This window comes from Pseudomonas sp. HAR-UPW-AIA-41 (assembly GCF_002304225.1).
Taxonomy (GTDB): domain Bacteria; phylum Pseudomonadota; class Gammaproteobacteria; order Pseudomonadales; family Pseudomonadaceae; genus Aquipseudomonas.
In genome coordinates, this window is record NZ_NSLB01000005.1 from 221,420 (window position 1) to 278,175 (window position 56,756).

Consider the following 56,756-nt stretch of genomic DNA (forward strand, 5'->3'; position numbering starts at 1 on the left):
TGCGCACCTGGATCACTTCCTCGCCTCCGGGCAGATGAAGGAGAAGACCGGCGCCAGTCTGCACCTGCACAAGGATGACCAGTTCCTCTGGGACAATCTGGAAATGCAGTGCCGTCTGTTCGGTGTGCCTTACACGCCGGTGCCCAGCCCTGACCAGTGGCTGGCCGATGACGAGGCGCTGTCCTGTGGCTGCGGTGTGGCGCTGCATACGCCGGGGCACACGCCGGGCTCCATGAGTTTCTGGTTTCCCCAGGCCAAGCTGCTGATAGCCGGTGACACCCTGTTCAAACGCGGTATCGGCCGTACCGATCTGTGGGGTGGCGACTATCCGACCATCGAGCGTTCGATTCGCCAGCGTCTCTATAAACTGGACGAGGAAGCCACCGTGGTGACCGGACATGGTCCGGATACCCTTCTGGGTGACGAGATGCGCGAGAACCCCTTCGTGCGTGCCTGATTCACGGAATCTCTGCGTGTTCTTGTGTTCCAATCTGCAGCCCGTCCGGGCCGTCGTTCATCGCTCAGGAGTTGCTCATGACCCCCCATCGTTTCGCCGCTGCTCTGCTGGCCGTCAGCCTGCTCAGTGGCTGTGCCTCGCAGAATCCTTATGACCAGTCCGCGCAGGGCGGCACTAACAAGACGGCCGTCTATGGTGGCCTAGGTGCGCTGGCAGGTGCGGCTGCCGGTGCTCTGATCAATCACGACAACCGTGGCAAGGGTGCGCTGATCGGTGCGGCCGTTGGTGCGGCCGCCGGTGGTGGTTACGGCTACTACGCCGACAAGCAGGAAGACGAGCTGCGCCGGCAGATGCAGGGCACCGGCGTGCAGGTGCAGCGTCAGGGCGACACCATCCAGTTGATCATGCCCGGCAACATCACCTTCGCTACTGATTCCGATGCCATTGCCGGCAGCTTCTACGCGCCGCTGAACAACCTGGCCAACTCCTTCCGCCAGTACAACCAGAACAGCATCGAGATCGTCGGTCACACCGACAACACCGGCAGCCACAGCTACAATATGAACCTGTCGCAGCGCCGCGCGCAGAGTGTGGCCAGCTACCTGATCGCTCAGGGCGTGGATGGCTCGCGCCTTTCCACCCGTGGTGCCGGTCCGGATCAGCCGATTGCCAGCAACGCCACTCCCGATGGCCGCGCGCAGAACCGCCGGGTGGAAGTCACCCTGCGTCCGCTGCCGGGTGCCCAGCAGCAGGCGCCGCAGTCCGGTCAGTACCAGCAGTACTGAGTCCGGTCTGGCAAGAAAAAGCCCCGCATTGCGGGGCTTTTTCGTTCTGAGCAGATCAGTGTGAGCCGATGGGCTCCGGGGCCGGCTCTGCCCGGTGCGGCCTGGCCAGCAGGCTGTACACACAGGGCAGCACGAACAGCGTGAACAGGGTGCCTACGGTCATGCCGGCGGCGATGACGATGCCGATATCGAAGCGGCTCTCGGCACCGGCGCCGCTGGCGAGGATCAGCGGCACCATGCCGAAGACCATCGCAGCCGTGGTCATCAGCACTGGCCGCAGGCGGATCGATGCGGCTTCTTCCACCGCCTCGCGCACCGACAGCCCCTTCTCACGCTGCAGCTGGTTGGCAAACTCGACGATCAGAATGCCGTGCTTGCTGATCAGTCCGATCAGCGTCACCAGACCGACCTGGGTGTAGATGTTCAGCGTCGATACACCGAGGAAGATCGGCAGCAGCGCACCACAGATCGACAGCGGCACGGTGACCAGAATCACCAGCGGATCGCGGAAGCTTTCGAACTGCGCCGCCAGCACCAGGAAGATGATGGCCAGTGCCAGACCGAAGGTCAGCAGCAGGGCATTGCCTTCCTGAACGTACTGCCGCGAAGCCCCCGCGTAATCGAAGGCATAGCCGCGTGGCGCCTGGGCCTTTGCGATGGCTTCTACCGTTGTCACGGCATCGCCCATGCTGACGATGGGGAAGCCTTCGATGATCGCCGAATTGAGCTGCTGGAACTGTTTCAGGCGGGTCGGTCGTGCACGGTCGCTGATGGTGATCAGGGTCGCCAGCGGCACCATTTCCCCGCGCTCGTTCTTCACGTGGTACTTGTTCAGCCAGCGCGGATTGTCGCGGTAGGCGCGCTCGACCTGGGCAATCACCTTGTAGCTGCGGCCGTCGATGGTGAAACGGTTGATTTCGCCCTCGCCGAGCAGAATGGCCAGGGTGCTGCCCAGGTCCTGCATCGAGACGCCCATCTGCGCGGCCTTCTCGCGGTCGATCTCGACCACCACTTCCGGTTTGTCGAAGGCCAGGTCGACGTTGAGGAAGGCAAACTTGCCGGATGCCATGGCTTCCTGCTTGACCCGCTCGGCCACCTGCAGCAGCGATTCATAGTCGTTGGGCGTGTTGATCACGAACTGGAACGGCAGGCCTTCACCGGTGCCCGGCAGCGCCGGCAGGTTGAAACCGAAGATCTGCAGACCGGGGATCTGGTTGAGTTTGCCTTGCACTTCCTGCAGCAGCTCCATCTGCGTCCGCTCACGCTCATCCCAGGGCTTGAGCAGGAAGCCGCCAATGCCGGCCTGCACGCCGTCGAAGCCGTTGATCTGGAACGACGAGTAGTACTCGGGGAAGCTGCGGAAGATTTCCTCGAAGGCCTTGGTGTAGGCGTTCAGGTAGTCGAGGTTGCTGGTCTGCGGCGCATTGGAAATCAGGAACACGATACCCTGGTCTTCCTCCGGCGCCAGTTCGCTCTTGCTGAACTTGAGCAGGGCCGGGATCAGCGCCATGACGATCAGGGCGAACACCACCACCACCGGACGGGTGTTGAGGGTGCCGTGCAGGGCAGCCTGGTAGCGGCGCTTGAGCCGGTCGAAAATCTGGTCGAGGCGATGGGCCAGGCCGCTGGGGTTCTCCTCATGGCGCAGCAGCTTGGCGCACATCATCGGCGACAGGGTCAGGGCGACGATGCCGGAGATGATCACCGCGCCGGCCAGGGTCAGGGCAAACTCCTTGAACAGTGCGCCGGTTAGGCCCTCAAGGAAGCCGATGGGGGCGTAGACCGCTGCCAGGGTGATGGTCATCGAAACCACCGGAATGGCAATTTCCCGTGCGCCTTCGATGGCGGCCTGGAACGGTGTCTTACCTTCCTCGATATGGCGGTGGATGTTTTCCACCACGACGATGGCATCGTCCACCACCAGGCCAATGGCAAGCACCATGGCCAGCAGCGTCAGCAGGTTGATCGAGTAACCCATCAACTGCATGAAGAACAGCACGCCGATCATCGACAGCGGGATGGTGATCACCGGGATCAGCACCGAGCGGAACGCGCCGAGGAACAGGAAGACCACCACGATGACGATCAGCACCGCCTCAGCGAGCGTCTTCACCACCTCGTCGATGGAGGCCTGGATAAAGCGGGTGGCGTCGTAGGCGATGGAGACTTTCAGGTTCGGGGGCAGCTGCGCCTCGATCTCCGGCAATGCGGCGCGTACATGCTTGATCACGTCCAGCGGGTTGGCGCTGGGGGTGCCCTTGATGGCGATGTACACCGAGGGAATGCCGCTGAAGGAGCTGATCGAATCGTAGTTTTCCGCGCCCATTTCGACGCGGGCGATGTCCCGCACCAGCACGCGGCGGTCGCCCTCGGTCTTCACCGGAATGGCGCCGAAGGCCTCCGGTGATTTCAGGTCGGTGCTGGCGTTGATGCTGGTGACCACGTACTGGCCCTTCACTTCGCCGGCGGCGGCGAGGAAGTTGTAGCGCTGCACGGCGCTGTGCAGTTCTGCAGCGGTAATGCCGTAAGCGGCCATCTTCACCGGGTCGAGCCACAGGCGCATGGCGAACACCTGATTGCCGAGGATCTGCGCCTCGGCAAGCCCCGGCAGGGTGGCCAGCTTGGGCTGGATGACCCGCGAGAGGTAGTCGGTGATCTGCGGGTTGGACAGCTCGTCGCTGTAGAAGCTGACGTACATCAGCGCCGTGGAGTCGGCCGCCTCCTTGGACAGTACCGGGTCTTCGGCGTCCTGCGGCAGCTGGTTCTTCACCTCGTTGGCCTTGGCCAGCAGCTCGGTGAACAGGCGGTTGGTGTCCGTGCCGATGCGCGCGTAGATGGAAATGACCGAGGCGTTCTGCTGGCTGACCGAAGTCATGTAGTCGATGCCTTCGGCGCTGGCCAGGCTCTGCTGCAGCGGCTGGGTGATGTAGCCCTGGATGGTCTCGGCGTTGGCCCCGGGGTAGGCGGTGGTCACCGTGATCAGGGCGTTTTCCATCTGCGGGTACTGGCGGATGGTCAGTTTGCTGAACGCCTGCATGCCGAGCAGGATGATCAGCAGGCTGACCACGCTGGCCAGCACCGGGCGGCGGATAAAGGGATCGGTAAAAGCCATGCTGGGGTCCTTGGCACCGCTTATTGGGCGACGCTGGCGTCCTGATTCAGGGTGAGGGCCGTGTCGGCGACGATCGCCACATGGGCGCCGTTATCCAGCTTGAGCTGGCCGGAGGTGACCACCTGCTCGCCGGCTTTGAGGCCGCTCTCGATGACCACCCGGCCGGCACGACGCTCGCCAGTCTTGACGAAGCGGCGCTCGACCACCAGATAGGGCTGGCCCTTGTCATCCAGCTGCGGCTTGCCGTCGTCACCCTGTTTGGGCACCACCACGTAGACGGAATTGCCATACAGGGTGAAGGTGATCGCGGTTTCCGCCACGGTCAGGGCTTCTGCCTGGCCCGGCAGCAGCACGGAAAGGTTGGCAAACATCCCCGGCAGCAGCTTGCCCTGCGGGTTGGGCAACTGGGCGCGGACCTGCAGGTTGCGTGTGCTGTCCTCGACCTTGGGGTTGAGGGCCACGATTTTGGCCATGAACTGTTCGCCCGGGTAGGCGGCCACACTGACCTCGACCTCCTGACCGACGGCCAGCTTGGGTGCGGCCTGCTCGGGCAGGTAGAAGTCGATGAACAGCTGCGACAGGTCCTGGAGGGTGGCTATCACGGTGCTGGTGCTGACGAAGTCGCCGACATCTACCTGACGGATGCCGATGGTGCCGCTGAACGGCGCATGCAGGCGCTTCTTGTCCAGACTGGCCTGCAGCTGGGAGACACTGGCCTCGGCCTTGAGCAGTTCGGCATTGAGGCGGTCGAACTCACTCTTGGAGATGGCCTGCTTGGCGGCCAGGTTCTTGCCGCGCTCGAACTCGACCCGCGCCAGGCTGCGAACCGCAATGGCGGTGTCCAGAATGGCGCGCTCGACGGCGCTGTCCAGTTGCAGCAGCGGCTGCCCGGCGCGGACCTGCTCGCCGGACTGGAACAGCAGTTCGCGCACGGTGCCATCGACCTCGGTGCTCAGGTCCACACCCTGGAAGGCTTTGAGCGTGCCGATAGCCGGCAGGCGGGCCTGCCACGGGCGCAGCTCGGCCGGAGCCGCCGACACATTGATGGCCGGTTGCGGTGCGGAGAACGTCTGCACCTGCTGGTAGATGGAGAAGCCTTTGTAGGCAGCGAGAGCGAGAACCACCAGCAGGGTGATCCCCAGCATGATGAACATGCGACGGCGCAACATGATCCGAATCCTTGGCAGGCAAAGGGAGGTGATTTGAAGCGGATCGGAAACGTTATGCCGACTTGTCGGGTAAGTCAAAAATCAGGGTTTTCAAGACATGTCCACAGGCGCCTTATGACGCCTGTGGACTCACCATCAGGCCTGCAGGCGGGCGCTGACCAACCCCAGTTGTTGCGACAGTTCCCCCAGTGCCTGACTGGCGGCATGAGTACGCTGCACATTGTCCTGGTTGCCGTGGGCAATGGCCGTGATCTCGGTGAGATTCTGCGAGATGTCTTCGGCCACGGAGGTCTGTTCTTCGGCGGCGGTAGCAATCTGCCGGTTCATATCGCGAATGGACTCAACGGCATCGGTAATCCGTTGCAGCATGGCCCCGGCTTCTGTCACTTGGGTCACGCCATCCTCGCTGCGCTGCTGCCCGCCCTCAATAGCGCGTACGGCGTTGAGGGCACCGTTCTGTACCGTGTCGATGATCTGGTGGATCTCGGCGGTCGATTCGGCGGTGCGGCGGGCCAGGGTGCGCACTTCGTCGGCCACCACGGCAAAACCACGCCCCGCGTCACCGGCCCGGGCCGCCTCGATGGCGGCGTTGAGGGCCAGAAGGTTGGTCTGCTCGGCGATACCGCGGATGACTTCCAGCACTTTTCCAATGCGACCGCTGTCTTCTTCCAGGCGGCGGATGACTTCTGTGGTGTTGCTGATCTCGCTGCGAATGGCGGTGATGGTTTCGATGGTGGCCTGCATGACCCTGCCACCCTGGCGTGCCGAGGCGTCTGCGGCATCAGCGGCGTGAGCGGCGTCGGCCGCATGCCGGGCCACTTCCTGAGCCGTGGCGGACATCTCCTGCATGGCGGTGGCCACCTGATCGGTACGGTCGAACTGTTCGCTGACGCCCTGGGTCATCAGGGTGGCGATGTTGTTCAGGTTACCGCTGGCGCTGTCCAGCTCACTCGTACCGTGATGCAGCTGCCGGCTGGCATCGGCAAGGAAGTCGCGCAGCAGGTTCGCCGAATCGGTCAGGCGGCCAATTTCATCCCGCCGTTGGTTATCCAGGCGCTGACCAATTCGGCCGTGGCTGAGCTGCTCCAGACGCTCAGTGAGTCGACTGATCGGCAGTAGCAAGCGGCTGTTGATTAATGCCAGTGCGCTGATGGCAATGATTACGGCAGTGAGGATCAGAATGCCAATACCCAGGCTAACGGTGCTGGATGCGCTGTCTGCCAGCTCCTGGCTCTCGGCGTCGGCACTCTTGTGCAGTTGCTCGACCAGCGCCAGCATCTGATCGCTGGTGGCGCGGTCGATGCCTTTGACGGCAGCATCGCCGGCCTTGCTGTCGCCGCCTGCGCTGACAACGGCTTCGCGCCCTTTGCGGTAGTCCTGCCCCATACGAGCATGTTCACGCTTGAGGCTTTCAACCTGCTGACGCAGCTGGGATTCCAGTGCCGGCAGTTTGAGGAGCTCATCCAGGGATTGCTGTACTTTGCTCTCCTGATTGATAAAGCCGCTCCAGTGCTTGTCCAGCGCGGCGGCATCCGCGCCGCGAAGCAGCACGTTTTTCCACTCCTGGACCTGCGTCTTGAACTCCACGTTGGCCTTGTCGACTAAACCGGCGGCTTTGATCTCGTGGGACATCAAGTGCTGGTAGGACTGGACATTGCTGGAGAGAAACTGAAAGCAGCTCAGGGCTATGAGCAGCAGCAGCAACAGACTGCCGCCGAGCAGAACCAGAGATTGAGTACGCAGGGACGTGTTCATCGAACAGCTCTCACTCAAATGACAGGGTCGTAGCAGTATAGGTCGGCTACGGCATCTGTAACTTGAGGCGTGAAGCGGTTCAGCCCATGCGCAAGTGGTTGTCCCAGAGTGCGGCAGGTAGCTGCAGGGGCGTGCTTTCGATGAATTCTTTATGACAGTCGATCAGTCGGCAGCGGGCCTGCCCTGAGGTGGCGACAAAACCCTGCGACACCGCGGCGACGCCCGCACAATCCGGCAGCGGCAGTTCCAGGCGCAGTTCGGCGCTGTCCAGGTCCCAGATCAGCAGGCGGTTGCCGCGTGGCGCGCTGGCGGCCAGCAGGCGCAGTTCGCTGTGGATGGCGACGCTGGCGGTGTACTGGCTCATCGCCTGCCACTGCTGCTGAGCCATGGGGAAGGGCTGCAGAGCCTGCCCGGGCCGTTTGATGGCGAGCAGGTCGCTGCGCTCACCGAGTTCACCTTCGTATTGCTGCGAGCTGACCACGGTGCCGTCGCTGGCCACGGCCAGATGGCGGATGCTGTTGAGCGGCTGGGACAGGCGGTCACGGCTGAGCAGCCGGCCCTGGCGGTCGAGCAGGACCAGGCTGGAGTCCATGGCATCGAGGTTCATTGCCTCGCGGCTGTCTGCCTCGGTGCGGATACCGCCGTTGGCTACCACCAGGGTTTCGCCATCTGGCATCCAGAGCAACTGGTGCGGGCCGATACCGTGGGTCGAGAGCTCATGGCTGCGCGCAAGGCGCCCCTGACTGACGCGGTAGACCCCGAGCACGCCGCGGCCCGGATCACGGGTGTCGTTTTCGGTGCTGTACAGCCAGTCGCCCGAGTGATGGAACACGGCGTGGCCATAGAAGTGCCGGTCAGCCGGCGAGTCCAGGGTCTGCATCAGGCTGCCGTCACGGGTGTCGATCAGGTAGCTCTGGGTGCCCGGGCGCCGGGCGACGAACAGGGCCAGTGAGAGGTAGGGGTGGGGCACTACATCATGGCAGCGCTGCGCCACTTCGGTGGCAAAGCGCCGGTTGCCATTCAGGTCATAACCCACCGCATAGTGCCGACCCTGGCTGTCATTGCGCGCCGACAGCAGTAGCGGCTGACCGTCACGACGGCCCAGCTGCCAGCCAGTCAGCAGGGCGCCGCCGAGCAGGCCGGCGCCGAGGCCGAGGAAGGTGCGGCGCTGCATATCAGTCTCCGTCGTGGGCGTTGAAGCCGAGCTGGATGTTTAGCGCCTTGGCCAACTGGCTGGCATGCAGTTGGTGCAGGCGGCTGAGGCTGTCATAGAAGGCATTCAGGCGCTCACGTCCGGCGGCATCCTTGAGCAGCGCATCCATCGGCTGGTCGAGGGCCTTGAGCTGGCTCTGGGTGTCCTGCCAGGCCTGATCGATCTGCTCGGCCAGCGGCTGTTGAGCGCTGGGCAGCAGCAGACGCAGACTGCCTTCGTCACTGCCCTGCCAGAGCGTCTGGGCGCTGCCGAGGCTGGCGCCGATCAGTGCCAGCGAGGCCTGACTACGCCAGGCCTCGGCCTGGTAAGGCTGCGGCTGGCCTTTGCTCTGCCGGCCGAGCGGGGTGCCCAGCTTCTTCTTCAGCAGTTCCAGGGCATTGACCTGGGTACGCAGCAGTTCGGCCACGGCCTCCTGGCCATCGGCAAAGCGGGCATTGGGGAACTGGCTGAGCTGGGCGAGCATGCCGTCTTTGGCCTGCCACTGCTCCAGCACACGTCCGGCCAGTTGCTGCTGATGGGCGGCGATGCCGGTCAGCAGGGGACAGTAGCGGGCTTTCTGCTCGGCCTGGGTGAGGTCGATGGCCTGATCGAAGAGTACGTATTCATAGGCGGTCAGGCCCTGAACCACCACGCTGGCCGAGTCCAGATCGCCCTGGGTCAGCTGCGGCTTGCTGGTGAGCAGCGCTTCGACCTGACGCTGAACGAGATTCTTCTTGTCCGGCCAGAACTGCACCTGCCAGGCCAGATTGCCTTCGCTCAACGGGCCCACAGCGACCGGCTGCAGGGCCGCCCAGTGCTGCTGCACGGTCAGCAGTTGCTGGCGGGCCTGTGCCAGATCGGCGGTGCCCTGGCAGAAGGCGCCGGCGCTCTGGTTCAGCTGTTGGTTGGCCTGCAGCCAGCTCTGATAGACCGGCAGCACCTGCTGCGTGGCCAGTTGCCGGCTGATGCTGGCCTGGCCTGGCGCCTGATTGCAGGCCGCTAGGGTCAGGCAGGAAAGGGCGAGCAGAGTCTTGCGCATGGGGGCTCCGTTAGAGGGAATTGAGGAAGGCCAGCAGGGCCTCGCGCTCATCGCGGCTGAAATGACTGACGGCATCGCGGGCAGCCTGGGCTTCGCCGCCATGCCAGAAAATGGCTTCGAGCAGATTACGCGCCCGGCCATCGTGAAGGAATTGGGTATGGCCGCTGACCTGCTGGGTCAGGCCAATGCCCCACAGTGGCGGGGTGCGCCACTCCTGGCCGCTGGCGAGAAACTCGGGGCGCTGGTCGGCAAGGCCGGGGCCCATGTCATGCAGCAGCAGATCGCTGTAGGGGCGAATGGTCTGGCTGGCCAGTTCGGGCTCCGCCGCGTCGGCGCGGGTGATGAACTTCGGGGTGTGGCAACTGGCGCAGCCGGCCTGATGGAACAGTGCCTTGCCCTTTAGCACCTGCGGCGCGTCGACCTGGCGGCGTTGCGGAACGGCCAGGTTGCGGCTGTAGAACAGCACGCTGGCGAGGATGTTGTCGCTGACCTCGGGGCTGCCGCCATTGGGCATCTGCTGGCAGGCGGCCTGTGCCGCCGTGCAGTCATCGGCGGGTAGCAGCGAGGTGGTCAGGCCCATGTCGCCGGCAAAGGCATGGGCGTTCTGCTGGTTCAGGGTGGGTTGCCCGGCCTTCCAGCCGAAGCGGCCGATCACGCTCTGCCCGCGGGCGTCATCCCACACCTGATTGGCGCGGCCGCTGATACCGTCGCCATTGCTGTCGTCGGGGTCGGCCAGTGCTAGCAGGTCGGCATCGGCAATGGCTTCGAGCAGGCCAAGGCCGATCATCGGCGGGGCGATGCGCAGGGAGAATTGCGTCTGTGGGTGCAGCGGACCATAGCCGAGGTCGCTGAGCTGCAGTTTTGGCTGACGCAACTCGACCTCGCTGCCGTCGGCCAGGGTGATTCGGTGCGTCTGCCACTCCAGGCGGATTTTGCCTTCCGGTGCGTGGCCGGGAATGGCCATGTCCTGCAGCTGACCGCCGTAGGTGGGTTCGGCGATCACGCCGTGGCGCTGCAGCTGGGCTTCCTGGCCTGGCCCGGCGGGAATTGACAGGCGCAGCAGCATGGAAACGGCGCTTGCAGCGTCGGCTGCCGGGGGGCGGCCGCGGCCATCCTTGATATGGCAGTTCTGGCAGGCGTTGGTGTTGAACAGCGGGCCGAGGCCGTCGCGGGCGGTGGTGGTCGAGGGCGCGATGACCCAGGGCGCGCGGAAGAAACTGTTGCCGACGCTGAAGTCCAGGCGGCGCACCGGGGGCAGGTTGGCCGAGGGCAGGGAGAAGGCATTGTGGTCGGCCTGGGCCACGCTGGCGTGGCCGCCGGACAGGGCTTCACCCGGCTCGGCTTGGCTGAAGTCGGTCTGTAGGGCATCGCAGCCGGCCAGCAGGGCGGCCACTAGCAGTGGTAGGAGACGAGGCGAAACAGGCATGACTAACACCGGGGGAAAACGAGGGCGTCAGGGTAACAGGTAGCGTCTGCTCAAATAAGAACAATTGCCATTCAGGTCGGTGGCATGACGTCGCACCCAGGTAAAAACAAACGGGATGCCGCAGGGCATCCCGTTTGTGTGGCGGCGGGTGAATCAGAACTGGTGGTCGGCGGTATCCGGCTTCAGTTCGTTGATGCCCAGCTTGGCCGAGGCCTGCTCGATCGCGGCGGTCTGCTTGACCAGTGCAGCAATGGCGTCACGCACGATCTGCTGGCCGGCGTTGTTGTCGGCGGCGATCAGCTGATCGAAGTGCTGGTCGTTGTTGGCGCTGTCCACCAGGGCCTGCAGCTTGCCTTCGGTCGCCTCCAGGTCTGCCTTAAGGGTGCTGTCGGTCTGGGCGTCGGCCTTGGCCACCAGGCTGGACAGGCTTGGGCCGGTCAGGGTGGTGCCGTCGACCTTCTGGTACTCGCCCAAGTAGACGTTACGAATGCCTTTGGCGTTGAAGAAGTGCGAGTTGTGGGTGTTGTCGCTGAAGCAGTCGTGCTCGTCTTCGGTGGAGTTGGCCTCCAGCGCAACCTTCATGCGCTCGCCGGCCAGCTCTCCCAGGGACAGGCTACCCATGCCGAACAGCATCTTGCGCAGTCCGCTGTCGGCCGGCTCGGCTTCCAGCTTGGCGCGGTAGTTGTCGGCCTTGCCGGCTTGCCACTGGCCGACCATGTACTCCAGGTCGCTGACCAGCAGGCTGGTGGCGGCTTTGAGGAACTCGGCGCGGCGCTCGCAGTTGCCGCCGGTGCAGGCTTCGCCCTGGGCAAAGTCTGTGGCCGGACGGTTGCCGGCGCCCGGGTTGGTGCCGTTGAGGTCCTGGCCCCAGAGGAGGAACTCGATGGCGTGGTAGCCGGTGGCGACGTTGGCTTCGGAGCCACCCAGTTCATTCAGGCTGGCCAGCAGTTCACCGTTGATGGTGCTCACGTCGATCTTGTCTTCGCCGACTTGCAGCTCGCGGTTGGCGATGATGTTGGCCTGCGCGCCCGGGTTGCCCAGCGCATGCTGGTAGTCCTTGGCCACGTAGTCGATCAGGCCTTCGTCCAGCGGCCAGGCGTTGAGCTGACCTTCCCAGTCGTCGACCACCGGGTTGCCGAAGCGGAACACTTCGCTCTGCATGTACGGCTTGCGCGCCGCCAGCCAGGCTTCGCGGGCCGCCTTGAGGGTGGCATCGTTCGGCTGGGCGAGCAGGGCGTCGACGGCCTTCTGCAGGTTCTGTGCGGTGCCCAGGGCGTCGCTGAACACGGCCAGGGCCAGATCGCCATAGTGCTTGACCACGGCCTGACCGGCGCTGGCATCCACCACGCTGCTGGCAGCCGGAGTAGTGGCTGCGGTGTTGGCCGGGGTCTTTTCTTCGCCGCAACCGGCGAGGGTGATGGCAACGGCGAGCAGGCTGGCTGCAGCCCAAGGCTTACGGAGCATGGTGATTCCTTCTGGTCTGGCGCAACGAGGTATATAAGAAACTTGAGTATAATGCGAAATATTTGCATTAACTGTAAAGCCTGAGTCTTGGATTTTCTCCCGCTGTGCTCCGGCTGACAGTGCGCGGGTGGCATTTGCCGGTAGAATCAGGCGGAATCTTTCGCAGCTCTTAGGGAGAAGCCTGCATGAGCCTGACCACTGTTGCCGTTCTGGTTGTCCTGTTTCTCGTCGCCGCCTATGCGGTCACTCTGTACAACGCACTGGTCCGCCTAAAGCACGGGGTGAGCAAGGCCTGGTCGAATATCGACGTACTGCTCAAGCAGCGCCATGAGGAACTGCCCAAGCTGGTGGAAACCTGCAAGCAGTACATGCAGCACGAGCGCACGACCCTGGAACAGGTGATCACTGCGCGCAATGCCGTGGCCAGTGCCAGTCAGAAGGGTGATATGCAGGCTCTGGGGCAGGCGGAAACGGGGCTTCGTGCCGGTCTCGGCCAGCTGTTCGCCCTGGCCGAGAATTACCCGCAGCTCAAGGCCAACGAAAGCTTCCAGCACCTGCAGCAGCGCATCAGTGGCCTGGAGAACGGTATTGCCGATCGCCGCGAGCTGTACAACGAGGCGGTCAACCTGAACAACGTGCGCATCGAGCAGTTTCCCGATGTGCTGATCGCCCGTTTCTTTGCCTTCAAGGCTGCCGAGCTGTTGCAGTTCAGCGATGCCGAGAAGGCCGATGTCGATCTGAAGCAACTGTTTAGCTGAGGCAGGCATGACCACGGATGTCGCGGGCCTGGCCCTGAGTCTGGCCTTCAGTGTGGGCGCCTGTGTCGGTGGTGGCTGGTGGTGTGTGCAGCGCTGGCGTCAGGCGCGCATTCTGCTGGATACGCCGACCTCGAAGATTCGCTCGGCGGCTCAGGGCTTTGTCGAGCTCTATGGCGTACTCAAGGAGCAGGCCGAACCGCCACTGCGTGCGCCCCTGACCGATACCCCCTGCGTGTGGTGGCGCTATCGCATCGAGGAGTGCAGCCGCGACAGCGACAACAAGCTGCGCTGGCGGGTGGTCGAGAGTGGCACCAGTGAGGCCTGGCTACGACTGGCAGATGCCACCGGCGAATGCCTGATCGATCCACGCGGGGCCGAAGTCCGTGCCGCCACCCGGCAGACCTGGCATGGCAGTCAGCGTCATCCGCTGCGCCTTGAGCGCGCGGGTCTGTTCAGTCAGTTGTTCAACCAGAGTGGCTATCGCTACAAGGAAGAGCGCCTGCATGCCGGCGAGCCTTTGTACGCCATCGGTGACTTTCACACCCAGGGTGGTGGCCGCGCGGGGCTTGATCTGGAGCGTGCCCGCGGCGAGGTGGTGCGTGAGTGGAAGCAGGATTTTCAGGGACTGCTGACACGCTTCGACACCAATGCTGACGGCCGCCTGGATGAGCCGGAGTGGCAGCGCGTGCAGCTGGCTGCCGGGCTGGAGGCTGAGCAACGTCATCGCCAGGTGAGCCTGCAGCCGGCACAGAACATCATGCGCCGGCCAGGCGAGGCTCAGCCGTTTCTCTTGTCCAGCTCTGGCGAGGATGATGTGGCGCGCAGCTTTCAATGGCAGGCAGCGGCAGGAGCGGTGGCCTGCCTGCTGGGGGCGCTGGCGACTGCCTGGTTACTGCAGAACGCGCTGTAAGCGCCGTTACTGGCGCTCGCTGACGGAGGCTTCGCTCAGGCGGCGGGATTGCTTGAGGTATTGCAGCAAGTCACGTGGCGGCAGGGGCTTGCTGTACAGGTAGCCCTGACCTTCGTCGCAACCCTGGGCGATGATGTAGGCCTCCTGTTCGGCGGTTTCCACGCCCTCGGCGATTACCTGCATGCTTAGGCTGCGGCCGAGCTGAATGATGGCGCGGACGATGGTGGCATCGTCCTCGTCCTCGAACAGATCCTGTACGAAGCTCTTGTCGATCTTGATCTTGTCCAGCGGCAGGCTCTTCAGATAGGTCAGAGAGGAGTAGCCGGTACCAAAGTCGTCGATCGCGATCAGCGCGCCGGAGCGGCGCAGACTGAGCAGGTGCTGAGCAGCGGTGGAGATGTCCTCCATCAGGCCTGTTTCGGTCACTTCCAGCTCCAGACTGCGCGGTGGCAAGCGATAGACCTGCAGCAGGTTGTTGACCACGCGTGGCAGCTCCGCGTGGTGCAGTTGCACCGTGGATAGATTGACCGCCATGCGCAGTTCGGCAAAGCCCTGATCGTGCCATTCACGCAGCTGGCGACAGGCCTGATCGAGCACCCACTCACCAATAGTGATGATGCTGCCATTCTGTTCGGCCAGGGGGATGAATAGATCGGGCGAGATGAAACCGTGAGTCGGATGCTGCCAGCGGATCAATGCCTCAACGCCAACGACTTGATGGCTGCGGTAGTCAACTTGGGGTTGGTAGACCAAGTGGAACTCATTACGAGCAAGCGCTTCACGCAGATCCTTGTCCAACTCGCGACGGCGGCGCATTTCACTGTCGACGCTGGCAACGAAGAACTGGTAGCGGTTGCGCGAGCGGCTCTTGGCCAGCGTCATGGTCTGTTCGGCTTTCTGCAGCAGGTTCTCGGTGCGGTCGCCGTCCTCGGGGAACAGAGTGATGCCAATGGTGGCACGCAGACGGACTTCCTGACTTTCCAGCGGGAACGGGGCTTCCAGATCATCAAGGATAGTTTGTGCCAGCTCAGCGGCTTCATAGGGTTGCTCGATATCGGTTTGCACCAGAGCGAACTGGTCTCCGCCGAGACGAGCCAGTGCGCCAAGGCGACCGCCATGGCTACGAAGACGATCGGCAAGTGATACCAGTAGCTGGTCGCCTGTCTGGTAGCTGAACTGTTCATTGATGCCCTTGAAGTCATCCAGACCAACGCAGAGCACTGCGACACGGCGCTGCAGACGTCCGGCATCTTCGAGTATCTGGTCCAGCTGTTGCTGTAGCAGCTGGCGGTTGGGCAGGCCCGTGAGGAAGTCATACTGAGACATGCGCAGCAGGCTGGTTTCGGCTTCTCGGCGCAAGTGGGTGTTACGTTCAATGGAAGCCAGTAACTGGTTGGCAGTGTTGATCCACAGCCCCAGCTCGTTCTTCTCGTTCCCCTTGAGCATCGGCAGCTTATGCTCGCTGGGACGGTCAGGGTTAATGTTGGACAGGTGGTCGATGATCTTGCTGAGCGGCCTTGTCAGTAGCCAGTGATAGACCATGTACAAGACCAGGCCCATCGCGAGGGCGCGCAGTACGCCGGAGATGAAGATAACGATGGAATTGGCGACAAAGTCTTCGCCGTAAGGAGCCGTGTCCAGGGCAATGGTCAGATCGCCGTAGTACTCACTGTACGGTCCTTTACCGACCAGTTGGGTAGAAAAACTCTGTTCTTTGCCAAGGATCGGATCAGTAATCCAGCGGGTTGGCTTATCCATCAGCGGGCGGGATTTTTCCGCCAGCATGGGTTCGTTGGGGTGGCCGATGGCGGCGTGCTGCACCGACTCGTGCTGGAACAGGCCTTCAATCACCTGCATGCCCATTTCGCGATCGAGGCTATAAACGGCCTGAGTAGAGGGGTCGCGGAACATGCCGAGAATACGCTGGGCGTCGTTGGCCACGGCCTGGCGGGCGCGATAGGCGTCGAAGACAATCTGCGAAAAGCTGAGGATGATCCCGACCACCAGTGCCGAGAGCAGTACGACGCGTAGCAGCTTGAGCGACAGACTGTTTTTCAGTTCCAGCTTCAAAAGGTGGTTCCTTGTTCCGACAGGATTTGTTGCACCCATGCAGTATTGGTAATCAACGGCAGCTCGTCAAAGCTCAGGGCCTAATTGTCCGCAAGTTTTATGTCGCGCCGGTGTTTGAGAACGTCTGATTGAAAGGCAAGAGCCCGGCAGGTGCCGGGCTCTTGGGGATGACACAAGGTCAGCTTCAGGCAGCGAAATTCTTCGCCACAAAGTCCCAGTTCACCAGGTTCCAGAACGCTTCTACATACTTCGGACGCAGATTGCGGTAGTCGATGTAGTAGGCATGTTCCCACACGTCACAGGTCAGCAGCGGGGTGTCGCCGCTGGTCAGCGGGCAGCCAGCGCCGATGGTGCTGGCCAGAGCCAGGGAGCCGTCAGCCTTCTTCACCAGCCAGCCCCAGCCGGAACCGAAGGTGCCGATGGTGACTTTGCTGAACTCTTCCTTGAACTTGTCGAAGGAACCGAAAGCAGCGTTGATGGCGTCAGCCAGTGCGCCAGTCGGCTGGCCACCGCCGTTCGGCGACAGGCAGTTCCAGTAGAAGGTGTGGTTCCAGATCTGCGCGGCGTTGTTGAACACGCCGCCGGTGGAGGTCTTGACGATCTCTTCCAGGGTCTTGCCTTCGAACTCGGTGCCCGGCACCAGGTTGTTCAGGTTCACCACGTAGGTGTTGTGGTGCTTGCCGTGGTGGAATTCCAGGGTCTCGGCGGAAATGTGCGGCTCGAGGGCGTTCTTTTCGTAGGGCAGCGGCGGCAATTCGAAGGCCATGGTGTTTCTCCGTTATTCCTCAGGGCTGGGCTGGCGCGGCAGGCAGCGACCGGTTCACGGGCCGGTCGACGCTGTGGAGCAGGGCTCGGTGCGCCGCGGAGCGAGATCATAGCACCGCCGACTGCGGCATATCCACGCAGCAACTGTGTGGAAAAGCCCGTGGCAGCTTGGTTTCTGGGGGCTATCGCCCCAGAATGAGTTGGGCGGCCACGCTGAGCATCATCAGGGCAACCAGGATATCCAGCACCCGCCAGGTACTGGAGCGGGCGAGCCAGGGGGCCAGCCAGGCTGCACCGAGGGCCAGGCTGAGAAACCACAACAGCGAGGCGCTTGCTGCGCCGGCGGCATAGGCACCAGGCACCGCCTGTTGGCTACCCAGCGAGCCGATCAGCAGTACCGTGTCCAGGTACACATGGGGGTTGAGCAGGGTCACGGCGAGGGTGCTCAGCAGCACGGCACGGCGCGAGCGTGGCCCAGCGTCGGCGTTGCCCTGCAGAGCATCGTTGCTGCAGGCGCGCCGCAGTGCCTGAAAGGCATACCAGAGCAGAAAGGCCACGCCGCCCCAGCGGGCGATCCCCAGCAGCAGAGGACTCTGCGCCAGCAGGGCCGCCAGGCCGAACACGCCGGCAGCGATCAGAGCGGCGTCGCACAGCACGCAGAGGGCGGCGGCTGGCAGGTGGTGTTCGCGGCGCAGGCTCTGTGCCAGGACGAAGGCATTCTGCGCGCCGATGGCCATGATCAGGCCGAAGGCCACCAGCAGGCCGTTGCTATAGCTTTGCCACATGGGAGTCAGGCCTTCGCTCTGGCTGAGAGTTGCTGCAGCACGTTCAGGGCCCTCTGGGCGTCTTGCAGCGCAACAAACAGATGGTCGTGGTGATAGCCGGCGATCACGTTGCAGCTGATTCCGGCTTCTGCCAGTGCCGTCGCGAACGCCGCCGTCAGGCCGACGGCGGCAAGGTCCGAGTGCACCTGCAAGGTGATCCACGCCGCGCGGTAGTGGTAGGTGAGTCCGAGGCGTAGGGCTTCGGCTTCCGGCAGGATCAGGGTCAGTCCTTCTTCTTCGCGAAAACTTCCGATCAGTTCACTGCTGGGTGGTAGCACCCCGTCAGGGGTGCAGCAGAAGACGTATTCGCCCGGATTCAGGCGCGGAGTCAGGGTTTGTAGCAGGGTGTTCAGATCGGTGATGCCGCTCATGTGAATCTCCTGAAGAGGGAGGCAGTGCGGGCAGTCTGGGGCGGATTGCAGTATAAGAAAAACAAATCATGCTGATCTGTCATTAGGAAAACTGATTTGTTCGATTACAAGTTGCTGGCCGCTCTGGCGGCGGTGGTGGAACAGGGCGGTTTCGAGCGGGCGGCGCAGGTACTGGGATTGTCCCAGTCGGCGGTTTCGCAGCGCATCAAGCTGCTGGAAGCGCGGGTCGCAGTCGGTGTTGCAGCGCAGCTCGCCGCCGGCCGCCACCGAACTGGGGCAGCGGTTGCTCAACCATGTGCAACAGGTGCGCTGGCTGGAGCGCGATCTGGGGCAGAGCGTGCCGGCGCTGGCCGGTGGCAGCCAGCCCGGGCGGCTGCGCATTGCGCTGAATGCCGACAGCCTGGCGACCTGGTGGGCACCGGCGGTGGCGGCCTTTTGTGCCGAGCAGCAGGTGCTGCTGGAACTGGTGGTGGAGGATCAGGAGGTGGGGCTCAAGCGCATGCGCGCCGGTGAAGTGGCGGCCTGCGTCTGCGCGGCCGAGCGTCCGGTGGCCGGCGCGCGTAGTGTCGCGCTGGGGGCCATGCGCTATCTGGCACTGGCCAGTCCGGCGTTCGTTGCCCGGCATTTTCCGCAGGGGGTACAGGCTGAGCGACTGGCCGAGGTGCCGGCCATTGTCTTCGGACCGGATGACCAGTTGCAGCACCGTTATCTGGCCGCACTGGGCATGCATGGTGGCTTCAGTTACCACCTGTGTCCGTCGTCCGAGGGCTTTGTGCGTCTGGCCAGTGCCGGTCTTGGCTGGGGGCTGGTGCCTGCGCTACAGGTCGAGGCGCAGCTGGCTTGCGGTGAGCTGGTGGATCTGTTGCCGGGGCGCTATCTCGATGTGCCGCTGTACTGGCACCACTGGCGCCAGGGCGGCGAGCTGCTGGGCAGCCTGACCCGTCATCTCGGTCAGGCTGCCCGGCGGGCGCTGCAGCCAATCAGCTGATGACGATAGTGGTACTGCCCGGCAGTTGCTCGATGCAGCGCGGCCCCAGCAACTTCGAGGGTGTGAAGTAACCGCCCTGACCCTGATAGTCGAGCAGGTGGCGCACACTCAGCAGTACGCCATGCACGGTGACGTCGTAGCCATTGCCGGTGGTCAGGCGGGCCGTACGGGTGACGCCCGCGGCATTGCGGGCCTCGCCCCAGACCCAGGTCGGCAGGTGCTGGCGGGCATTGGCTGAGGGGCCCTTGATGCGCTTGCCGACCTGTTCCTTGAGCCAGCGCTGTATGCCCGGTTTGCCGAGCAGCGGGCGCAGCGGGTCGAGCAGGCGCAGCAGCCAGGCCATGGGCGCCGGCAGCGGGAGGTACACGCTGATGTTGGCGATGCCGGTGGAGTAGAACGCCGTGGCAACGTCGCCCCAGGGGATGGTGGCGGCATGCTTGAGGCCGCGGCCGAAATCGATATCGCGACCCTGATGGGCCATCGGTACGCCGATGATCTGTCCGTCCTGGCGAATCTGTCCGCCCAGCTTGAGACCTTCGACGCTGGTCTTGGCGGTGCCGGGCGACAGGCCGCTGCCGGTATCGAAGCCCAGACACAGGTGCGTTGCGTCGGGCAGGGCATCCTTCAGGCAGGCAGCCACGCAGTCGGTGGGGATGACGTCGAAACCCGAACCCGGCAGCAGCACGATGCCGGCCTCCCGCGCCTGCGCGTCGCGCGACTCGGCGGCCTGGAACACGCCGATCTCGCCGGTGATGTCGACATAGTGGGTCTTGCTGGTCAGGCAGGCCTCGATCATCGGTGCGCTGGTGGCCGAGAACGGCCCGGCGCAATGGGCCACCACGGCGATATCGGCCAGCTGTTCGGCGACATGCGCCGGATTATTCAGGTCGAAAATCCGTGCGCTCAGACCGAGGCGGGTGGCCAGTGCCTGCACGCCGGCCGGATCACGCCCGGCAAGGAGTGGTGTCAGGCCCTGACGTACGGCCTCCTCGGCCAGCAGGTGGGCGGTATAGCCGTTAGCGCCGTAGATCAGCCAGTGTTGCTTGGCCATAACGAGTTCTCCTTGTTCAATGAATGCATCCGTGTAAACGAGATCCACGACGTTGTCGCCAACCTGTGGGTTGGGTCTGGCCTAAAGCCTGAAATGGCTCACCAGCGCTTGTTGATCAACTGCCACGTCCTGCAGACGCTCGCCGTACGCACGGGTATTTTCGGCAGCCTGCCGATTGTCGCAGGTCATATCATGCAGTTGGTGCATATGCTGGTCGATGGCCTGTGTGTTACTGGCTTGTTCTTCTGCGGTCTGGGCAATCCGGAAAGCGAGATCATGCACGCTCTCCAGAGATTGGTTGAGCTCGCCTAGCGCATCGAGGACCGCTTTGGTCTCCTGCTCTAGCCCGCGGGCCTGATCAGCGGCACCTTGCATGGTTATCTGTGCCTTACCTGATGATTGTTGCAGCGCCTGAATAATGCCGACAATTTCCTCTGTAGCTGTACTGGTCCGTGTTGCCAATTGACGGACCTCATCTGCTACCACGGCAAACCCCCGGCCTTGCTCACCCGCTCGGGCTGCCTCAATTGCAGCGTTGAGTGCGAGCAGATTGGTTTGTTCAGCAATGCTTTTGATGACGTTGAGTACCGTGCCGATCTGCAGGGCATCGTGGGCCAGGGTGTCGACTACTTCGCCAGTCTGCTGAATGCCTCCGAGCAGCCTCGCTTGTTGGCTGATCATCTGTTCCAGGGTGCGCTGCATGGCGCTGAATGTGGTTTTGGCTGAGGTGCTGTTCTGTGCGCTGGCATTGGCATCTGTTGCAATCCCAAGCACCGTTGCACTCATTTCTTCAATCGCATGCACGATCTGTTCAAGTGCCTGTTGTTGCCGGTCCAGATTGTCCCGGGTGGCACTGGCTGCGCTCAGGATGGCGCCGCTTGACTGATTGATGGCCTGGTTGGATGTGCCCAGACGTTGGACGATGGAGTGCCAGGCTGCGGCCATTTCACTCAGAGCCAGCATCAGTCCCGCCTGGTTCGTTCTGTCCTCGTTGGCAAGACTGAGCTCGCCTGCTGCCAGTCGTCTAGCCAGACGTACCATCTGGCTTGGTTCCCCGCCGAGTGGGCGCATCAGGCTGCGGCTCACCCATAGGGTCACGCCGGCAACGCTGGCTATCGTGAGTAGCGCCAAGATAAGAATCTGCCACATCAGTTCACGTACTGGCGCAAAGGCCTGGGACTCATCCATTTCGGCGATCAGCGCCCAATGGTGATTGGCAAACTCGATGGGAATGAAAACCTTGAGAGAGGGGGCATGATCAAGGCCAGGTTCTTCAAGACGGCCGCTGGCTCCTTTGAGTGCCTGTTGTACGGCGAGACTTTTTGCTGCGTCATGCTGCAGGGCCGTCAGCCCGGTAAAACGGATCGAGTCCGAGCGGAGTTTTCCGTCTTCACCTACCAGATAGGTCTCACCGGCATCTCCTAGACCCTGGCGGGTTTGCATAAGGCTATTGAGTTTGGTGACAGGTAACTCCAGGGTGAGGAACAGGAGAGGTACTTGAGGGTCTTCCCCGGCAACAGGGGTGCTCAGTAGCAGGCTTGGTTCATTGTTATGCAGTGGATTCTTGGTCAGATCACTGATGGCTGTTTTGCCAGAGCTTTGTGCCTGCTGGACATTGCGGGCCAGTGGGGAGGATTGGTTGGCAGTGGCCTTGAGGTCCGCTTGCTGACTGTCGAGCTTGTTCACGCTGAAGATGATTTTGCCGTCGGGTAGGCTCAAGTGCAGGTCACGATAGCCAAAGGTCGTGATGAAGTTCTTGAACATATCCCGGTCGTAGTTGGCTGCACTGATCAAGGCAACCTCATCGAGTCCCTGATAGTTGGTCGCCAGGTTGTTACTTAGGGCGCTCAACTGATGTTCTCGCTGTTGCAAGTCATCCAGTAACTGACGTTGCTTGATATTTGCTACGGCCTCCAGAGCACTGAGGCTCTGTTCCCGCAGAGCATCGCCTGCACGCAGATAGACCGTTACGGCCATTGCCAGAACCGGGATTAGACCAATCAACAGGTAGCTGACTGCCAGCTTTAGGCGCAGTGGCATCTCGGGACCCTCAAAGGTTTTTTATGATTGTAGTTGAAGCAAATATTGCACAAATGTTTGATTTAAAAAACATCTAAGTGGCTGTTAGGTCATTGGCTTGGCCTGCTCGGACAGGTCGCCCTGCTATACAGTGCAGTGCAACTTAGGGCGGAGGCAGCATGCGGATACTGGTCACGGGGGCAAGCGGGTTCATTGGCGGGCGTTTTGCCCGATTTGCGCTGGAGCAGGGCATCAGCGTGCGTATCAATGGCCGTCAGGCAGAGGCGGTAACGGGGCTGATTGCGCGGGGGGCGGAGTTCGTGCCAGGCGATTTGGCCAGTCCCGAGCTGGCCCGCCTGGCCTGCCGAGGGGTCGAGGCCGTGGTGCATTGTGCTGGCGCAGTCGGGGTGTGGGGGAGCTACGAGCGCTTTTATCAGGGCAATGTGCAACTCACCGACAACGTAGTGGCCGCCTGTCAGGCTGAGGGCGTTCGGCGTCTGGTCCATCTGTCCTCGCCGTCGATCTATTTCGATGGACATTCGCACGTGGGCATTCGCGAAGAGCAGCTGCCTCAGCGTTTTTCCGATCACTACGGTGCCACCAAATACCTGGCGGAACAGCATGTGTTTGCCGCTCAGCAACAAGGACTGGAAGTGCTGGCACTGCGTCCTCGCTTCGTAACAGGCGCTGGTGATACCAGCATCTTTCCGCGTCTCATCAGCATGCAGCGCAAGGGGCGGCTGTCGATCATCGGTGACGGGCAGAACCGGGTCGACTTCACCAGTATCCACAATCTCAACGACGCGCTGCTCAGTGCTCTGCTGGCCGGTGAGGATGCTCTTGGCAAGGCCTACAACATCAGTAACGGTTCGCCGGTACCTTTGTGGCAAGTGGTCAATCATGTGCTGGCACGATTTGATCTGCCGCCTGTCACTCGTCATGTCCCTTATCCCCTGGCCTACGGCCTGGCCACGCTCAGTGAGTGGACCTGTCGCCTGCTGCCTGGGCGTCCGGAGCCGAGTTTGTTTCGCATGGGTGTGAATGTGATGGCGCGGGACTTTTCTCTGGACATCAGTCGCGCCCGGCAACACCTCGGCTATCAGCCGAAAGCCGAGGTATGGGATGCCGTGGACGAGTTCTGCGATTGGTGGCGAACCCGCGAAGGCACTTAGTTCGATTGATGGGGTATCGCTGCTGTACGCCGGTTCTCAGGCGTACACGCGCTGGCCGCGGTAGATCCGTACCGAGCCGCTTTGCGCCTGAACGGCTGGGGGGATCGTGACACTGGCCAGTGGGGCGCTTTCAGCTACAGGCTCCGGCTGGATGACCTTGGCAGGTTGTGCCTTGCCAGGTTGCAGCCCGCCCAGCTCGGCCAGGCGCTGTCCCAGCTGACGAGTGGTTTCATCGTGTGTGCGCAGGCAGGCGGCGAGCATGGCTGCGATGGCGTCGGGTTGGCTGAGGCGGATGTCTACACCCATTTCGCTGCGCAGGCGGCGGCGCAGGGTCTGCATGCAATCCACCAGGGCTTTGTTGATTTCCATGCGTCTTATCCCCTTTGATTCGACGGCTTTGGCCGCTTCTTCCTGAATCACTGACCAGCCTTGACCAGTGCGGCGCGCAAACCGGCGTCCTGCCGATTCCCCTCTGTCTCGCGACAGTGCAAAAAGGTCATAGCAAGGGTTGTACCAGTGTGCGCCAGGGCACATTTTCTGGCTTTGAGGGGTATCGCACCCTGCAAACCTGCACTTCGTCGGTGCGGGGTGCACCAGATGGATGCCACGCTGCAGGTCAGCAACTGGCGGCGGTATACTGCGCCGCATTCTCACTTTCTGTTGTTTTGAAGGCCCCGCATGCGCAATGACACTCTCGACGAACTGGACACTGTGCCCAGTTTGAAAACCGATGACCTCGATCGTGACGATTTCGCACAACATCGTGTGGAGCGTGGTCAGCCGCTGCGCGCTGTTGCGGCTCCTGCTCGTAGTTCCACCGGGCCGTTGTGGGCGCTGATCGCGGCGCTGCTGATGGCCATGGCCGGTCTGGCCTGGTGGAGTTTCCAGCAGATCGTGCTGATGGAGCAGCAACTGGTGGCTACTCAGGAAAGCTTCGCCAAAATCAGCGAGGATGCCGCCGGGCGCCTGCAGGATATTTCCGGCAAGGTAGTGGCTGCCGAGTCCAGCTCCACCACCGAGGCCGAGGCGCTCAAGCTGCGGGTCAAGCAGCTGGAGAACAAGCTGGCCGAGCTGAGCCGTCAGCAACAGAACGTGGCCGTCCAGCAGACTGCTCAAGGCAAGCGCCTAGAACAGGTCAGCAGTGAGCTGAAAAGCCAGCAGGGAAGTGCAGATCAGTTGGCATCGCAAGTGAAAACTCTGGGGGCCGAGCAGAGCAAGCTGCAGCAGGCCCAGGCCGGAATCAGCCAGCAGGGAGAGCAGATCAAGCAGCTCAGTGCTGCCGTGGAGAGTCTGAAGAAACAGGGTAATCCCAGTCAGGCTATCAGCCGTCTGGAGCAGGATTTGCTGGTGCTGCGCAGCGAGCTGGACGCGCCGGCTGCAAGCAACAGTACGGCTGAATTCGATGCCTTCCGCGCACAGATGGCTCGTAACATCAGTACCTTGCAGGCACAGGTGGTTAATCTGCAGCAGCAGATTGATGCCCAGCGCTGATTCAGCGACGGATAACTGATTGACGGCAGATGGAGTGGTTTGCCTGCGGGCTGCCTAACCCACTCCGTACGCCGTATTCCTCAGGCTGACTGACGCAGGTCCTGTAGGTCTTCATACAGCGCCTGGGCAATCGCCTCCTGAGCCTGGCGTGCCAGCTGATTGCGCGAGCTGTTCTGGCTCGAGAGGGGGCTGAGCAGGCGAATCTCCACTTCGGCGATGTCGCTGGAGAGTATCCGCAGCAGATGATCGAGCATGCCGTCGTCGCCCACCCAGGGGGCGATGGGGCAGGGCTGACCATCGCGCAGGTAGCGGATGGCTACCGGTTGCAGGGGCACGCCGCTGTCGATTGCGCTGCTCAGCAGGCGGCCATGGAAGGTGCGCAGGGCCGTGCCGTCGGTGGTGGTGCCTTCCGGGAAAATCAGCAGGTGCCGCTCCTGCTGCAGGTGGGCCGCCAGTTGCTGGCTGACCTGGCCGCTGTCGCCCGAGCCGCGGCGGATGAACAGGGTGCCGGCCTTGTTCGCCAGCCAGCCGGCCACCGGCCAGTCGCGCACTTCAGCCTTGGACAGGAACGACAGCGGCGTCAGGGCGCCGAGCAGGGGGATGTCGCTCCAGGAAATATGGTTGGCCACCCACAGCATCGGCTGTTGCGGCAACTCGCCTTCCACCCGCACGCGAAACGGCAGGGCATTGGCCAGGCGGGCGAGGAACCAGCGGGTCAGGCGCTGGCGCTGTGGCTGCAGGTCGCGATGACGCACGCGTTCGTTCAATTCGATCCAGCTGGCCAGCAGGGTGCCGAGCAGGACCACGCCAAACAGGCGCAGCAGGCGGAAATACAGACGCAGTTTCTTCATCGGGCGATGATCATCAGGAAAAGACCGGCACTGTCTACACAGTGCCGGCGCGGCCGACAAGAGGGAAGGGGTGATTCCCGTCAGACGGCGGCCTTGAAATGGCGAGCATAGCGCGGGCACAGCTCGTCACGCTTGAGCAGGATGAACAGGTCGGCCACCTGGAAATCCTCGTCCCAGCAAGGCTCGCCGCAGACCTTGGCACCCAGGCGCAGGTAAGCCTTGAGCAGCGGCGGCATTTCCGCGCTGAGGTTATCCGGCAGCACGTCCAGCCCTGGCAGCGGCTTCTTCGGTTCGGCGCGCAGGTGCTCGGTGCACAGATGCTGCTCGCGAAGGCGCTGCATGATGATCTGCGCCTGCAGGCCTCCGTCCTGCATGGACACGCTGGCGCAGCCCATCAGATAACGGTAATGACCTTCGTTGAGAATCTCGGCCAGCTCGCTCCACAGCACGGCGATGGTGGCGCCGTTGCGGTACGCAGCATCGACGCAGGTACGGCCCAGTTCGAGGATCGGCCCCTGCAGTTGGCTGAGGCCGTCGAGGTGAAACTCCTCCTCGCTGTAGAAGCGGCCAAGGCGCGCGGCGGCCTGATGGTCGAGCAGGCGGGTGGTGGCCACCAGCTCGCCGCTGCTGAGGTCGCGCACGCCGATGTGCTGGCAGTGCAGGTCGAACTCGTCCATGTCCAGACCCAGCTCGGCGCCCTTGAGGCGGGCGGCGAACTCGTGGCTGAACACGCGGTAGCGCAACGCCTGGGCTTCGCGCAGGGCCATGGCGCCGGTCAGGCGCTCGGCTTGCAGGCGGCGGGGCTGACGCGGGGCAATCAGGGGTTTGTCACTGCTGAGCACGATCTGGGACATGGCGATTCTCCGGGTGCCGGCGGCAGCGGGCTTGCGGCCGGTCGATCTTGTTGTGCAAGCTCAGGCTAGGGAGTGCCGGTGTCACCCGCGTGACAGTTCGGCGACGCTTGAATGACATGCACGAGGAGAATTGCCATGCCCTGGACCCGCCTGCTGGAGTCCGCCGAACGTCAGCCCGCCGCGCGCCTCGAAGACTGGTACGCCAGCCTGCTGGCGGCCTGCCCGGAGGCGGCACCGTTCGAGCTGGCGGTACGTGGCGGCTGTCGGGCGGCGACGCCGGGGCTGGCCTTCCTGGCCGGTTACCAGGCAGCGCTACGGATGCTCTGGCCCTCGGCGCCGCTGAGTCTGGGGGCGCTGTGCGTGACCGAGCAGCGCAGCGTGCGCCCGGCCGATCTGCAGTGCCGGGTAGCGGATTTGCAGGTCAGCGGGCGCAAGGATTTCGTCACTGCCGCCGAAGCTGCCGACTGGCTGCTGGTGGCGGCTCGCGAGGAGGGTGGCGGGGAGAAACCGCAGATCGCCCTGCTGGTGGTGCGCAATGGCGATCCGGGCGTGCAGGTCGGGGCGCTGCCGCCGCTCAAACTGATGCCTGATATCGGCCATGCCCGGCTGCAGCTGAATGAAGCGCCCTGCGAGCGGCTGGCTGGCGATGGCTGGAGCGATTATGTGAAGCCCTTCCGTACGCTGGAGGATGTCCATGTGCTGGCCGCCTTCACGGCCTGGCTGTATGGCGTGGGGCGTGACTGCGGCTGGCCGCTGAGCCTGCGTTTGCGTCTGCTGGCCGTGCTTGCCGGGGCGGCCGAGGTGGCCCGTCAGCCAGCCAGTTCGCCAGCAGCTCATCTGCTGTTGGCAGGGCTGTTCGAGCAGTGGCAGCAACTGAGTGGCGAGCTGGATCAGGCCTTTGCGGCGGGTCCGGCCGAGTGGCGGGAGCTGTGGCAGCGCGACCGCAGCCTGCTTGGCGTGGCCGGCGCGGCGCGGGCCAAGCGTCTGAGCAATGCGCTGGTGGCACTGGCGATTGATGCAGGTCAGTGAGCAAATGGCGGCAAACGGCTTAACTGGCCCCCTCTGAAATCCTGGAGGTGGCCATGCGCCGTGAACCCATTGTGCTGTTCGATAACGGCAGCCACCAATGCCTGATGTTTGATGATTTGGTCAGCGGCGAGGGCGTGCAGTCCAATCAGTTTCTGATCACCGATAACGAGCAATATCTGTTGCTCGATCCGGGTGGTGACCTGACCTATACGCCGTTGTCGCTGGAACTTTCCAAACACATTGATGTGCAGGATCTGACCTATATCTTTGCCTCACATCAGGATCCGGACATTATTGCCTCGTTGGACAAGTGGTTGCTTCACACTCGTGCAAAGGTAATTTGCTCCAAGCTGTGGGCGCGTTTCCTGCCTCATCTGACGGCCAGCTATCTGGCGCTTAGTCACGGTATCAATACCTACGACCGCATCATCGCATTGCCAGATCGCGGCCAGTCGATTCCCTTGGGCAAGTGCCAGCTCAAGGCTGTGCCGGCGCATTTTCTGCATTCGGTCGGTAACTTCCAGATCTACGATCCGGTGAGCAAGATTCTCTTCTCCGGCGATATGGGAGCTTCGCTGGTCGATGATGCGAGTCCGGTGCGCGACTTCGCTGCCCATCTGCCAAGCATGGAGGGATTTCACCGCCGTTATATGGCAAGCAACAAGGTCTGCCGGTTGTGGGCTCAGATGGTGCGTGGCATGGACGTGGCGATGATCGTACCGCAGCACGGGCGTCCCTTTGCCGGTCCGCAGATGATTGGCGTCTTCCTCGACTGGATCGAGAACCTCGAGTGCGGCATCGACCTTCTCGGTGCCGAGGACTACCAGTTGCCCAAGTGATGTGTCGCGCCAAAACCGCCGTCAGGCTGGCGGTTTTGGCGCTATGGCAGGCCTTTCAGGCCGTGCTAGGGTGCGCAGACTTCGACAACAAGAGGCCTGCCAATGCCCATTTCCGTCTTGCGTCGCCTGCTCTGCGCCGGTGCTCTGTTGCTGCCTGCCGCGGCCAGCTGGGGCGAAACCTGGCCCGAGCGTGACTGGAGCGCCAGCCCCATAGCGCCCAGCGCCGCGCTCAGTGAATTTGAAACCTATGCCTTTCCCGCCCGCGACGATGGCACCCGCCAGGGTATTCGTACTGATGCCGTGGTGGTGATCCGCGATGGTGAGCTGATCTACGAGCGTTATGCCGGACCGACCAAAGCGAGCACACCGCATTTGACCTGGTCCATGAGCAAGAGCCTGCTCGCGGCGACGCTGGGCGTGGCTTACCGCGAGGGGCGCTTCAAACTGGATGAGCCGGTGGCCCAGTATTACTCGGCGTTTCAGGGGCACCCCTCGGTCAAACTTGGTCACCTGCTGAACTGGGCCTCCGGCCTGGCCTGGCAGGAGGATTACGAGTACGCGCCGCTGCGCTCCTCGGTGGTGGCCATGCTCTATACCCGTGGCCGTGGCGATATGGCCCGGTTCGTGGCCGAGCATCCGCTGGACGCGGTGCCGGGCACGCGCTTCCGTTACTCCAGCGGCGACAGCAATGTGCTGGCCGCAGCGCTCAGGCAGATGGTTGGTGCACCGGCCTATGCCGATTACCCCTGGCAGGCGCTGTTCCAGCCGCTGGGTATCACCTCGGCGGTGTGGGAACGCGATGCCAGCGGCACCTTTGTCGGTTCCTCCTATGCCTACATGACGGCCCGTGATCTGGCCCGTGTCGGGTTGCTGATGCAGCGCGGCGGCCGCTGGGGCCAGCAGCAACTGCTGCCCAAGGCCTGGGTCGAGTTCAATCTGACGCCGTTTGCCAACTACCAGGCCGATCCGGCCAAACCCGGCGAAGCGGTACCCGGCGGGCACTGGTGGCTCAACCGCCATCTGGCCAAGGCGGCCAAACCCTGGCCCGACGCCCCGGAGTCCACCTTCGCCGCGCTGGGCCACTGGGGGCAGGGGCTGTACGTGCTGCCGGAGCAGAAGCTGGTGGTGGTGCGTTATGCCGATGACCGCGACAAGACCTACCAGCACAACGAGTTTCTCAAACGGGCGCTGGCCGCCTTTGCCGCGCCGGAGGTGCAGCCATGATCCGTCGTCATCCGCTGCGTCTGGCTCTGGCGCTGATTGCCGTGGTGCTGGCCACCCTGGCGTGGCACAACCGGGCTCACCTGCAGGCCTTCCCCGATATCATCGGTGCCTACTCGGCCAAGGAGTACTGCTCCTGCCGCTACGTGATGGACAACCCGGCGCCGTATTGCGCGGGCTACGTGAAACAGTGGCTGCCACTCACGCGCTTTCTCGATGACACCACCAACAAGCGCGTCACCGCCGAAGGCCTGGGGCGCAGCCACAGTGCGCGCTGGCTGGATGTGCGCCAGGGCTGCCAGCTGGAGTGATCGAGGTTCCCAAGAGCAGGGCGGCGGGCTATCGTTCGCCCTGTCTGTTGTGGAGTCCTGTCATGTTGCGGAACCCTGTGGTGTTGCGAGTATTGCTGGCGCTGTGCGCCCTGAGCGTAATCGGTGTGGCGCGTGCCGACTGGGTACTGGATGGCGAGTCGTCGCGGGTCAGTTTCGTTTCCAGCAAGTCCGGCAGCCGGGCGGAGGTCAGTCGCTTCCTCGGCCTCAAGGGTGAGGTCGAGAGCGACGGGCAGGCTCAGCTGCGGGTCGAGCTGGAATCGGTCAGCTCGGGTATCCCCAAGCGCGATGAACTGCTGCGCAAGGACCTGTTCGAGATCACCCGCTTTCCGCTGGCGCTGATCGGTACCCGTCTGGATCTGCCGTCACTGCTCAATCTGGCGCCCGGCGCGCAGCTGGAATTGACCGTGCCGCTGACCGTCAAGCTGCATGGTAAGGCCAGCGATCACCTGGTTGAGCTGCTGGTTACCCGTCTGGATGAGCAGCGTTTTCAGGTGGTGACCCTGGCGCCGCTGGTGCTGCAGGCCGAGGACTATGACCTGCTGCCCGGTCTGGAGAAACTGCGCCAGCTGGCCAATCTCAGCCAGATCAACTCCGCGGTGCCGGTCAGCGCCGTGCTGATCTTCGTCAACCGTTGAATCACGAAGTTTTCGCCTGGCGCAGCGGTAATCGCTTCGAGCTGCTGCTCGACGGCCCGCAGTTCTTCCCGCGTCTGCTGGCAGCCATCGCCGCGGCCGAGCAGCGGGTTGAGCTGGAGCTGTATCTGGTCGAGGACGGTGCCTGCGCCACCGAGCTGGTCGCGGCGCTGACGGCGGCGGCCCGCCGTGGCGTGCGTGTGCGTTGCCTGTTCGACGGCTTTGGCAGCCTGGCTTTCGGCGAGTCGTCGCGCCAGTTGCTGGCCGGTGCTGGTGTCGAGTTGCGTCTGTACAACCCGCTGAGCTGGCGGCGCGGCCTGCTCAATCTGTACCGCGACCACCGCAAGCTGCTGCTGGTCGATGATCATCTCGGTTTCGTCGGGGGCACCGGCGCCACCGATGACTTCTGGACGCCGGGCAGTGATGCCTGCTGGCATGAGCTGATGGTGCAGATGCAGGGGCCGCTGCTGCAGGACTGGCGTCAGCTGTTCGAGCGCCAGTGGCAGGCCAGCGAGGGCCGCCGGGCCTGGCGGCCGAGTTTGCCGTTGCGTCGCCCCAGCCTGCCGGCCATTCCGCCTCTGGGGCCGGGCCTCGGGCGTGTGGCCTATGCCGATGCCGAGCAGCACCGTGACATCCTGCAGTCGCTGGTGCGCAACCTGCTGCGCGCGAGGCGCACCATCTGGCTGGCCACGCCCTATTTCCTGCCGACCTGGCGGGTCCGCCGCGCCCTGCGCCGTGCTGCCAGGCGCGGGGTGGATGTGCGCCTGCTGCTGACAGGACACAACACCGACCATGCCCCGGTACGCTATGCCGGGCAGCGCTACTACCCGCGCCTGCTCAAGGCCGGGGTGCGTATCTTCGAGTACCAGCCGCGTTTTCTGCACCTGAAGATGGTGCTGGTGGACGACTGGGTCAGCCTCGGCTCCTGCAACTTCGATCACTGGAACCTGCGCTGGAATCTGGACGCCAACCTCGAGGCCTTCGATCCGCAGCTGGCCGCAGAGGCTGCTTCCAGTTTCATGGCTGATTTTGCCCAGGCCGAGGAAGTGACTCTGGGAGGCTGGCGTGCCATGCCGCTGGGCGAGCGCATTCGTACGCGCCTGTGGGGATGGCTCGACCGGTTGGTGATCAATCTGTTCGATCAGCGCCGCTGACCCGCACTTTTGGCGGGTGCCTGCTCTGGCGCGGCTGGTTAAGCTCGCCGGATAACCACTAAAGGGGATGCGCATGCGCCGCCAGATCCTGTCGCTTCTGCTGTTACCGCTGCTGCTGGCGGGTTGCTCCACACCGGGAACCTTTTTCATGCCTCTGCAGGGGCCGCATTTCAAGGCTCAGGCGCTGCCTGACGAGGACAATGCGCTGGTCTATCTGTATCGCCCGAAAAGCGACTGGGGCGATCAGGAGCTGGAGGCGCCGGGGGTGTTTCTCAATAACGAACTGATCGGCGTGCTACCCAGTGGTGGCTATCTGGCGCTGGAGTTCGACGTCGACAACTACAAGCTGGAAATGCGCCGGCCATTGTTCGGTAGCTATTGGACGCTGTTCGCCGATGGCCCGCTGGAGTTCACCCGCATCGCCAGTTTTACTCTGGAGGCTGAAACCGGCGCGGTGTATTACCTGCGTTACGACGAGCTGAACCCGCCGCCGGCCAAGGATACCCTGCCGGAGGAGGGCGATGGCCCGCTGCAGGTGGTGAGCGAGCGTCTGGGTCTTGAGGAATTGCCGGCCACCCGTCTGGTGCAGGACAGCCAGCATTATGCGGCGGGCAGCTACGCGGTGCGGCCCCAGCGCAGCTTCTGGGAGGGCGTGGGCAAGGCGCTCGACCATATCGGCATCTGAATCATGGCTCAGAAGAAACCGGCTCCGGCCGGTTTTTTTCTGCCTGTTTGCAGTCTGTAGTAGAGGGGTATTACCCAGACATGCCTTGGCAGGAGGACACTGAACCTGTCCCCACGCCCTCAGGAGCACGTGTCATGGCGAGCAAATCCATTCTCATGCTGGTTGGCGATTACGCCGAAGATTACGAAACCATGGTGCCGTTCCAGGCGCTGCAGATGGTCGGCCATCGCGTCGATGCCGTCTGCCCCGGCAAGACCACCGGCCAGTTCATCCGTACCGCCATCCACGATTTCGAGGGCGACCAGACCTACAGCGAGAAGCCGGGACACAACTTTGTCCTCAACGCCGATTTCGAAGCGGTGAAGGCCGAGGCGTATGATGCCCTGGTGATTCCCGGTGGGCGCGCTCCGGAGTACCTGCGCCTGAACGAGCAGGTGCTGGCGCTGGTACGCGCCTTTGCTGCGGCCAACAAGCCGATTGCGGCGGTCTGTCACGGTGCCCAGCTGCTGGCAGCTGCCGGTGTGCTCAAGGGCCGTGCCTGCAGTGCCTACCCGGCCTGTGCGCCGGAGGTTCGCCTGGCTGGTGGCGAGTATGTGGAGATTGCCGTGGATGCCGCCCATGTCGACGGCAACCTGATCACCGCGCCGGCCTGGCCGGCACATCCGGCCTGGCTGGCCGCGCTGCTGGCGCAGCTGGTCTGATGCTGGAAACGCTTGTGTAGGTAACCCCGCGGATAAGGAGGCGAGCATGTGCGAACTCTATGTGAAGGCCGATCCGATTCTCTATGAGTCGCGCTCGCGCTCCCTGCGTATCCGCGGTGTGGTCACCACTCTGCGCCTGGAAAACCAGTTCTGGGACATCCTGCGCGAGATTGCCGAAGTCGACGGCATGACCACCAATCAGCTGATTACCAAGCTCTATGAAGAGGTGATGGATTACCGCGGCGAAGTGGTCAATTTCGCTTCCTTTCTGCGGGTCAGCTGCACGCGCTTTCTTGCTCAGCGGGCCGCGCCAGGGGCCACTCTGCTGAGTCTGCCTGGACGCAAACAGGGCTGAAGTGTTAATGGGGCTGGCCTCTCTACCGGCTTGCGCTTGGGGTGGGCTGTCTATACTCAGGTCATTAATTGAGCCTGAGGGCCATCATGGACTTCTTCTCCGATCACGCGCCCAGCCAGTCTCCTCAGCCGTCTGCCGTACCCTCTGATAAACCCTGCTGGTGCGTCCTGCTGGTTGATGATGATGCCGAGATTCATGGCATCACTCGTCTGGCTTTGCGTGGTTTTGAGTTTCAGAGTCGGCCTCTGGAGTTGCTCTCTGCCCATTCGGCTGCCGAGGCCCGGGAGATCTTTGCTCGGCGCCATGATATTGCGCTGGCTTTGGTTGATGTCGTTATGGAGACCGAGCACGCAGGCCTCGATCTGGTGCGTTACCTGCGAGAGGACTGCAATAACCGTTTGACGCGTCTGGTTTTGCGTACCGGGCAGGCAGGTCAGGCGCCGGAAGACCGGGTAATCCGCGAATACGATATCGACGATTACAAGGAAAAGACCGAACTCACCACGCAGAAGCTGCGCACTCTGCTGTATTCCATGTTGCGTTCTTATCGCGATCTCTGCGTGATTGAGGAACAGCGACGGGGCCTGAGCAAGGTGATGGAGGCGTCGGCCAAGGTACAAAATGCCGCAACCCTCAAGCTGTTTTCTTCCACCGTATTGGAACAGTTGACCTCGTTGTTACACCTCAATCGATCAGCACTCTACTGCATGGTGCTACCTGGGGCTGGCAATGGTGAGCGTGAGACACGCACCCTGGCTGCCACGGGCGAATTTGTCCGCTATCAGCCCGGTACTTCTTTTGAGGTGCTGCCGGAGCTGGTCAGCTCTCGATTTCAACAAGTTCTGGCCGAGCAACGCTCACTGCATTTCGATGACGCTTATGTGATGTACATGGCAGGCGAGCGTGGCGGTGCCAACTTGCTCTATGTCACCCATCTCGAGCCGTTGAGCGATCTGGACCGGCAACTGCTGGAAATCTACATCCACAATGTTGCCCTGACCTTCGAGAACATCAACCTGATGGAGGATCTGCAGGAAACCTCCAAGGAATTGGTTTGTACCTTGGCTGATGCTGTAGAAGCGCGCAGCAAGGAAACCGGAGCGCATGTTCAGCGTGTGGCATTGATCTGTGAACAGCTGGCAGTCCTGATGGGGCTGGATGAGCGTGAGTCGATGATGATCAAGCATGCTTCGCCCTTGCATGACATCGGCAAGGTAGCCATCCCTGATGCCATCTTGCACAAGCCGGGCAAGCTGGATGAGCAGGAGTGGTCAGTCATGCAGAAACATGTCGACTATGGTGTGAGTATTCTGCAACGTTCCAAGCGTGACCTGATGCGCATGGGCGCTGTTATTGCCGGCCACCACCACGAGCGATGGGATGGCAAAGGTTATCCTCAGGGCTTGGCCGGGGAAGCGATTCCTCTGGCTGGCCGAATTGTGGCACTGGCCGATGTCTTTGATGCCCTCGGCTCACGGAGAAGCTACAAGGAGCCTTGGTCGGATGAGAGAATTCGCGAGCTGATTGCCAGCGAGCGTGGGCGTCAGTTTGACCCGCAATTGGTCGACCTGCTGTTAGCTCACTACGAAGACTTCCGCCGTATCCGCGAACGCTTTCCGGACCTGCCCGGTGGAGAGCACTAAAGGTGCAGTCCGGTAGCCTGCAGGTCAGTCGTAGTCTTTCCGCCAAGTTGATCCGCAGTACGCTACTGCTGGCCTGTGTGTTGGGGCTTGTGATCAGCGCAATCCAGATAGGCATGGACCTGCGGCGTACTGAGCGTCAGCCTGATCAGGATATGGCTGCCCTGATCAGTCTTACCCGCGAGCCTGCCACAGCCATTCTGTTCTCCCTTGACCATGATCTGGCCGAAGAGCTGCTCAATGGCACTCTCAGGCAGCCGGCCATTAGCAGCAGTCGCATTATGTTGCCGGAGAGTGAGGTCTTTGCTGGTCGTGAACGGCCACTGGCCAAAGGGCGGCTGCGCCCTTTCAGCGATTGGCTGCTCGGGACTGTTCGCCACTACAGTTGGGAGCTCCGATCCAGTGCTGAGACTGGCAATGAGCTGCTGGGCATACTGGAGGTTGAAGTTGATACCTACCACTATGGGCAGGTGTTCCTTGAACGCAGCCTGATCATTGTTGCCAGCACCCTGTTCTATGCCCTGCTGCTGAGTGGCGGTTTGCTGCTGTTGTTCCACATGCAGGTGAGCCGGCCTCTAATCAGTGTGATCCGTTCTATTGCCGAGGTGGATGTCGAGCAGGTTGAAAAGGCTCGCTTACATGAGCCTGTAGGCCATGCCGAGAGTGAAATTGGTCTACTGGTGCGACTGACCAACCAGCATTTGCAAGCTATTGGCGATACCTTGGAACAGTTGCGTCTGGCTGAAGCCGGACTCAAGCGTTACATGGACGAACTCGAGTCCAAGGTGGCCGACCGTACTCACGAGCTTTCGGAAAGCGTCAGCCAGTTGCAGGCCGCGCAAAACCAGTTGATCGAATCGGAAAAATTGGCCGCCCTGGGTGGATTGGTGGCCGGAGTGGCCCATGAGGTCAATACACCCTTGGGCATCGCCGTGACAGCCTCTTCTGTGTTGAGTGAGGCTCTGGAAGAGCTGAGTAGTCAGTTTGCTGCGCAAACTCTGAGTAGTAGCAGCTTTCAGCAGTTGCTCGAACAGGCGGTGGACAGCAACGTCATGTTGTTCAACAACATCAAGCGTGCAGCCAAGCTGATCAGTGATTTCAAACAGACGGCGGTCGATCAGGTATCAGAGGCACGCAGCGATTTTCTGGTGTACCAAGTGCTTGGTGCCTTGATTGCCAGCCTGCACCCGGAAACCCGCAAGGTGCCAGTCGAACCGCTGTTGATCTGCCCGGAAGACCTGCAGATGAACAGCCTGCCGGGTGTGCTGACCCAGGTCGTGGCCAACCTGATCATGAACAGTGTGCGGCATGCCTTTGCGGCGGATATCCGCGCGGAAATCACCATCAGTCTGCAGGCCCAGGGCGACCAGGTGATCCTCGACTACCGCGACAACGGGGTTGGTGTACCACAGGCACTGCAGGAGCGTATCTTCGAGCCGTTCTTCACCACCAAACGGGGCAGTGGCGGTTCCGGCCTGGGCCTGAATATTGTCTACAACCTGGTCACACGCAAGCTGGGCGGGCGTCTGGAGTTCTTCTCACAGCCGGGCGAGGGTGTGCACTTCATTCTGCACATCCCGCGCGAGCTGCCCCAGGGCAGCAATATTCAGCGTTAGCCCCATACGAAAAAGGCGAGCCATGGCTCGCCTCTTTTCATGGCAGCTGCGTCAGTGCTTGCGCGGCACGGCCTTGAGCAGCTCGGCCGGCGGCATTTCGCAGGTGATCTTGCGGCCCAGCAGCTCTTCGATCGGCGGCAGGGCGAAGGCGTCGTCTTCGCCGGCAAAGCTGATCGAGGTGCCACTGGTACCTGCCCGGCCGGTACGACCAATGCGGTGCACGTAGTCGTCCGGAGTTTCCGGCAGGGTGAAGTTGATCACGTGGCTGATGCCGTCGACGTGAATGCCGCGGCCGGCCACGTCGGTGGCGACCAGTACGCGGATCTTGCCCTCACGGAAGCCTTCCAGCACCTTGATGCGCTTGTGCTGCGGCACATCGCCGGACATCTGTGCCGCGCTGATGCCGTCACGGGTCAGGCGCTCTTCGATGCGACGGACTTCGTCCTTGCGGTTGGCAAACACCATCACCCGGGTCCAGTCGTTTTGGGCAATCAGGTTGTACAGCAGTTTGTACTTGTCGCTGCTGGCGACCGCGTAAACGTGCTGTTCGACCGTGTCGCTGGCGACGTTTTCCGGTTCGATCTCGACGATCGAGGGATTGACCGTCCACTGCTTGGCCAGGTTCATCACGTCGTCGGTGAAGGTGGCAGAGAACAGCAGGGTCTGGCGCTCGCCCTTCATCGGGGTCTGGCGGATGATCTGGCGAACCTGCGGAATGAAGCCCATGTCGAGCATGCGGTCGGCTTCGTCGAGCACCATGACCTCGACCATGTCCAGGTGCACTTCGCCGCGCTGGTTGAAGTCCAGCAGGCGCCCGGGGGTGGCAACCAGAATGTCGCAGTAGCGCGATTCCAGCTGCTTGAGCTGTTTGTCGAAGTCCATGCCGCCGACAAAGCTCATGACGTTGAGCTTGGTGTATTTGGTCAGTGCCAGCGCGTCGTTGGCGATCTGCACCACCAGCTCGCGGGTGGGGGCGATGATCAGGGCACGGGGTTCACCCATGTAGCGCTCTTTGGGCGGTGGCGTGGTGAGCAGCTGGGTGATGGTGGAAATCAGGAAGGCCGCCGTTTTGCCGGTTCCGGTCTGGGCGCGGCCGATGGCGTCCTTGCCGCGCAGGGTATGACCGAGCACCTGGGCCTGGATCGGCGTGCAGTAGGGAAAGCCCAAGTCGTGGATGGCGTGCATCAGCTCGGGCGCCAGATCGAAGTCGTGGAAGCGGGTTTTGCCCTCTGCCGGCTCGACCGTAAAGTCCTCGAGTTTCCAGGTGTCGACGGGCTTGGCCGGACGCTCGCGTCGTGGCTTGTCGCTCTTGGTCCGGGGGCTGCGTGGTTTCTCGCTGGCCGCTGGCTGTTTGGTGGCTGGCTCGCTGCTGCGGGCTGCAGGCGCGGGGGAGTTGGACTGGCCGGCAGTGCTGTCGACTGTGGCGGGCGCCTGTGGCGCGCTGGCTTGGCTGGAGTCGCCCTTGCCGAACATGGTCTTGAGTGCCTTGAGCACGGTGATCTCGATAATTGGCTAAGGAATATACGGCTGGCAGTGTAAAGCAAACGGCCGGTCTGGCGAAGTGCCAGGCGGCCGCCGGGTTGTCGGGGTTACGGCAGGTACTGCAGGAGCAGGCGCTGTACGTTGCCGCCCATGATCGCGGTGATCTGTTCGGCGCTGAAGCCTGCCTTGAGAAGGCCATCGGTCAGCAGAACCAGGCCGCTGGTGTCGAAGGGGGCATGGATGGTGCCGTCGAAATCCGAGCCGAGGGCCACATGCTCGACGCCGATCAGATCAACGCTGTAACGGATTGCCTTGACGATGGCGTCGACCGAGGTGGCACATACCGCACCGTCCCAGTAGCCAATGCCAATCAGTCCGCCACCTGCCGCGATGCGGCGCAGGTGCTCGTCGCTGAGGTTGCGCGGTCCCGGGCAGGTGCCGGCGACGCCGGTATGGGAAACCAGTAGCGGGCGAGTGGCCATGGCCAGTACATCGTCGATCATCGGCTTTGAGGCATGCGCCAGATCGATGAGCATGTGGCGTTGCTCCAGGCGTTTGACCACCTCGCGGCCGAACGGCGTCAGCCCACCTTTGACCAGCCCATGCGCTGAGCCGCCCAGCTCGTTGTCGAAGAAGTGCGTCAGCCCGGCAATGCGGTAGCCGGCGTCAAACAGCGTGTCGACGTTCTCCAGCTTGCCCTCCAGCGGGTGTAGACCTTCTGTGGCGAGAATTGCAGCCAGGGTTGGCTGCTCGGGGTTGCGTCTTGCCAGTGTCTGGCGGAGCTCCTCGCGGCTGCGGACGATGTGCAGCAGGCCCTGGCTGTCACGCTCGGCCTGATGCAGGCGTTCGCTCTGGTACAGCGCCCGTTGCAGCAGGCTGTTCCAGGTGGCCCGCGGCCAGCGTTGGGCGATGACCAGCGGCGTGATGTTGTCGCTGTCAGCAGCATTGCTGGTGTAGTTGAGGCCACGCGGGGTCTTGGTTACGGCAGCAAACACCTGCAGGCCAACATTGCCGCCCAGCAGGCGTGGCAGGTCGGCGTGGCCATAGCTGTGGCGTTGCAGCGGATCACGCTGCCAGAGCAGGGCGTCGTCATGCAGATCGGCAATCCACAGCTGCCGGTGCAGGGCCTGAGCCGCTGCGCTGGCCTGATAGGGGCCGCGATCTGCGGTGCTGTTCATGCGGTAGTCGAGAAAGCTGGGCAGTGCGAAGAAACCGAGAGCCAGTAGTAGGCTGGAGCCAGTAATCAGCAGGCGTTTACGCATGGACGGCGTCCTGAGTTGAGGAGCCCGTACTCTAACAGTCAGCTCGCATTAGCCGCAGAGGCAGTTGCGCCCCAGTTGTTTGGCGCGGTAAAGCGCGCTGTCTGCGCGGGCCAGCAGGCTGTTCAGACTGTCACGTGTGCTGTACGAGGACAGGCCGATGGAGATGGTCACGCCGGGCAGTACACCCAGGGGTGAATAGAAGGAGGGGATCTTTTCCAGGCTCTGGCGCAGGCGTTCGCCGATGGTCAGGGCTTCGTCGTGATCCAGTTCAGGCAGGAGAATCACGAACTCTTCTCCGCCGTAACGGGTCATGCTGTCTTTGGGGCGCAGCTGACTGCGCAGGGTATGTGCAACCAGACACAGCGCATAGTCGCCAGCCAGGTGGCCATGCTCATCGTTGTAGGCCTTGAAGTGATCGACGTCGATCATCAGCAGGCTCAGCGGCATCTCATTGAATGCGCAACGCGTACTTTCCCGGGTGAAGGTATGCTCCAGCCAGCGGCGGTTGTGCAGGCCGGTGAGCGTATCGATGTTGGCATTCTGCTCGGTATCGAGAATGATCTGGTTGCCCTGGCGAACCCGTTCGCACAGCATGTTGAGCAGGTTCTGCATCAATTGCGGTGAGTGCTGGAACAGGCTGGTCAGTGCCCGGCGGTGCAGTCGCAGTACACGGCTGGGGCCGTTGGCGATGGCGTAAGCGGATGGTGGTGCGTTGTCGATGAAGCTGATCTCGCCCACGCATTCGCCGGGGCCGATGCTCGAAAGTGGTTGGTTTTCGAGCGAGCCTAAGAAAATGCGCAGTTCACCTTCCAGCACCACAAAGAGATGATGGTTACGACTGAAAGGTGAAAGCAGTATCTCCCCATCGTTCAAAGCGTAGGCGCGCACGTCACTGAGCAACAGCTTGAGGTTGCTGGCAGTCACGTTGCGGAACAGGCGCATTTGCCTGAGCCGGGTCAGGTCGGCTTGCCAGTCGACATGCTTCATGGGCACGTTCGCTCGGCGGAGCTGAAACTGGGCACGATCAACACTCCGTGTGTTGGTTATTTGCACGCCAAGCTACGATTATTGTTCAGCACCATGACTTGGCAATTTCATCGTCCTGTTCTCCGACCAACGGCTTAATCCCAGGCCGGGCGGCCTCAGACCAGCATCAGACGCTGTTGCAGCCACTGGGCGATATCGCCAATTTCCCCCTCGATCACTTCGTGGCCCATCGGGTAGTCGCGCCACTGGACTGGGACGCCGGCCTCCTTGAGGGTGTCGTGGGCCGTACGGCCCAGCGCCGGCAGCACGACTTCATCCTGACTCCCGTGCAGGCACAGCGTGGCCAGCTGTTGCTGCTGAGCGCTCAGTTGCAATGAACTGGTGAAGGTCGGCGCATAGGTCGACAGAGCCAGCACGCCACCCAGCGGTCCGGGCCAGCGCAGGAAGGCAGTGTGCAGCACCACCGCACCGCCCTGGGAAAAACCGGCGAGGATGATGCGGCGCGGGTCGATGCCCGCATCGCGCTGCTGCTCGATCAGCTGCATCAGCTGTTCGCTGGACTCCTCCAGCTGGGCATGGTCGATCGCACGGGCCGGGCTCATGGCCAGAATGTCGTACCAGCTGGGCATGCTCCAGCCACCGTTGATGGTGACCGGCCGGGTCGGCGCCTGCGGCAGGATGAAGCGTGTGCTCGGCAGAACCTGCTGCAGGATCTCGGCGACCGGCTGGAAGTCATAGCGGTCGGCGCCCAGGCCATGCAGCCAGATCACACAGGCATCGGCGGGGGCTTGAGGTTCGAGAAGCAAGGGACTGTGCATATGGGCTCCAGTTTGGGGCGTTTGCCAGTTGCCTGCAGATGCAGGGTTAACTGGTGAAGGCGTGGGTTGACCAATTGGCGCAACAATCGGTCGCATTGGCGGAAGTTTATCGAGTTGTCGGGCTGGTGCACGCCCATTTGCCGGCTCTGGTACGTGCCTTGCTTTGTGAGGGTGCCAGATGATTGCGCGAGTGCCGGCAATGTCTGGCATACCGCGGCGAATGTCGCCTGGTCGATCGTCCAAGGCGGTCTAGACTTGCCACGTTGCCTCATCCCGCCAGTGTCGCCACAAGCGCCTGGCGGCTCAGTTGCTCCATAGAACACAACAACGGCTGGAGACTCTTGATGAAACAGGTGAAATTTCCATTGGCCTTGCTGGCTGCTGCACTGACGCTGGGTAGCGCCACTCAGGTGCAGGCAGGTGCCACGTTGGATGCGGTGAAGAAGAAAGGCTTCGTACAGTGCGGTATCAGTGATGGCTTGCCCGGTTTCTCCTATGCGGACGCCAAGGGCAAATACGTGGGGCTGGATGTGGACGTGTGCCGGGCGGTAGCGGCTGCAGTGTTCGGCGATGCAGAAAAGGTCAAGTACAGCCCGCTGACCGCCAAGGAGCGCTTCACCGCGCTGCAGTCTGGAGAGGTGGATATCCTCTCGCGCAATACCACATGGACCAGCTCCCGTGATGCCGCCATGGGCCTGAACTTCACAGGTGTCACTTACTACGATGGCCAGGGTTTTCTGGTGAACAAGAAGCTCGGCGTGGCCAGTGCCCGCGAACTGGATGGCGCCACCGTATGCATTCAGGCCGGCACGACCACCGAGCTGAACCTGGCGGACTACTTCCGCGCCCACAACCTCAAGTTCACGCCCATTACCTATGACACGTCCGATGAGAGCGCCAAGTCGCTGGAGTCGGGGCGTTGCGATGTGCTGACGTCCGACCAGTCACAGCTCTACGCCCAGCGTATCAAGCTGGCGGCGCCGGATGATTACGTGGTGCTGCCGGAGGTGATTTCCAAGGAACCGCTGGGCCCGGCGGTGCGCCAGGGCGATGAGGAGTGGTTCGACGTGGTGCGCTGGACCCTGTATGCCCAGCTCAATGCCGAGGAACTTGGGGTGTCTTCGGCCAATGTCGGGGAACTGGCCAAGTCGACCAAGAACCCGGATATCGCGCGCCTGCTAGGTGTCGAGGGTGAGTACGGCAAGGACTTGAAGTTGAACAAGGACTGGGTGGTGCAGATCGTCAAACAGGTCGGCAACTATGGCGAGATCTTCGACCGCAATGTCGGCGCCAGCAGTGAGCTGAAGATCGAACGCGGGCTCAATGCGTTGTGGAACAAGGGCGGTTTGCAGTACGCCCCACCGGTGCGTTGATCCTCGGGCCGGAGCTTGACTCCGGTATTGGCGACCCCAGTGGGCCATCGTCCTGTGCACGGCACGGGGCGATGGCCTGAGTCGAGGTGTGCATGCGTCGTTCCGTTCCCGTGCCACAACCCCAACCGTCCTGGCTGACCGATCCGCAGGTGCGCGCCTGGCTTTTCCAGGTGCTGGCGGTGATCCTGGTCGTCGCCTGTGGCTGGTTTCTGTTTCACAACACTCAGACCAACCTGGCCCACCGCGGCATCCTCTCCGGTTTTGGTTTTCTCGATAACAGTGCCGGGTTCGGCATTTCCCAGCATCTGATCGACTATAGCGAAAGCGACAGTTACGCCCGGGTCTTTGTCATCGGTGTGCTCAATACCCTGCTGGTGTCGCTGATCGGCATCGTCCTTGCTACCGTGCTGGGCTTCGTGATTGGTGTGGCGCGCCTGTCGCCGAACTGGCTGCTGCGGCAGATCGCGACGGTGTATATCGAGGTGTTCCGCAATATCCCGCCGTTGCTGCAGATATTCTTCTGGTACTTCGCCATTCTCCAGCCGCTGCCCGGCCCGAAGCAGAGCCTGGCGCTGGGCGAGCTGTTCTTCGTCAACAACCGCGGTCTGTATATGCCGGCACCCTCACTGAGCGAGGGTTTCATGCCCGTGCTGGTAGCTTTCCTGCTGGCACTGGTGGCGTGCATCCTTTGCTGGCGCAAGGCCAGGGCGCAGCAGGAGTTGAGCGGCGACAGCGGTTGGTGGCGCCTGCTCGGCGTGGGCCTGATGCTGGGCGTGCCGCTGCTCACGGCATTGGTGCTGGGCAGCCCCTTTACCTGGAGCGTGCCGGCACTCAGCGGCTTCAATTTTCGTGGCGGCTGGGTGGTGATTCCCGAGCTGGTGGCACTGACCCTGGCGCTGACCATCTACACGGCAGCGTTTATCGCTGAAACGGTGCGCTCTGGTATCCAGTCCGTCAGTCACGGGCAGACCGAGGCCGCGCGTTCGCTGGGCCTGCGCCCGCAACAGACCCTGCGGCTGGTGATCATTCCGCAGGCACTGCGGGTGATCATTCCGCCACTGACCAGCCAGTACCTCAACCTGACCAAGAACTCCTCGCTGGCCGCCGGCATCGGCTATCCGGACATGGTTTCGCTGTTTGCCGGCACGGTACTTAACCAGACCGGGCAGGCTATCGAAACCATGGCCATCACCATGAGCGTTTACCTGGCCATCAGCATCAGCATTTCCCTGCTGATGAACCTCTACAACAAGCGCATCGCGCTGGTGGAGCGTTAAGTATGGACAAGCATGTGTTTCGCCCCAGTCTGCCGCCTCCTCCTCTGGAGGTCGGTGTGCTGGGCTGGCTGCGCGGCAATCTGTTTTCCAGTGTCGGCAATACGCTGCTGACGCTGCTGGCCTGCTACCTGCTGTGGCTGATCGTGCCGCCGCTGCTCGACTGGACTCTGCTGCAGGCTGACTTCCGCGGCAGCCAGCGCAGCGATTGCAGCGGGGAGGGTGCCTGCTGGGTGTTCGTGCGTGAGCGATTTGCCCAGTTCATGTATGGCTTCTATCCGGCCGAGTTGCGCTGGCGGGTCAACCTGACGGTATGGTTAGCGGTGATTGGTGCGGCGCCACTGTTCATGCCGATCATGCCGCGCAAGGCACTCTATGGCTTGGGCTTCCTGCTGGCGTATCCATTGCTGGCCTTCTGGCTGCTGCACGGAGGTTTTTTCGGCCTGGTGACTGTGGAGACCAGTCAGTGGGGCGGCCTGATGCTGACGGTGGTGATTGCTGCAGTCGGCATTGCCGGAGCATTGCCGCTGGGCATCCTGCTGGCGCTGGGGCGGCGCTCCGATCTGCCGGCGATCCGGGTGTTGTGCGTCACCTTTATCGAGTTCTGGCGCGGCGTACCGCTGATTACCGTGCTGTTCATGTCCTCGGTGATGCTGCCGCTGTTCCTGCCCGAGGGGATGAACCTCGACAAGCTGCTGCGGGCTCTGGTCATGGTGATCTTCTTCGAGGCGGCCTACGTCGCCGAGGTGGTCCGTGGCGGCCTACAGGCCATACCCAAAGGACAGTATGAGGCCGCCGCCGCGATGGGCCTCGGTTACTGGCGCAGCATGGGGTTGGTGATATTGCCGCAGGCACTGAAGCTGGTGATCCCGGGCATCGTCAACACCTTCATCGCCCTGTTCAAGGACACCAGCCTGGTGATCATCATCGGCTTGTTCGACTTTCTCAACAGCATCAAGCGCGCGACCAATGACCCGGCCTGGCTTGGCATGTCCACCGAAGGCTATGTGTTTGCCGCGCTGGTGTACTGGCTGTTCTGTTTCGCCATGTCGCGTTATTCGCTGCGCCTGGAGCGTCAGCTCGATACCGGTCACAAGCATTAGGAGTTGATGGCATGAAGGCACACGAGCAGAGCGCCAGCGAAGGTTCGGCGATCATCCAGTTGCAGGGCGTGAACAAGTGGTACGGGCAGTTCCACGTGCTCAAGGACATCAACCTGAGCGTGCAGACCGGTGAGCGCATCGTCCTCTGCGGGCCTTCCGGTTCGGGCAAGTCCACCACCATCCGCTGCATCAACCGGCTGGAAGAGCATCAGCAGGGAAGGATCGTCGTCGATGGCATCGAGTTGACTCGTGATCTCAAGCAGATCGAGACGGTCCGTCGCGAGGTTGGCATGGTGTTCCAGCACTTCAACCTGTTCCCGCACCTCACCGTGTTGCAGAACTGCACTCTGGCGCCCATGTGGGTACGCAAGATGCCCAGACGCGAGGCCGAGGAGATTGCCATGCTCTATCTGGAGCGGGTGCGCATCCCCGAGCAGGCAAACAAGTACCCGGGGCAACTCTCCGGCGGTCAGCAACAGCGGGTCGCCATCGCCCGGGCGTTGTGCATGAAGCCGAAGATCATGCTGTTCGACGAGCCTACCTCGGCACTCGACCCGGAAATGGTCAAGGAGGTGCTGGATACCATGATTCAGCTCGCCGAAAGCGGCATGACCATGCTTTGTGTGACCCATGAGATGGGCTTTGCCCGCACCGTCGCGGACCGGGTGATCTTCATGGACCGCGGTGAGATCGTCGAGCAGGCGCCGCCCCAGACGTTTTTCGATAACCCGCAGAACGAGCGGACCAAGCTGTTTCTCGGCCAGATTCTGCACTGAGGGACAAAGGCGACAGTGTTTGTAAGCTTAGGCTTACATTGCTGTCGGAGATAGGCGGAAAACACTGCCGGAAAAGGGTTTTTCCTTCTTTATTCTATTTATATCTATTTGTTTTTAAAGGATTTAACTGTTTGTTGTGGGTTTTGTTGGCAGGCTTTGATGTGGTTTTCATGGGCTTGCCGGCGCCGCTGGTGGCGCTAGTATTCAAACCGTGTTCAGGACGAACACAGTCTGCCAGGACGGCAGACAAGGGATCTGGCGCATGAAGCGCTGCATCAGGATGATGAGTGGGATACAAAGGGACTAGGGACAAAAAGTGGGCGGGCAATCCCCGCCCCTTTTTTTGCCTGGCGAAAAGTACCCGCACAGCAAAAGGCCCGCATCTGCGGGCCTTTTTGTTTGGGCACTTGGGGCTTAGCGCTCCAGATGCTGCAGCTTGTCCTTCACGCCATCCCACTCTTCTGCGTCCGGCAGCGGGTCTTTCTTCTCGGTGATGTTCGGCCAGACTTCAGCCAGATCACGGTTCAGCTCGATGTATTCCTGCTGATCTTCCGGTACCTCGTCCTCGGAGAAGATCGCCTGGGCCGGGCACTCCGGCTCACAGAGGGCGCAGTCGATGCACTCGTCCGGGTGGATGACCAGGAAGTTCGGGCCTTCGTAGAAGCAGTCTACCGGGCAGACTTCAACGCAGTCGGTGTATTTGCACTTAACGCAGTTGTCGGTAACGACGAAGGTCATTGGGTATCTCCTCGGGCGGCGGCCTGGCGGCTTCTGCGAGCAACGCTCAGGCGCAAAGTTATGGCCGCGGCTCAGGCTGTAAACCGGGCAGTCGTAAAAATGCGCGCGATTCTAACAGCTTGCGCGCGCGGGCGTTAGATTCGCGTCTTCCATGCATATAACAGTTCCAGCGCCTGACGGGGAGTCAGATCATCCGGGCTGATGCGCTGCAATTCCTCGATCACCGGGTGTGGCAGGCTGGCAAACAGATCGTTCTGCAGTGGTGCGGCAGCCTGGCCGGCAGCGCTGCGCGGTGCTTCGTGTGGCAGGCTGGTGGTTTCCAGCCGCGCCAGATGCTCACGGGCGCGGGCAATGACCGGGGCCGGTACGCCGGCCAGTTGCGCCACCGCCAGGCCGTAGCTCTGGCTGGCAGGGCCGGGCAGCACGTGGTGCAGGAAGACGATGCGCTCATTGTGCTCGGTGGCGTTGAGGTGCACGTTGGCTACGACCGGCTGGCTTTCCGGCAGCACGGTCAGCTCGAAGTAGTGGGTGGCGAACAGGGTCCAGGCGCGCAGACTGGCCAACTGCTCGGCGGCCGACCAGGCCAGCGACAGGCCGTCGAAGGTGCTGGTGCCGCGGCCCACTTCGTCCATCAGTACCAGGCTGCGGTCTGTGGCGTTGTGCAGGATGTTGGCGGTTTCGCTCATCTCGACCATGAAGGTCGAGCGGCCGCCTGCCAGGTCGTCGCTGGAACCGATGCGGGTGAAGATGCGGTCGACCAGCGACAGCTCGCAGCTGGCGGCCGGGACGAAGCTGCCAATATGGGCAAGCAGCACGATCAGCGCGGTCTGACGCATGTAGGTCGACTTACCGCCCATGTTCGGGCCGGTGATGATCAGCATGCGGGTGTTGTCATCCAGCCCCAGATCGTTAGCCACGAAGGGTGTGTCCAGCACCTGCTCGACCACCGGATGGCGACCCTGAGTGATGCGCATGCACGGTTCTTCGACAAAGCGCGGGCGGTTGAGGTCGAGGTTCAGGGCGCGTTCGGCCAGATTGCTCAGCACGTCCAGCTCGGCCAGGGCGGCGGCGGTGTCCTGCAGCGGGGCCAGATGGCCGATCAGGTGTTCCAGCAGTTCGTCGTACAGCTGCTTCTCGCGGGCCAGGGCGCGGCTCTTGGCCGACAGTGCCTTGTCCTCGAACTCCTTGAGTTCCGGCGTGATAAAACGCTCGGCGCCTTTCAGGGTCTGCCGGCGAATGTAGTCGGCGGGTGCCGATTCGGCCTGTTTGCTCGGTAGTTCGATGAAGTAGCCGTGCACGCGGTTGTAGCCGACCTTGAGGTTGGCCAGGCCGGTACGGGCTTTTTCACGCGCTTCCAGATCCATCAGGTACTGACCGGCGTTTTCGCTAAGCGACTGCAGCTCGTCCAGTTCGCTGTCATAGCCGGTTTTGAGCACGCCGCCGTCACGGATCACCGCCGGTGGGTTATCGATGATGGCGCGGGCCAGCAGGTCGGCCAGCTCCGGGTAGGTGCGGATGTTCACCGCCAGTTCGGCCAGATGCGGCACCTCCAGTCTGGCCATGCCTGCCTGCAACTGCGGCAGGGCGGCCAGGGCATCACGCAGGCGTGCCAGGTCGCGCGGGCGGGCGTTGCGCAGACCTATGCGGGCAAGGATGCGCTCGATGTCGCCAATGTCCTTCAGCTGTGGCTGGATCAGTTCGAACTGGTAACGGTCGAGCAGGCAGGCGATGGAGTCCTGACGGCCCTCCAGCACACTGCGGTCGCGCAGGGGGCGGTTCAGCCAGCGAGTCAGCAGGCGCGAGCCCATGGCGGTCTGGCAGCGGTCGACTACCGATTGGAGGGTGTTGTCACGCCCGCCCGACAGGTTGGTGTCCAGCTCCAGGTTGCGCCGGCTGGCGCCATCGAGGATCACCGTATCGTCGAGTCGCTCATGGCGCAGGCTGCGCAGGTGCGGCAGGGCAGTACGCTGGGTTTCCTTGGCGTAGCCGAGCAGGCAGCCGGCGGCGCCGATGGCCAGGGTCAGGTTCTCGCAGCCGAAGCCTTTCAGGTCCTGGGTGGCAAACTGCTGACACAGACTCTTGCGCGCGCTGTCGCGGTCGAAGTCCCAGGGCGCGCGCCGGCGGGTGCCACGACGCTTCTCTACCTGCAGGCCTTGCGGCCAGTCATCGGGGATCAGCAGTTCGGCCGGACTCAGACGCTCCAGTTCAGCGAGCAGGTTTTCCCAGCCCTTGAGTTCCTGCACGGTGAAGCGACCGCTGGTGATGTCCAGCGTGGCCAGACCGAACAGACGCTCGTCACCGAGCACCGCGGCCAGCAGGTTGTCGCGGCGCTCGTCGAGCAGCGCCTCGTCGCTGATGGTGCCGGGGGTGATGATGCGCACCACCTGGCGTTCCACCGGGCCCTTGCTCGTCGCCGGATCGCCGATCTGCTCGCAGATCACCACTGACTCGCCCAGTTTGACCAGTCTGGCCAGATAGCCCTCGGCCGAGTGGTGCGGAATGCCACACATCGGAATCGGCTGGCCAGCCGAGGAGCCCCGCGCGGTCAGAGTGATGTCGAGCAGCGCTGCGGCCTTCTTCGCGTCTTCGTAGAAAATCTCGTAGAAGTCGCCCATGCGGTAGAACATCAGCTGGTCCGGGTGCTGATTCTTCAGCTTCCAGTACTGCTGCATCATCGGCGTGTGGGCGGAGAGGTCACTCATGGTTCTGGCTGTCCGGCTTAAATCAAAAAGGCGCCTAGTGTACGGTATCGACCACGCCGCCTTAACCCCGGAGAGCATATGGATCAGATCAGCCATCTGGCCGCCCAGTTGGGCGCGCAATTGCAGGCCTGTTCGGCTCAGGTCAGCACCGCCGAGTCCTGTACCGGGGGCGGTATCGCCGAGGCCATTACCAGGGTTGCCGGTAGTTCGGCCTGGTTCGAGGCGGGCTATGTCACCTATTCCAATCGGCAGAAAACCGCCCAGCTGGGTGTGCCGGCTGAATTGTTCGAACGTGTCGGTGCGGTCAGTCAGGAGGTGGTTGAGGCCATGGTGCGCGGTGCCCGGCAACACAGCGGCGCGCGCTTTGCCGTGGCGGTCAGCGGAGTGGCGGGGCCTTCTGGCGGCTCTGCGGAGAAGCCGGTGGGCACCGTCTGGCTGGCCTGGGGCGATGGTGTGCAGTGCTACAGCAAGCGTTTTCAGTTCGGCGGGGATCGCCTGTCGGTACGCAAGCAGAGCGTGATCATGGCCCTGGGAGGGCTGCTCCGACTGGTGGCAGGAGAAAATCCACTGCAGGGGTAGGCGATCGACTTGCCATATGGAATACTACTGTCTACATATACAGGTATTGGCGGCCGTGAACGCCGAATTGAACACGAGAGGATGCAATGGACGACAACAAGAAGCGCGCACTGGCGGCAGCCCTGGGCCAGATCGAGAAGCAATTCGGCAAAGGCGCGGTCATGCGCATGGGCGACCACGAGCGCCAGGCCATTCCGTCGATCTCCACCGGCTCCCTCGGACTGGACATTGCCTTGGGCATCGGCGGCCTGCCCAAGGGCCGTATTGTCGAAATCTACGGTCCGGAATCCTCGGGTAAGACCACGCTGACCCTGTCGGTGATTGCCGAAGCGCAGAAAATGGGCGCCACCTGTGCCTTCGTCGATGCCGAGCACGCGCTTGATCCGGACTATGCCGGCAAGCTCGGCGTCAATGTCGATGATCTGCTGGTCTCGCAGCCGGATACCGGCGAACAGGCCCTGGAAATCACCGACATGCTGGTGCGTTCCAACGCGGTCGACGTGATCATCGTCGACTCCGTGGCGGCACTGGTGCCCAAGGCGGAAATCGAAGGCGAGATGGGCGATGCCCACGTCGGCCTCCAGGCCCGCCTGATGAGCCAGGCGCTGCGCAAGATCACCGGCAACATCAAGAATGCCAACTGCCTGGTGATCTTCATCAACCAGATCCGCATGAAGATCGGCGTGATGTTCGGCAACCCGGAGACCACCACCGGCGGTAACGCCCTCAAGTTCTACGCCTCGGTACGTCTGGATATCCGCCGCACCGGCGCGGTGAAGGACGGCGAGGAAGTGGTGGGCAGCGAGACTCGCGTCAAGGTAGTGAAGAACAAGGTAGCGCCGCCGTTCCGTCAGGCCGAGTTCCAGATCATGTATGGCAAGGGCATCTACCGTACCGGCGAGATCATCGATCTCGGCGTTCAGCTCGGTCTGGTGGAGAAGTCCGGTGCCTGGTACAGCTACCAGGGCAACAAGATCGGTCAGGGCAAGGCCAACGCGGCCAAGTATCTGGAAGACAATCCGGAAGTCGGCAGCGCCATCGAGAAGATCATCCGCGAGAAACTGCTGGTGCAGAGCGGACCGGTCAAGGCCGATGCCGAAGTGGCCGAGATCGACGCCGACTTCTGAGGCGCCGCTGATGCCCGCTTTGCTGGATAGCCCGGCGGCAGTACGCCGGGCCGCCATGGACCTGCTCGCGCGACGTGAGCATGGTCGGGTGGAACTGGAGCGCAAGCTGCGCCGCCAGGGTGCCAGCGACGAGCTGATCGGTCCTGCTCTGGACCGACTGGCCGAGCAGGGCCTGCTCAACGAATCCCGTTATCTGGACGCCTTTGTCGGTAGCCGTGCGCGAGCCGGCTACGGGCCCCAGCGCATCCGCGAGGAGCTGGCGCAGCGTGGGCTGCCCCGAGCCGATATTGCGCAAGCGCTGGATGCCGCTGAGGTGGACTGGATGGCCGTGCTGCGCAGTGTCTGGCAGCGCAAATTCGGCGTGCTGCCGGCCGATGCCAGGGCGCGCGCTCAGCAGGGGCGGTTTCTTGCCTACCGGGGCTTTTCCGGGGAGCAGATCAGTCGTCTGCTGCGCGGGCAGTCGACGACTGAGTTCTTGGCCAGAGCCGGCCTTCAGCTGTTCTGCGCCCAGTGTTGCGGTAGGTTGATGAAGTCGATCAGCTCACGCAGCCGTCCGTGATCGCGGCCGTTGAACTGGAAGGCCAGGCGGATCAGGTCGCAGAACTCCGGCTCATCGCTTTCCAGCTCGCAGTAGGGGCGCTGTTGGAAATCACCGGCGACACAGAGGTCGCGGAATTCCTTGTGCAGGGTCTTCAGCGCCGGCTCGGTGAGCGGATGATTCAGGCGCATGACGAATTGTTCCTTCAGCCAGCGACTGGAGTGGAAGTTGCGGTAGAAACGGGCGATTTCCTGTACGGCATCCTCGGCGGTATGCACCAGCCGCACCAGGCGCAGGTCACTGGGCAGGATGTAGTGATTGGCTTCCAGCTGCGCGCGCATGAACTCCAGCGCGCCGTGCCAGTAGCGGCCATCCGGCTGATCCAGCAGCACGATGGGCACCAGCGGGCTCTTCCCGGTCTGCACCAGCGTCAGTACTTCCAGTGCCTCATCAAGCGTGCCGAAACCACCGGGGCAGAGCACTAGTGCATCGGCTTCTTTGACGAAGAACAGCTTGCGCAGGAAGAAGAAGTGGAAGGACAGCAGGTTGCCGGTGCCTTCGACCACGGCATTGGCATGCTGCTCGAAGGGTAGGGTGATGTTGAAGCCCAGGCTGTTCTCAGGTCCCGCCCCTTCGTGAGCCGCGGCCATGATGCCCTCACCGGCACCGGTGATGACCATCAGGTTGTAACGCGCCAGTGCTTCACCCAACTGGCGGGCCAGGCCATATAAAGGATGGTCGGTGGGTGTTCGCGCCGAGCCGAAAACGGTGACCTTGCGCCGGCGCTTGAACTGTTCGAGCAGGCTGAAGGCCGTTTCCATTTCGCGCAGGGTCTGCAGCATGATCTTGGCGTCCCAGCGGTTGCGGTCGGCCTGGGCCATGCGTGCCACGCTCATGAACATTTCCTGATACAGCTTGGCATTGGGGCTGTTGGGCGGTGTCGCATTGCGGGCCAGTTCAGCTACCTGCTGAGCCAGGTCGATGCTGCCGGTCTGGAAGTGACGGGAGAGATAGTCATCCGGTTCGTAGGGCATACCAATACTCCTCAGGTATGTGTACGGCGCTGACCGTCAGGGCCAGTGTCGTGCGGTTCCTGTCAGTCAGTATGGCTGCTTGTGACCTGCGTGCCGGGCAAAAGTGCCGACCCGGCTGTAACCGGATGAATCAGCCCGTCAGATAGCGATCTGCTCGCCCGGCTCGGGGATGTTGGCGTCCCAGTTCAGCCTGCGTTTCAGTTCGCTCTGCAGCACTTTCATCTTTTCCAGTTCGCCGTGGACCAGATACAGCTCCGGGTGATGGTCGAAATGGCTGACCCAGTCGATCAACTGCGATTGCCCGGCGTGCGCGGAGAAACCACCCAGGGTGTGTACCTTGGCCTTGACCGCAATGCGCTGGTGCAGCACGCGTACCGTTGGCGCGCCGTCGACGATATTGCGGCCGAGGGTACCGGCTGCCTGGAAACCGGGGAACACCAGATGGCATTCGCTGCGCCACAGATTGTGCTTGAAGTGGTGGACGATGCGCCCGCCGGTGCACATGCCGCTGCCGGCAATGATGATGGCGCCGCTCTTGATCCGGTTGATGGCCATGGAGTCTTCCGGAGACGCCGTGATGCGCAGCGGTGGCAGCCATTTGCGCAGGTCGCCGTCACCGTGTTGCTGGATCAGGGCGCGGTCGTGCTCGTCGAACTGGTCGTGAAAGCGCGAGTAGATCTGGTTGGCGCGGATGGCCATGGGGCTGTCGAGGAATACCGCCTGCTGGGGTAGGCGCCCCTCGTGGTAGAAGCGGCCGAGGTAATAGAGCAGATCCTGGGTGCGGCCCACGGCGAAGGAAGGAATCAGCACATTGCCGCCATCGCGATGAGCCTGCTGGAGAATGTCGGCCAGTTCGTCGATGGTCTCCTCGCTGCAGCGGTGGTCGCGGTCACCGTAGGTCGACTCCATCAGCACCACGTCGGCACGGTCGAGGAAGGTCGGGTCCTCCATCAGCGGCGAACAGGTATTGCCCAGATCGCCGGAGAACACCAGACGCCGGGTCAGATGATGGTCGTGTATTTCCAGCTCGACGATGGCCGAGCCAAGAATGTGCCCGGCATTGTGGAAGGTGACGCTGATACCCGGCGCCACTTCATGGGCCTGGCCATAAGGCAGCGGCTGGCGACGCTTGAGGGCGCGCTCGGTGTCCACCGTGTTGTACAGCGGTTTGACTTCCGGCTTGCCCAGACGCACCCGCCACTTGTTCTCCCACTCGGCGTCGTGCTCCTGAATGTGAGCCGAGTCCAGCAGCATCAGCTCGATCAGCTCGCTGGTCGCATAAGTGGCAAAGATCGGCCCGCGAAAGCCTGATGCGACCAAACGTGGCAAGAGCCCGGAGTGGTCGAGGTGGGCGTGGGACAGAACCACCGCATTGATCGAGGCAGGATCGAACGGAAAGGGCTGTTCGTTGGCCTGTTCCTCTTCGCGGCGCCCCTGGCGCATGCCGCACTCAAGAAGAACACGACTGCCTTCGCGGGATTCGAGTAGGTAGCACGAACCGGTCACTTGCTGGATGGCGCCGAGAAACGTGAGCAGGGCCATGTTCGATCTCCGTTTACTGATGAAACAAGCTTGGCAGCAGAACGGCAGGTTCGCCTTGATACATGTCAGGATGAAAAGTCACCTGTCTGCCTAGACTGCACCCATAGCTGACATGGAGTGATGCTCAATGACGCAGATTTTCCCCGATAGCGCCGCGCTGGACACTCATGCCGCCAGCGAGCCCGAGTTTGCCCGCTGGCGCGCCGGTTATGGCGTGATCGTTCACGAGCCCGCCACTCAGGCGGCGGTTTACCGCATGGCTCACCAGTTGGTGCAGGCCGGCCTGCAGGCCGATCTGGCCAGCGCCTATCGATTGTTCACTGCTCTTGACCGCCTGAGCAGTGCCGCCCTGTGGCTGGTGGTGCACATGACCTATGCCCGGCGTGTGCGCTGCAACGGCGAGGCGCTCGTCGCCGACGACTTCAAGGCACAGCCTGAAGGCCATAACGGAGGGGCGCTGAACATGGTGCCGGCCTACGCCGGTTACCTGGGGCTCAATGCGCTGACCGGGCAGACCCGCGCCTGGCTGATGGGACAGGGCCACTGCGTGGCCGCCATCGAGAGTCTCAACCTGCTCACCGACAACCTGCACCCCGAGCAACAGCAGCGCTATGCCGATGGCGAGGCCGGCATGAGCCGTCTGGTCGCCGACTTCTACAGCTACGTGCAGGCTGCCGATGGCAGTGTGGCGGTGCCGTTGGGCAGTCACGTCAATCCACACACCGCCGGCGGTATTGCCGAGGGCGGCTATCTCGGCTTTGCCGAACTGATGTACACCCACATGCCGCTGCCCGGCGAGACGCTGGTGGCCTTCCTTTCCGACGGCGCCGCCGAGGAGCAGCGCGGCAGTGACTGGATGCCACGCTGGTGGCGTGCCGAGGACTGTGGCACGGCGCTGCCGGTGATGATCGCCAATGGCCGGCGCATCGAGCAGCGTACCGAACTGGGCACTGCGGTTGGTCTGGAGGGGTTCTGCGAGCACCTGCGCCGCTGCGGTTTCGACCCGATCCGTTTCGATGGCCGCGACCCGGCCGCCTTTGTCTGCACGTTGTGGGAGATGGAGCAGCGCCTGGCGCACCGCAAGCATGAACTGGCCAACGGCGTGATCGGTTATCCGTTGCCGCTGCCCTACGCCATTGCCCAGACGGAGAAGGGCTTCGGCTTCTATGGTGCAGCCAGCAACGCGGCGCACAACCTGCCGCTGCCGGGTAATCCGCAGTGTGATGAGCAGGCGCGCACGCTGTTCAACCAGCATGCCAGCAAACTCTGGGTGGCGTCGCAGGAGCTGGCCGACAGCGCTGCGCTGTTCGTCCACAGCCGTGCCGGGCGTACGGCCGAGCGGGACAACCCGCTGGCCACCCGGCGTCCGCCGCTGCCCCAGCTGCCGGCGCTGAACTACCGCAGCAGCGCGGCATCACCGATGTCGGCGCTGGATGACTTCTATCCGCAGCTGGTGGCGCTCAATCCGCACCTGCGTGCGCGGGTCGGCAACCCCGACGAGCTGGCCAGTAACAAGCTGGGCGGCGTGCTCAAGGCCCTGCGCCACCGTGTCAGCCAGCCGGAGGGGCCGCTGGAGGCGCTGGATGGTCAGGTCATCACGGCGCTCAACGAAGAGGCCGTGGTCTCGGCCTGTCTGGCCAATCAGGGCGGGCTCAATCTGGTGGCCAGCTACGAGGCGTTCTGTCCGAAGATGCTCGGCGCAGTGCGCCAGAGTCTGATCTTTGCCCGCCTGCAGAAAGAGGCTGGGCGCCCGGCCGGCTGGCTGGGCTGGCCGCTGGTGGCGACCTCGCACACCTGGGAGAACGGCAAGAACCAGCAGTCGCACCAGGACACCACATTCTGCGAAGCCCTACTGGGCGAGATGAACGACATGGTGCGGGTGCTCTTCCCGCTGGATTACAACAGCCTGCTGGCCCTGCTGCCCGGCATCTACCAGAGCCGCGGGCAGTTGGCCTGCGTGGTGGCGGCCAAGCGTGAGCGCCCCTGTCATCTGAGTCAGGCAGAGGCCGAGCAACTGGCCCGCGACGGCGCCATCGTCCTTGCCGAGCAGGCCGGTCGTGATGCGCTGCTGCTGATTGCCACCGGCAGTTATCAGTTGGCCGAGGTGCAGCGCGCCGCCGAGCGTCTGGCGGCGGCGGGCATTGGTTATCGTCTGGTCTACCTGCAGGAGCCGGGGCGCTTCCGTGCGCCCCGCGATGCCTGGGAGGCTGGTGCGGTGGCCGGCGAGGCGCTGCGCGAGGCGATCTTCCCGGCCGCCTACGGCAAGCGTCTGTGGCTGACCCACATGCGTCCGGAGGTGGCCCGTGGTCATCTCTGGCCGCTGTTCCCTCAGGCGGCACAGAGCGTCGTGCTGGGTTATCGCAACCGCGGCGGCACGCTCAACGAAGCCGGCATGCTGTTCGCCAATGGTTGCAGCTGGGCACATGTCCTTTCGTCATGTGCGGATTTGCTCGCCACGGATCATGTGACACTCTTGTCCAAAGACGAGGCTGCTGCGGTGGCCGGTCTGGGGGACCCAGGCATCCTGCGTTGAGGCAGGTGGGCCCCGCCAGAACAAGAACAACAAGATTCTGGAGAGTGCATATGCCCAAGCTGACGCTGGAGCTGGATGTCGATCTGTACCGCCTGCTGGTGCAGGCGGCACGCAGCAACGACATTTCGCTGGAGGACGAGTGTGTGCGTCGCCTCGAAGGC

The 56,756-nt window shown here is 62.7% G+C and carries 48 protein-coding genes and 3 pseudogenes (2 of these 51 running past the window's edge); 27 read left to right on the forward strand and 24 right to left on the reverse strand.

Going from position 1 to position 56,756, the window contains the following annotated elements; all coding sequences use genetic code 11:
- Positions 1 to 457, forward strand: the 3' portion of a protein-coding gene (locus tag CK486_RS12115; RefSeq protein WP_095940557.1) for an MBL fold metallo-hydrolase. 182 nt of this gene lie to the left of the window's left edge; 457 of the gene's 639 nt are visible here — the last part of the coding sequence; its start codon lies off the left edge, out of view; it ends in the stop codon at positions 455 to 457.
- 77 nt (positions 458 to 534) lie between these two features.
- A complete protein-coding gene (locus CK486_RS12120; protein WP_095940558.1) occupies positions 535 to 1,242 on the forward strand; it encodes an OmpA family protein in 708 nt (235 codons plus the stop codon).
- Positions 1,243 to 1,297: 55 nt separating this feature from the next.
- Here CK486_RS12120 and CK486_RS12125 read toward each other — a convergent pair whose 3' ends face one another.
- From CK486_RS12125 to CK486_RS12155, 7 genes are all read right to left on the reverse strand, one after another.
- Positions 1,298 to 4,354: a multidrug efflux RND transporter permease subunit gene (locus CK486_RS12125; protein WP_095940559.1), complete on the reverse strand. Its 3,057-nt coding sequence runs from the start codon at positions 4,352 to 4,354 to the stop codon at positions 1,298 to 1,300.
- Between the two features lie 20 nt (positions 4,355 to 4,374).
- Positions 4,375 to 5,523 carry an efflux RND transporter periplasmic adaptor subunit gene (locus CK486_RS12130; protein WP_095940560.1) on the reverse strand — a complete coding sequence of 383 codons (1,149 nt, stop codon included), beginning with the start codon at positions 5,521 to 5,523 and terminating at the stop codon, positions 4,375 to 4,377.
- 135 nt (positions 5,524 to 5,658) lie between these two features.
- Positions 5,659 to 7,278, reverse strand: a complete 1,620-nt coding sequence (locus tag CK486_RS12135) for a methyl-accepting chemotaxis protein (RefSeq protein WP_095940561.1) — start codon at positions 7,276 to 7,278, stop codon at positions 5,659 to 5,661.
- A gap of 79 nt (positions 7,279 to 7,357) precedes the next feature.
- A complete protein-coding gene (locus CK486_RS12140; RefSeq protein WP_095940562.1) occupies positions 7,358 to 8,452 on the reverse strand; it encodes a DUF1513 domain-containing protein in 1,095 nt (364 codons plus the stop codon).
- A 1-nt stretch (position 8,453) separates the two neighbouring features.
- Positions 8,454 to 9,509: an imelysin family protein gene (locus tag CK486_RS12145; protein ID WP_095940563.1), complete on the reverse strand. Its 1,056-nt coding sequence runs from the start codon at positions 9,507 to 9,509 to the stop codon at positions 8,454 to 8,456.
- A gap of 10 nt (positions 9,510 to 9,519) precedes the next feature.
- Positions 9,520 to 10,935 carry a di-heme oxidoredictase family protein gene (locus tag CK486_RS12150; protein ID WP_095940564.1) on the reverse strand — a complete coding sequence of 472 codons (1,416 nt, stop codon included), beginning with the start codon at positions 10,933 to 10,935 and terminating at the stop codon, positions 9,520 to 9,522.
- Positions 10,936 to 11,088: 153 nt separating this feature from the next.
- Entirely contained in the window at positions 11,089 to 12,399 is a 1,311-nt protein-coding gene (locus CK486_RS12155; protein ID WP_095940565.1) for an imelysin family protein, read from the reverse strand.
- A 185-nt stretch (positions 12,400 to 12,584) separates the two neighbouring features.
- Between CK486_RS12155 and CK486_RS12160 the strand changes: the two genes are divergently transcribed.
- On the forward strand, positions 12,585 to 13,157 hold the full coding sequence (locus CK486_RS12160; RefSeq protein WP_095940566.1) for a LemA family protein: 573 nt from the start codon (positions 12,585 to 12,587) through the stop codon (positions 13,155 to 13,157).
- A 7-nt stretch (positions 13,158 to 13,164) separates the two neighbouring features.
- Positions 13,165 to 14,067 carry a GIDE domain-containing protein gene (locus CK486_RS12165; protein WP_095940567.1) on the forward strand — a complete coding sequence of 301 codons (903 nt, stop codon included), beginning with the start codon at positions 13,165 to 13,167 and terminating at the stop codon, positions 14,065 to 14,067.
- Positions 14,068 to 14,073: 6 nt separating this feature from the next.
- On the opposite strand, the gene CK486_RS12170 is transcribed toward CK486_RS12165, so the two are convergent.
- From CK486_RS12170 to CK486_RS12185, 4 genes are all read right to left on the reverse strand, one after another.
- Positions 14,074 to 16,176 (reverse strand): putative bifunctional diguanylate cyclase/phosphodiesterase, encoded by a 2,103-nt coding sequence (locus CK486_RS12170; RefSeq protein WP_371915501.1) that lies wholly within the window; start codon positions 16,174 to 16,176, stop codon positions 14,074 to 14,076.
- 145 nt (positions 16,177 to 16,321) lie between these two features.
- Complete coding sequence (sodB, locus tag CK486_RS12175) at positions 16,322 to 16,903, reverse strand: superoxide dismutase [Fe] (protein WP_095940569.1); 582 nt, start codon at positions 16,901 to 16,903, stop codon at positions 16,322 to 16,324.
- 181 nt (positions 16,904 to 17,084) lie between these two features.
- A complete protein-coding gene (locus tag CK486_RS12180; RefSeq protein ID WP_095940570.1) occupies positions 17,085 to 17,687 on the reverse strand; it encodes a LysE/ArgO family amino acid transporter in 603 nt (200 codons plus the stop codon).
- Between the two features lie 5 nt (positions 17,688 to 17,692).
- Positions 17,693 to 18,097, reverse strand: coding sequence for an ACT domain-containing protein (locus CK486_RS12185; RefSeq protein WP_095940571.1), 405 nt, complete (start codon positions 18,095 to 18,097; stop codon positions 17,693 to 17,695).
- 96 nt (positions 18,098 to 18,193) lie between these two features.
- Between CK486_RS12185 and CK486_RS12190 the strand changes: the two are divergent.
- Positions 18,194 to 19,085, forward strand: a pseudogene (locus CK486_RS12190) (LysR family transcriptional regulator ArgP).
- Here CK486_RS12190 and CK486_RS12195 read toward each other — a convergent pair.
- A complete protein-coding gene (locus CK486_RS12195; protein WP_095940572.1) occupies positions 19,078 to 20,136 on the reverse strand; it encodes a trans-acting enoyl reductase family protein in 1,059 nt (352 codons plus the stop codon). The pseudogene CK486_RS12190 and the gene CK486_RS12195 overlap by 8 nt on opposite strands.
- 81 nt (positions 20,137 to 20,217) lie before the next feature.
- Positions 20,218 to 20,733 (reverse strand): annotated as a pseudogene (locus tag CK486_RS18510) (methyl-accepting chemotaxis protein); the annotation flags it as partial.
- Between the two features lie 1,601 nt (positions 20,734 to 22,334).
- Here CK486_RS18510 and CK486_RS12205 point away from each other — a divergent pair.
- Positions 22,335 to 23,327, forward strand: coding sequence for an NAD(P)-dependent oxidoreductase (locus tag CK486_RS12205; RefSeq protein WP_095940574.1), 993 nt, complete (start codon positions 22,335 to 22,337; stop codon positions 23,325 to 23,327).
- A gap of 36 nt (positions 23,328 to 23,363) precedes the next feature.
- Here the strand turns inward: CK486_RS12205 and CK486_RS12210 are convergent, their stop codons facing one another.
- On the reverse strand, positions 23,364 to 23,696 hold the full coding sequence (locus tag CK486_RS12210; protein WP_095940575.1) for a hypothetical protein: 333 nt from the start codon (positions 23,694 to 23,696) through the stop codon (positions 23,364 to 23,366).
- A 309-nt stretch (positions 23,697 to 24,005) separates the two neighbouring features.
- Here CK486_RS12210 and CK486_RS12215 point away from each other — a divergent pair, with 309 nt between their 5' ends.
- Entirely contained in the window at positions 24,006 to 24,818 is an 813-nt protein-coding gene (locus tag CK486_RS12215; protein WP_095940576.1) for an ATPase, read from the forward strand.
- Positions 24,819 to 24,898: 80 nt separating this feature from the next.
- Here CK486_RS12215 and CK486_RS12220 read toward each other — a convergent pair whose 3' ends face one another.
- Positions 24,899 to 25,669, reverse strand: a complete 771-nt coding sequence (locus CK486_RS12220) for a 1-acyl-sn-glycerol-3-phosphate acyltransferase (RefSeq protein WP_095940577.1) — start codon at positions 25,667 to 25,669, stop codon at positions 24,899 to 24,901.
- A gap of 80 nt (positions 25,670 to 25,749) precedes the next feature.
- Positions 25,750 to 26,523 (reverse strand): L-ornithine N(alpha)-acyltransferase, encoded by a 774-nt coding sequence (gene olsB, locus CK486_RS12225; RefSeq protein WP_095940578.1) that lies wholly within the window; start codon positions 26,521 to 26,523, stop codon positions 25,750 to 25,752.
- 135 nt (positions 26,524 to 26,658) lie between these two features.
- Here olsB and CK486_RS12230 point away from each other — a divergent pair, with 135 nt between their 5' ends.
- The 11 genes from CK486_RS12230 to CK486_RS12280 all read left to right on the forward strand — a co-directional run bounded on the left by CK486_RS12230 (position 26,659) and on the right by CK486_RS12280 (position 36,727).
- Entirely contained in the window at positions 26,659 to 27,552 is an 894-nt protein-coding gene (locus tag CK486_RS12230) for an acyl-CoA dehydrogenase family protein (RefSeq protein ID WP_095940579.1), read from the forward strand.
- 53 nt (positions 27,553 to 27,605) lie between these two features.
- Positions 27,606 to 28,391, forward strand: a complete 786-nt coding sequence (locus CK486_RS12235; RefSeq protein WP_095940580.1) for an MBL fold metallo-hydrolase — start codon at positions 27,606 to 27,608, stop codon at positions 28,389 to 28,391.
- A 102-nt stretch (positions 28,392 to 28,493) separates the two neighbouring features.
- On the forward strand, positions 28,494 to 29,615 hold the full coding sequence (locus CK486_RS12240) for a serine hydrolase (protein ID WP_095940581.1): 1,122 nt from the start codon (positions 28,494 to 28,496) through the stop codon (positions 29,613 to 29,615).
- The gene (locus CK486_RS12245; protein ID WP_095940582.1) at positions 29,612 to 29,923 is read left to right on the forward strand and encodes an amidase; all 312 of its coding nucleotides are present in this window, start codon (positions 29,612 to 29,614) and stop codon (positions 29,921 to 29,923) included. Before CK486_RS12240 ends, CK486_RS12245 begins: the two co-directional genes overlap by 4 nt.
- 62 nt (positions 29,924 to 29,985) lie before the next feature.
- The gene (locus tag CK486_RS12250) at positions 29,986 to 30,579 is read left to right on the forward strand and encodes a YceI family protein (protein ID WP_095940583.1); all 594 of its coding nucleotides are present in this window, start codon (positions 29,986 to 29,988) and stop codon (positions 30,577 to 30,579) included.
- Positions 30,576 to 31,730 (forward strand): phosphatidylserine/phosphatidylglycerophosphate/cardiolipin synthase family protein, encoded by a 1,155-nt coding sequence (locus CK486_RS12255; protein WP_095940584.1) that lies wholly within the window; start codon positions 30,576 to 30,578, stop codon positions 31,728 to 31,730. The genes CK486_RS12250 and CK486_RS12255 overlap by 4 nt, the downstream gene beginning before the upstream one ends.
- A 73-nt stretch (positions 31,731 to 31,803) precedes the next feature.
- A complete protein-coding gene (locus CK486_RS12260) occupies positions 31,804 to 32,415 on the forward strand; it encodes a DUF2846 domain-containing protein (RefSeq protein WP_095940657.1) in 612 nt (203 codons plus the stop codon).
- 134 nt (positions 32,416 to 32,549) lie between these two features.
- On the forward strand, positions 32,550 to 33,116 hold the full coding sequence (locus CK486_RS12265; protein ID WP_095940585.1) for a DJ-1/PfpI family protein: 567 nt from the start codon (positions 32,550 to 32,552) through the stop codon (positions 33,114 to 33,116).
- A 46-nt stretch (positions 33,117 to 33,162) separates the two neighbouring features.
- Positions 33,163 to 33,471 (forward strand): ribbon-helix-helix domain-containing protein, encoded by a 309-nt coding sequence (locus tag CK486_RS12270; RefSeq protein WP_095940586.1) that lies wholly within the window; start codon positions 33,163 to 33,165, stop codon positions 33,469 to 33,471.
- A gap of 86 nt (positions 33,472 to 33,557) precedes the next feature.
- On the forward strand, positions 33,558 to 35,114 hold the full coding sequence (locus CK486_RS12275; protein WP_095940587.1) for a DUF3369 domain-containing protein: 1,557 nt from the start codon (positions 33,558 to 33,560) through the stop codon (positions 35,112 to 35,114).
- Between the two features lie 2 nt (positions 35,115 to 35,116).
- Complete coding sequence (locus tag CK486_RS12280; protein ID WP_218192102.1) at positions 35,117 to 36,727, forward strand: sensor histidine kinase; 1,611 nt, start codon at positions 35,117 to 35,119, stop codon at positions 36,725 to 36,727.
- A 51-nt stretch (positions 36,728 to 36,778) separates the two neighbouring features.
- Here CK486_RS12280 and rhlB read toward each other — a convergent pair whose 3' ends face one another.
- The 4 genes from rhlB to CK486_RS12300 all read right to left on the reverse strand — a co-directional run bounded on the left by rhlB (position 36,779) and on the right by CK486_RS12300 (position 41,276).
- The gene (rhlB, locus tag CK486_RS12285) at positions 36,779 to 38,221 is read right to left on the reverse strand and encodes an ATP-dependent RNA helicase RhlB (RefSeq protein ID WP_095940588.1); all 1,443 of its coding nucleotides are present in this window, start codon (positions 38,219 to 38,221) and stop codon (positions 36,779 to 36,781) included.
- A gap of 95 nt (positions 38,222 to 38,316) precedes the next feature.
- Positions 38,317 to 39,471, reverse strand: coding sequence for a dipeptidase (locus CK486_RS12290; RefSeq protein ID WP_095940589.1), 1,155 nt, complete (start codon positions 39,469 to 39,471; stop codon positions 38,317 to 38,319).
- A gap of 48 nt (positions 39,472 to 39,519) precedes the next feature.
- Positions 39,520 to 40,458 carry a GGDEF domain-containing protein gene (locus CK486_RS12295; RefSeq protein ID WP_095940590.1) on the reverse strand — a complete coding sequence of 313 codons (939 nt, stop codon included), beginning with the start codon at positions 40,456 to 40,458 and terminating at the stop codon, positions 39,520 to 39,522.
- 155 nt (positions 40,459 to 40,613) lie between these two features.
- Complete coding sequence (locus tag CK486_RS12300; protein ID WP_095940591.1) at positions 40,614 to 41,276, reverse strand: alpha/beta hydrolase; 663 nt, start codon at positions 41,274 to 41,276, stop codon at positions 40,614 to 40,616.
- A gap of 344 nt (positions 41,277 to 41,620) precedes the next feature.
- On the opposite strand from CK486_RS12300, the gene CK486_RS12305 reads away from it, so the two are divergent.
- The 4 genes from CK486_RS12305 (at position 41,621) to CK486_RS12320 (ending at position 45,802) form a co-directional block, all read left to right on the forward strand.
- A complete protein-coding gene (locus CK486_RS12305) occupies positions 41,621 to 42,649 on the forward strand; it encodes an amino acid ABC transporter substrate-binding protein (protein WP_095940592.1) in 1,029 nt (342 codons plus the stop codon).
- Between the two features lie 92 nt (positions 42,650 to 42,741).
- Entirely contained in the window at positions 42,742 to 43,926 is a 1,185-nt protein-coding gene (locus CK486_RS12310; protein ID WP_095940593.1) for an amino acid ABC transporter permease, read from the forward strand.
- A 2-nt stretch (positions 43,927 to 43,928) separates the two neighbouring features.
- Positions 43,929 to 45,026, forward strand: coding sequence for an amino acid ABC transporter permease (locus CK486_RS12315; RefSeq protein ID WP_095940594.1), 1,098 nt, complete (start codon positions 43,929 to 43,931; stop codon positions 45,024 to 45,026).
- 11 nt (positions 45,027 to 45,037) lie between these two features.
- A complete protein-coding gene (locus tag CK486_RS12320) occupies positions 45,038 to 45,802 on the forward strand; it encodes an amino acid ABC transporter ATP-binding protein (RefSeq protein WP_095940595.1) in 765 nt (254 codons plus the stop codon).
- A gap of 414 nt (positions 45,803 to 46,216) precedes the next feature.
- On the opposite strand, the gene fdxA is transcribed toward CK486_RS12320, so the two are convergent.
- Both fdxA and mutS read right to left on the reverse strand, forming a co-directional pair.
- Complete coding sequence (gene fdxA / locus CK486_RS12325; RefSeq protein ID WP_095940596.1) at positions 46,217 to 46,540, reverse strand: ferredoxin FdxA; 324 nt, start codon at positions 46,538 to 46,540, stop codon at positions 46,217 to 46,219.
- A gap of 134 nt (positions 46,541 to 46,674) precedes the next feature.
- Positions 46,675 to 49,242, reverse strand: a complete 2,568-nt coding sequence (gene mutS, locus CK486_RS12330) for a DNA mismatch repair protein MutS (protein WP_095940597.1) — start codon at positions 49,240 to 49,242, stop codon at positions 46,675 to 46,677.
- A gap of 78 nt (positions 49,243 to 49,320) precedes the next feature.
- Here mutS and CK486_RS12335 point away from each other — a divergent pair, with 78 nt between their 5' ends.
- The 3 genes and pseudogenes from CK486_RS12335 to recX all read left to right on the forward strand — a co-directional run.
- Entirely contained in the window at positions 49,321 to 49,821 is a 501-nt protein-coding gene (locus CK486_RS12335) for a CinA family protein (protein ID WP_095940598.1), read from the forward strand.
- Between the two features lie 86 nt (positions 49,822 to 49,907).
- On the forward strand, positions 49,908 to 50,948 hold the full coding sequence (gene recA / locus CK486_RS12340; RefSeq protein ID WP_095940599.1) for a recombinase RecA: 1,041 nt from the start codon (positions 49,908 to 49,910) through the stop codon (positions 50,946 to 50,948).
- A gap of 10 nt (positions 50,949 to 50,958) precedes the next feature.
- Positions 50,959 to 51,411: pseudogene (gene recX / locus CK486_RS12345) on the forward strand (recombination regulator RecX); the annotation flags it as partial.
- A 29-nt stretch (positions 51,412 to 51,440) separates the two neighbouring features.
- Here recX and CK486_RS12350 read toward each other — a convergent pair.
- The gene (locus tag CK486_RS12350) at positions 51,441 to 52,520 is read right to left on the reverse strand and encodes an LOG family protein (RefSeq protein ID WP_095940601.1); all 1,080 of its coding nucleotides are present in this window, start codon (positions 52,518 to 52,520) and stop codon (positions 51,441 to 51,443) included.
- A gap of 138 nt (positions 52,521 to 52,658) precedes the next feature.
- Positions 52,659 to 54,062 (reverse strand): MBL fold metallo-hydrolase RNA specificity domain-containing protein, encoded by a 1,404-nt coding sequence (locus CK486_RS12355; protein ID WP_095940602.1) that lies wholly within the window; start codon positions 54,060 to 54,062, stop codon positions 52,659 to 52,661.
- A 127-nt stretch (positions 54,063 to 54,189) separates the two neighbouring features.
- Here CK486_RS12355 and CK486_RS12360 point away from each other — a divergent pair, with 127 nt between their 5' ends.
- Together CK486_RS12360 and CK486_RS12365 are read left to right on the forward strand one after the other, a co-directional pair.
- A complete protein-coding gene (locus CK486_RS12360; RefSeq protein ID WP_095940603.1) occupies positions 54,190 to 56,595 on the forward strand; it encodes a xylulose 5-phosphate 3-epimerase in 2,406 nt (801 codons plus the stop codon).
- 50 nt (positions 56,596 to 56,645) lie between these two features.
- Positions 56,646 to 56,756: the 5' portion of a hypothetical protein gene (locus CK486_RS12365; RefSeq protein ID WP_095940604.1), read on the forward strand. 87 nt of this gene lie beyond the right edge of the window; only the first 111 of its 198 coding nucleotides appear in the window; the start codon lies at positions 56,646 to 56,648; its stop codon lies off the right edge, out of view.

Coding starts and splice junctions, on each gene's coding strand:
- CK486_RS12240 (WP_095940581.1), top strand. CDS start 28,494: ATGCCCATTTCCGTCTTGCGTCGCCTGCTCTGCGCCGGTGCTCTGTTG.
- CK486_RS12320 (WP_095940595.1), top strand. CDS start 45,038: ATGAAGGCACACGAGCAGAGCGCCAGCGAAGGTTCGGCGATCATCCAG.
- CK486_RS12120 (WP_095940558.1), top strand. CDS start 535: ATGACCCCCCATCGTTTCGCCGCTGCTCTGCTGGCCGTCAGCCTGCTC.
- CK486_RS12165 (WP_095940567.1), top strand. CDS start 13,165: ATGACCACGGATGTCGCGGGCCTGGCCCTGAGTCTGGCCTTCAGTGTG.
- CK486_RS12360 (WP_095940603.1), top strand. CDS start 54,190: ATGACGCAGATTTTCCCCGATAGCGCCGCGCTGGACACTCATGCCGCC.
- CK486_RS12270 (WP_095940586.1), top strand. CDS start 33,163: ATGTGCGAACTCTATGTGAAGGCCGATCCGATTCTCTATGAGTCGCGC.
- CK486_RS12185 (WP_095940571.1), bottom strand. CDS start 18,097: ATGAGCGGCATCACCGATCTGAACACCCTGCTACAAACCCTGACTCCG.
- CK486_RS12290 (WP_095940589.1), bottom strand. CDS start 39,471: ATGCGTAAACGCCTGCTGATTACTGGCTCCAGCCTACTACTGGCTCTC.
- CK486_RS12250 (WP_095940583.1), top strand. CDS start 29,986: ATGTTGCGGAACCCTGTGGTGTTGCGAGTATTGCTGGCGCTGTGCGCC.
- recA (WP_095940599.1), top strand. CDS start 49,908: ATGGACGACAACAAGAAGCGCGCACTGGCGGCAGCCCTGGGCCAGATC.
- CK486_RS12155 (WP_095940565.1), bottom strand. CDS start 12,399: ATGCTCCGTAAGCCTTGGGCTGCAGCCAGCCTGCTCGCCGTTGCCATC.
- CK486_RS12135 (WP_095940561.1), bottom strand. CDS start 7,278: ATGAACACGTCCCTGCGTACTCAATCTCTGGTTCTGCTCGGCGGCAGT.
- CK486_RS12235 (WP_095940580.1), top strand. CDS start 27,606: ATGCGCCGTGAACCCATTGTGCTGTTCGATAACGGCAGCCACCAATGC.
- CK486_RS12315 (WP_095940594.1), top strand. CDS start 43,929: ATGGACAAGCATGTGTTTCGCCCCAGTCTGCCGCCTCCTCCTCTGGAG.
- CK486_RS12180 (WP_095940570.1), bottom strand. CDS start 17,687: ATGTGGCAAAGCTATAGCAACGGCCTGCTGGTGGCCTTCGGCCTGATC.
- fdxA (WP_095940596.1), bottom strand. CDS start 46,540: ATGACCTTCGTCGTTACCGACAACTGCGTTAAGTGCAAATACACCGAC.
- mutS (WP_095940597.1), bottom strand. CDS start 49,242: ATGAGTGACCTCTCCGCCCACACGCCGATGATGCAGCAGTACTGGAAG.
- CK486_RS12245 (WP_095940582.1), top strand. CDS start 29,612: ATGATCCGTCGTCATCCGCTGCGTCTGGCTCTGGCGCTGATTGCCGTG.
- CK486_RS12350 (WP_095940601.1), bottom strand. CDS start 52,520: ATGCCCTACGAACCGGATGACTATCTCTCCCGTCACTTCCAGACCGGC.
- CK486_RS12215 (WP_095940576.1), top strand. CDS start 24,006: ATGCGCAATGACACTCTCGACGAACTGGACACTGTGCCCAGTTTGAAA.
- CK486_RS12210 (WP_095940575.1), bottom strand. CDS start 23,696: ATGGAAATCAACAAAGCCCTGGTGGATTGCATGCAGACCCTGCGCCGC.
- CK486_RS12170 (WP_371915501.1), bottom strand. CDS start 16,176: ATGGGTGCAACAAATCCTGTCGGAACAAGGAACCACCTTTTGAAGCTG.
- CK486_RS12160 (WP_095940566.1), top strand. CDS start 12,585: ATGAGCCTGACCACTGTTGCCGTTCTGGTTGTCCTGTTTCTCGTCGCC.
- CK486_RS12150 (WP_095940564.1), bottom strand. CDS start 10,935: ATGCCTGTTTCGCCTCGTCTCCTACCACTGCTAGTGGCCGCCCTGCTG.
- CK486_RS12295 (WP_095940590.1), bottom strand. CDS start 40,458: ATGAAGCATGTCGACTGGCAAGCCGACCTGACCCGGCTCAGGCAAATG.
- CK486_RS12125 (WP_095940559.1), bottom strand. CDS start 4,354: ATGGCTTTTACCGATCCCTTTATCCGCCGCCCGGTGCTGGCCAGCGTG.
- CK486_RS12335 (WP_095940598.1), top strand. CDS start 49,321: ATGGATCAGATCAGCCATCTGGCCGCCCAGTTGGGCGCGCAATTGCAG.
- CK486_RS12205 (WP_095940574.1), top strand. CDS start 22,335: ATGCGGATACTGGTCACGGGGGCAAGCGGGTTCATTGGCGGGCGTTTT.
- CK486_RS12230 (WP_095940579.1), top strand. CDS start 26,659: ATGCCCTGGACCCGCCTGCTGGAGTCCGCCGAACGTCAGCCCGCCGCG.
- CK486_RS12265 (WP_095940585.1), top strand. CDS start 32,550: ATGGCGAGCAAATCCATTCTCATGCTGGTTGGCGATTACGCCGAAGAT.
- CK486_RS12195 (WP_095940572.1), bottom strand. CDS start 20,136: ATGGCCAAGCAACACTGGCTGATCTACGGCGCTAACGGCTATACCGCC.
- CK486_RS12310 (WP_095940593.1), top strand. CDS start 42,742: ATGCGTCGTTCCGTTCCCGTGCCACAACCCCAACCGTCCTGGCTGACC.
- CK486_RS12260 (WP_095940657.1), top strand. CDS start 31,804: ATGCGCCGCCAGATCCTGTCGCTTCTGCTGTTACCGCTGCTGCTGGCG.
- CK486_RS12275 (WP_095940587.1), top strand. CDS start 33,558: ATGGACTTCTTCTCCGATCACGCGCCCAGCCAGTCTCCTCAGCCGTCT.
- CK486_RS12145 (WP_095940563.1), bottom strand. CDS start 9,509: ATGCGCAAGACTCTGCTCGCCCTTTCCTGCCTGACCCTAGCGGCCTGC.
- CK486_RS12305 (WP_095940592.1), top strand. CDS start 41,621: ATGAAACAGGTGAAATTTCCATTGGCCTTGCTGGCTGCTGCACTGACG.
- CK486_RS12130 (WP_095940560.1), bottom strand. CDS start 5,523: ATGTTGCGCCGTCGCATGTTCATCATGCTGGGGATCACCCTGCTGGTG.
- CK486_RS12300 (WP_095940591.1), bottom strand. CDS start 41,276: ATGCACAGTCCCTTGCTTCTCGAACCTCAAGCCCCCGCCGATGCCTGT.
- sodB (WP_095940569.1), bottom strand. CDS start 16,903: ATGGCCTTCGAATTGCCGCCGCTGCCCTACGAAAAGAACGCCCTCGAG.
- olsB (WP_095940578.1), bottom strand. CDS start 26,523: ATGTCCCAGATCGTGCTCAGCAGTGACAAACCCCTGATTGCCCCGCGT.
- CK486_RS12140 (WP_095940562.1), bottom strand. CDS start 8,452: ATGCAGCGCCGCACCTTCCTCGGCCTCGGCGCCGGCCTGCTCGGCGGC.
- CK486_RS12355 (WP_095940602.1), bottom strand. CDS start 54,062: ATGGCCCTGCTCACGTTTCTCGGCGCCATCCAGCAAGTGACCGGTTCG.
- CK486_RS12220 (WP_095940577.1), bottom strand. CDS start 25,669: ATGAAGAAACTGCGTCTGTATTTCCGCCTGCTGCGCCTGTTTGGCGTG.